This window comes from Sulfurospirillum arsenophilum NBRC 109478 (assembly GCF_000813345.1).
In the GTDB taxonomy this organism is placed as follows: domain Bacteria; phylum Campylobacterota; class Campylobacteria; order Campylobacterales; family Sulfurospirillaceae; genus Sulfurospirillum; species Sulfurospirillum arsenophilum.
In genome coordinates this window covers 229,045-285,775 of the sequence record NZ_BBQF01000003.1, presented here as the reverse complement: position 1 = coordinate 285,775, position 56,731 = coordinate 229,045, and the positions used below count along the sequence as shown (strand labels likewise).

62 protein-coding genes (2 of these 62 running past the window's edge) are annotated in these 56,731 nt (G+C 40.3%); 19 read left to right on the top strand and 43 right to left on the bottom strand.

The genetic code is table 11. The annotated features are described in order from the left end of the window. The 4 genes from SAR02S_RS09090 to SAR02S_RS09075 form a co-directional block, all read right to left on the bottom strand. Positions 1-361: the start of an FKBP-type peptidyl-prolyl cis-trans isomerase gene (locus tag SAR02S_RS09090; RefSeq protein ID WP_041959431.1), read on the bottom strand. 425 nt of this gene lie to the left of the window's left edge; the window shows 361 of its 786 coding nt (coding positions 1-361); the start codon lies at positions 359-361; the stop codon falls past the left edge of the window. An 81-nt stretch (positions 362-442) separates the two neighbouring features. After that, on the bottom strand, positions 443-2,512 hold the full coding sequence (locus tag SAR02S_RS09085) for a cytochrome c (RefSeq protein ID WP_041958982.1): 2,070 nt from the start codon (positions 2,510-2,512) through the stop codon (positions 443-445). Positions 2,513-2,679: 167 nt separating this feature from the next. Further along, positions 2,680-4,095 (bottom strand): ATP-binding protein, encoded by a 1,416-nt coding sequence (locus tag SAR02S_RS09080; RefSeq protein ID WP_041958980.1) that lies wholly within the window; start codon positions 4,093-4,095, stop codon positions 2,680-2,682. Further along, positions 4,085-4,777: a response regulator transcription factor gene (locus SAR02S_RS09075; protein ID WP_041958978.1), complete on the bottom strand. Its 693-nt coding sequence runs from the start codon at positions 4,775-4,777 to the stop codon at positions 4,085-4,087. The genes SAR02S_RS09080 and SAR02S_RS09075 overlap by 11 nt, the downstream gene beginning before the upstream one ends. Before the next feature lie 228 nt (positions 4,778-5,005). Between SAR02S_RS09075 and SAR02S_RS09070 the strand changes: the two genes are divergently transcribed. Continuing rightward, positions 5,006-5,236 (top strand): hypothetical protein, encoded by a 231-nt coding sequence (locus tag SAR02S_RS09070; protein WP_041958976.1) that lies wholly within the window; start codon positions 5,006-5,008, stop codon positions 5,234-5,236. 44 nt (positions 5,237-5,280) lie between these two features. On the opposite strand, the gene SAR02S_RS09065 is transcribed toward SAR02S_RS09070, so the two are convergent. Further along, positions 5,281-6,582, bottom strand: a complete 1,302-nt coding sequence (locus SAR02S_RS09065; protein ID WP_041958974.1) for a DNA polymerase Y family protein — start codon at positions 6,580-6,582, stop codon at positions 5,281-5,283. A 344-nt stretch (positions 6,583-6,926) separates the two neighbouring features. On the opposite strand from SAR02S_RS09065, the gene SAR02S_RS09060 reads away from it, so the two are divergent. Genes SAR02S_RS09060 through SAR02S_RS09045 form a run of 4 tightly spaced genes read left to right on the top strand, consistent with a single transcriptional unit; the run spans position 6,927 to position 9,595 of the window. Further along, the gene (locus SAR02S_RS09060; RefSeq protein ID WP_041958972.1) at positions 6,927-7,388 is read left to right on the top strand and encodes a YccF domain-containing protein; all 462 of its coding nucleotides are present in this window, start codon (positions 6,927-6,929) and stop codon (positions 7,386-7,388) included. Between the two features lie 9 nt (positions 7,389-7,397). Beyond that, positions 7,398-7,985: a DedA family protein gene (locus SAR02S_RS09055; RefSeq protein WP_041958969.1), complete on the top strand. Its 588-nt coding sequence runs from the start codon at positions 7,398-7,400 to the stop codon at positions 7,983-7,985. Between the two features lie 55 nt (positions 7,986-8,040). Beyond that, a complete protein-coding gene (locus SAR02S_RS09050) occupies positions 8,041-8,619 on the top strand; it encodes a DUF4337 domain-containing protein (RefSeq protein ID WP_041958967.1) in 579 nt (192 codons plus the stop codon). Next, the gene (locus SAR02S_RS09045) at positions 8,609-9,595 is read left to right on the top strand and encodes a Ppx/GppA phosphatase family protein (protein WP_041958965.1); all 987 of its coding nucleotides are present in this window, start codon (positions 8,609-8,611) and stop codon (positions 9,593-9,595) included. The genes SAR02S_RS09050 and SAR02S_RS09045 overlap by 11 nt, the downstream gene beginning before the upstream one ends. A gap of 2 nt (positions 9,596-9,597) precedes the next feature. On the opposite strand, the gene SAR02S_RS09040 is transcribed toward SAR02S_RS09045, so the two are convergent. Continuing rightward, positions 9,598-9,936 carry a hypothetical protein gene (locus SAR02S_RS09040; RefSeq protein ID WP_041958963.1) on the bottom strand — a complete coding sequence of 113 codons (339 nt, stop codon included), beginning with the start codon at positions 9,934-9,936 and terminating at the stop codon, positions 9,598-9,600. A 141-nt stretch (positions 9,937-10,077) separates the two neighbouring features. Here SAR02S_RS09040 and SAR02S_RS09035 point away from each other — a divergent pair, with 141 nt between their 5' ends. Continuing rightward, a complete protein-coding gene (locus SAR02S_RS09035; protein WP_041958961.1) occupies positions 10,078-10,266 on the top strand; it encodes a hypothetical protein in 189 nt (62 codons plus the stop codon). A gap of 186 nt (positions 10,267-10,452) precedes the next feature. On the opposite strand, the gene SAR02S_RS09030 is transcribed toward SAR02S_RS09035, so the two are convergent. The 7 genes from SAR02S_RS09030 to SAR02S_RS09000 form a co-directional block, all read right to left on the bottom strand. Next, complete coding sequence (locus tag SAR02S_RS09030) at positions 10,453-12,435, bottom strand: TonB-dependent receptor (protein WP_041958959.1); 1,983 nt, start codon at positions 12,433-12,435, stop codon at positions 10,453-10,455. 62 nt (positions 12,436-12,497) lie between these two features. Next, positions 12,498-13,148, bottom strand: a complete 651-nt coding sequence (locus tag SAR02S_RS09025) for a TonB family protein (RefSeq protein WP_041958957.1) — start codon at positions 13,146-13,148, stop codon at positions 12,498-12,500. After that, a complete protein-coding gene (locus tag SAR02S_RS09020) occupies positions 13,145-13,513 on the bottom strand; it encodes an ExbD/TolR family protein (RefSeq protein ID WP_041958955.1) in 369 nt (122 codons plus the stop codon). The genes SAR02S_RS09025 and SAR02S_RS09020 overlap by 4 nt, the downstream gene beginning before the upstream one ends. Further along, on the bottom strand, positions 13,500-13,916 hold the full coding sequence (locus SAR02S_RS09015; RefSeq protein WP_041958953.1) for a MotA/TolQ/ExbB proton channel family protein: 417 nt from the start codon (positions 13,914-13,916) through the stop codon (positions 13,500-13,502). The genes SAR02S_RS09020 and SAR02S_RS09015 overlap by 14 nt, the downstream gene beginning before the upstream one ends. Positions 13,917-14,101: 185 nt before the next feature. Further along, positions 14,102-15,133: a selenide, water dikinase SelD gene (selD, locus tag SAR02S_RS09010; protein ID WP_041958951.1), complete on the bottom strand. Its 1,032-nt coding sequence runs from the start codon at positions 15,131-15,133 to the stop codon at positions 14,102-14,104. A gap of 7 nt (positions 15,134-15,140) precedes the next feature. Next, positions 15,141-15,731, bottom strand: a complete 591-nt coding sequence (gene yedF / locus SAR02S_RS09005) for a sulfurtransferase-like selenium metabolism protein YedF (protein WP_041958950.1) — start codon at positions 15,729-15,731, stop codon at positions 15,141-15,143. A 79-nt stretch (positions 15,732-15,810) separates the two neighbouring features. Next, the gene (locus tag SAR02S_RS09000; RefSeq protein WP_041958947.1) at positions 15,811-15,999 is read right to left on the bottom strand and encodes a hypothetical protein; all 189 of its coding nucleotides are present in this window, start codon (positions 15,997-15,999) and stop codon (positions 15,811-15,813) included. A 109-nt stretch (positions 16,000-16,108) separates the two neighbouring features. Here SAR02S_RS09000 and SAR02S_RS08995 point away from each other — a divergent pair, with 109 nt between their 5' ends. The 3 genes from SAR02S_RS08995 to SAR02S_RS08985 are packed head-to-tail and all read left to right on the top strand — an operon-like array spanning position 16,109 to position 19,799. After that, complete coding sequence (locus SAR02S_RS08995; protein ID WP_041958946.1) at positions 16,109-16,891, top strand: substrate-binding periplasmic protein; 783 nt, start codon at positions 16,109-16,111, stop codon at positions 16,889-16,891. Between the two features lie 5 nt (positions 16,892-16,896). After that, entirely contained in the window at positions 16,897-19,176 is a 2,280-nt protein-coding gene (locus tag SAR02S_RS13245) for a diguanylate cyclase domain-containing protein (RefSeq protein WP_052433587.1), read from the top strand. Next, positions 19,173-19,799 carry a hypothetical protein gene (locus SAR02S_RS08985; protein WP_041958944.1) on the top strand — a complete coding sequence of 209 codons (627 nt, stop codon included), beginning with the start codon at positions 19,173-19,175 and terminating at the stop codon, positions 19,797-19,799. The genes SAR02S_RS13245 and SAR02S_RS08985 overlap by 4 nt, the downstream gene beginning before the upstream one ends. Here the strand turns inward: SAR02S_RS08985 and SAR02S_RS08980 are convergent, their stop codons facing one another. The 3 genes from SAR02S_RS08980 to tupB are packed head-to-tail and all read right to left on the bottom strand — an operon-like array spanning position 19,800 to position 22,918. After that, a complete protein-coding gene (locus tag SAR02S_RS08980) occupies positions 19,800-21,170 on the bottom strand; it encodes a KAP family P-loop NTPase fold protein (RefSeq protein ID WP_041958942.1) in 1,371 nt (456 codons plus the stop codon). A 12-nt stretch (positions 21,171-21,182) separates the two neighbouring features. Continuing rightward, complete coding sequence (locus tag SAR02S_RS13385) at positions 21,183-22,220, bottom strand: energy-coupling factor ABC transporter ATP-binding protein (RefSeq protein WP_084218481.1); 1,038 nt, start codon at positions 22,218-22,220, stop codon at positions 21,183-21,185. Continuing rightward, complete coding sequence (gene tupB / locus SAR02S_RS08970) at positions 22,217-22,918, bottom strand: tungstate ABC transporter permease TupB (protein WP_041958940.1); 702 nt, start codon at positions 22,916-22,918, stop codon at positions 22,217-22,219. Before tupB ends, SAR02S_RS13385 begins: the two co-directional genes overlap by 4 nt. 85 nt (positions 22,919-23,003) lie before the next feature. On the opposite strand from tupB, the gene tupA reads away from it, so the two are divergent. After that, positions 23,004-23,843: a tungstate ABC transporter substrate-binding protein TupA gene (gene tupA / locus SAR02S_RS08965; RefSeq protein ID WP_041958938.1), complete on the top strand. Its 840-nt coding sequence runs from the start codon at positions 23,004-23,006 to the stop codon at positions 23,841-23,843. 124 nt (positions 23,844-23,967) lie between these two features. On the opposite strand, the gene SAR02S_RS08960 is transcribed toward tupA, so the two are convergent. The 16 genes from SAR02S_RS08960 to SAR02S_RS08885 form a co-directional block, all read right to left on the bottom strand. After that, positions 23,968-24,705 (bottom strand): winged helix-turn-helix domain-containing protein, encoded by a 738-nt coding sequence (locus tag SAR02S_RS08960; RefSeq protein WP_041958937.1) that lies wholly within the window; start codon positions 24,703-24,705, stop codon positions 23,968-23,970. Next, positions 24,698-25,480, bottom strand: a complete 783-nt coding sequence (gene fdhD, locus SAR02S_RS08955) for a formate dehydrogenase accessory sulfurtransferase FdhD (RefSeq protein WP_041958935.1) — start codon at positions 25,478-25,480, stop codon at positions 24,698-24,700. The genes SAR02S_RS08960 and fdhD overlap by 8 nt, the downstream gene beginning before the upstream one ends. A 105-nt stretch (positions 25,481-25,585) precedes the next feature. Further along, positions 25,586-26,485 (bottom strand): formate dehydrogenase subunit gamma, encoded by a 900-nt coding sequence (locus tag SAR02S_RS08950; protein WP_041958933.1) that lies wholly within the window; start codon positions 26,483-26,485, stop codon positions 25,586-25,588. Positions 26,486-26,496: 11 nt separating this feature from the next. Continuing rightward, complete coding sequence (gene fdh3B, locus SAR02S_RS08945; protein WP_041958931.1) at positions 26,497-27,099, bottom strand: formate dehydrogenase FDH3 subunit beta; 603 nt, start codon at positions 27,097-27,099, stop codon at positions 26,497-26,499. Positions 27,100-27,108: 9 nt separating this feature from the next. Beyond that, positions 27,109-29,967, bottom strand: a complete 2,859-nt coding sequence (locus SAR02S_RS08940; protein ID WP_232294028.1) for a formate dehydrogenase subunit alpha — start codon at positions 29,965-29,967, stop codon at positions 27,109-27,111. A 19-nt stretch (positions 29,968-29,986) separates the two neighbouring features. Next, on the bottom strand, positions 29,987-30,184 hold the full coding sequence (locus tag SAR02S_RS08930; protein ID WP_041958925.1) for a twin-arginine translocation signal domain-containing protein: 198 nt from the start codon (positions 30,182-30,184) through the stop codon (positions 29,987-29,989). An 84-nt stretch (positions 30,185-30,268) separates the two neighbouring features. Then, the gene (locus tag SAR02S_RS08925) at positions 30,269-31,012 is read right to left on the bottom strand and encodes a TorD/DmsD family molecular chaperone (protein ID WP_052433586.1); all 744 of its coding nucleotides are present in this window, start codon (positions 31,010-31,012) and stop codon (positions 30,269-30,271) included. 345 nt (positions 31,013-31,357) lie between these two features. Next, entirely contained in the window at positions 31,358-33,442 is a 2,085-nt protein-coding gene (locus SAR02S_RS08920; protein ID WP_041958923.1) for a TonB-dependent receptor plug domain-containing protein, read from the bottom strand. Positions 33,443-33,534: 92 nt separating this feature from the next. Continuing rightward, positions 33,535-34,320 carry an ABC transporter ATP-binding protein gene (locus tag SAR02S_RS08915; protein ID WP_041958921.1) on the bottom strand — a complete coding sequence of 262 codons (786 nt, stop codon included), beginning with the start codon at positions 34,318-34,320 and terminating at the stop codon, positions 33,535-33,537. Next, a complete protein-coding gene (locus SAR02S_RS13665) occupies positions 34,317-34,685 on the bottom strand; it encodes a FecCD family ABC transporter permease (RefSeq protein WP_269746296.1) in 369 nt (122 codons plus the stop codon). Before SAR02S_RS13665 ends, SAR02S_RS08915 begins: the two co-directional genes overlap by 4 nt. After that, the gene (locus SAR02S_RS08910) at positions 34,661-35,335 is read right to left on the bottom strand and encodes a FecCD family ABC transporter permease (RefSeq protein WP_269746295.1); all 675 of its coding nucleotides are present in this window, start codon (positions 35,333-35,335) and stop codon (positions 34,661-34,663) included. Before SAR02S_RS08910 ends, SAR02S_RS13665 begins: the two co-directional genes overlap by 25 nt. Further along, positions 35,332-36,354, bottom strand: coding sequence for an ABC transporter substrate-binding protein (locus tag SAR02S_RS08905; RefSeq protein ID WP_041958919.1), 1,023 nt, complete (start codon positions 36,352-36,354; stop codon positions 35,332-35,334). Before SAR02S_RS08905 ends, SAR02S_RS08910 begins: the two co-directional genes overlap by 4 nt. Before the next feature lie 22 nt (positions 36,355-36,376). Beyond that, entirely contained in the window at positions 36,377-36,922 is a 546-nt protein-coding gene (locus tag SAR02S_RS08900; RefSeq protein ID WP_052433585.1) for a globin domain-containing protein, read from the bottom strand. Between the two features lie 9 nt (positions 36,923-36,931). Next, positions 36,932-37,612, bottom strand: a complete 681-nt coding sequence (locus SAR02S_RS08895) for an energy transducer TonB (RefSeq protein ID WP_041958917.1) — start codon at positions 37,610-37,612, stop codon at positions 36,932-36,934. Then, positions 37,609-38,016, bottom strand: coding sequence for an ExbD/TolR family protein (locus SAR02S_RS08890; RefSeq protein WP_052433584.1), 408 nt, complete (start codon positions 38,014-38,016; stop codon positions 37,609-37,611). Before SAR02S_RS08890 ends, SAR02S_RS08895 begins: the two co-directional genes overlap by 4 nt. Further along, the gene (locus SAR02S_RS08885) at positions 38,006-38,452 is read right to left on the bottom strand and encodes a MotA/TolQ/ExbB proton channel family protein (protein WP_041958915.1); all 447 of its coding nucleotides are present in this window, start codon (positions 38,450-38,452) and stop codon (positions 38,006-38,008) included. The genes SAR02S_RS08890 and SAR02S_RS08885 overlap by 11 nt, the downstream gene beginning before the upstream one ends. Before the next feature lie 263 nt (positions 38,453-38,715). On the opposite strand from SAR02S_RS08885, the gene SAR02S_RS08880 reads away from it, so the two are divergent. Both SAR02S_RS08880 and SAR02S_RS08875 read left to right on the top strand, forming a co-directional pair. Then, entirely contained in the window at positions 38,716-39,489 is a 774-nt protein-coding gene (locus SAR02S_RS08880; RefSeq protein ID WP_041958913.1) for a TOBE domain-containing protein, read from the top strand. A 97-nt stretch (positions 39,490-39,586) separates the two neighbouring features. Next, positions 39,587-40,351 carry a class I SAM-dependent methyltransferase gene (locus tag SAR02S_RS08875; RefSeq protein WP_041958912.1) on the top strand — a complete coding sequence of 255 codons (765 nt, stop codon included), beginning with the start codon at positions 39,587-39,589 and terminating at the stop codon, positions 40,349-40,351. A gap of 39 nt (positions 40,352-40,390) precedes the next feature. On the opposite strand, the gene SAR02S_RS08870 is transcribed toward SAR02S_RS08875, so the two are convergent. The 5 genes from SAR02S_RS08870 to SAR02S_RS08850 all read right to left on the bottom strand — a co-directional run bounded on the left by SAR02S_RS08870 (position 40,391) and on the right by SAR02S_RS08850 (position 44,466). After that, on the bottom strand, positions 40,391-40,600 hold the full coding sequence (locus SAR02S_RS08870) for a TOBE domain-containing protein (protein WP_041958910.1): 210 nt from the start codon (positions 40,598-40,600) through the stop codon (positions 40,391-40,393). A gap of 86 nt (positions 40,601-40,686) precedes the next feature. Next, the gene (locus SAR02S_RS08865) at positions 40,687-41,766 is read right to left on the bottom strand and encodes a sulfate/molybdate ABC transporter ATP-binding protein (protein ID WP_041958908.1); all 1,080 of its coding nucleotides are present in this window, start codon (positions 41,764-41,766) and stop codon (positions 40,687-40,689) included. Positions 41,767-41,775: 9 nt separating this feature from the next. Beyond that, on the bottom strand, positions 41,776-42,612 hold the full coding sequence (cysW, locus tag SAR02S_RS08860) for a sulfate ABC transporter permease subunit CysW (RefSeq protein WP_041958906.1): 837 nt from the start codon (positions 42,610-42,612) through the stop codon (positions 41,776-41,778). Between the two features lie 7 nt (positions 42,613-42,619). Then, complete coding sequence (gene cysT / locus SAR02S_RS08855; RefSeq protein WP_232294027.1) at positions 42,620-43,420, bottom strand: sulfate ABC transporter permease subunit CysT; 801 nt, start codon at positions 43,418-43,420, stop codon at positions 42,620-42,622. 26 nt (positions 43,421-43,446) lie between these two features. Continuing rightward, entirely contained in the window at positions 43,447-44,466 is a 1,020-nt protein-coding gene (locus SAR02S_RS08850; protein WP_041958903.1) for a sulfate ABC transporter substrate-binding protein, read from the bottom strand. Positions 44,467-44,746: 280 nt separating this feature from the next. On the opposite strand from SAR02S_RS08850, the gene crcB reads away from it, so the two are divergent. The 7 genes from crcB (at position 44,747) to SAR02S_RS08815 (ending at position 50,389) form a co-directional block, all read left to right on the top strand. Then, positions 44,747-45,136, top strand: coding sequence for a fluoride efflux transporter CrcB (gene crcB, locus SAR02S_RS08845; protein ID WP_041958901.1), 390 nt, complete (start codon positions 44,747-44,749; stop codon positions 45,134-45,136). After that, complete coding sequence (locus tag SAR02S_RS08840) at positions 45,133-45,444, top strand: DUF190 domain-containing protein (RefSeq protein WP_041958899.1); 312 nt, start codon at positions 45,133-45,135, stop codon at positions 45,442-45,444. Before crcB ends, SAR02S_RS08840 begins: the two co-directional genes overlap by 4 nt. A 555-nt stretch (positions 45,445-45,999) precedes the next feature. Next, a complete protein-coding gene (locus tag SAR02S_RS13240) occupies positions 46,000-46,812 on the top strand; it encodes a helix-turn-helix domain-containing protein (RefSeq protein ID WP_052433583.1) in 813 nt (270 codons plus the stop codon). A gap of 73 nt (positions 46,813-46,885) precedes the next feature. Further along, positions 46,886-48,283, top strand: coding sequence for a hypothetical protein (locus SAR02S_RS08830; RefSeq protein ID WP_041958896.1), 1,398 nt, complete (start codon positions 46,886-46,888; stop codon positions 48,281-48,283). 17 nt (positions 48,284-48,300) lie between these two features. Beyond that, positions 48,301-48,783: a YceI family protein gene (locus SAR02S_RS08825; protein ID WP_041958894.1), complete on the top strand. Its 483-nt coding sequence runs from the start codon at positions 48,301-48,303 to the stop codon at positions 48,781-48,783. Between the two features lie 260 nt (positions 48,784-49,043). Then, on the top strand, positions 49,044-49,481 hold the full coding sequence (locus tag SAR02S_RS08820) for a DoxX family protein (protein WP_041958892.1): 438 nt from the start codon (positions 49,044-49,046) through the stop codon (positions 49,479-49,481). Between the two features lie 65 nt (positions 49,482-49,546). Then, the gene (locus SAR02S_RS08815) at positions 49,547-50,389 is read left to right on the top strand and encodes a helix-turn-helix domain-containing protein (RefSeq protein WP_041958890.1); all 843 of its coding nucleotides are present in this window, start codon (positions 49,547-49,549) and stop codon (positions 50,387-50,389) included. 127 nt (positions 50,390-50,516) lie between these two features. Here the strand turns inward: SAR02S_RS08815 and SAR02S_RS08810 are convergent, their stop codons facing one another. The 6 genes from SAR02S_RS08810 to SAR02S_RS08780 form a co-directional block, all read right to left on the bottom strand. Further along, positions 50,517-51,416 (bottom strand): formate dehydrogenase subunit gamma, encoded by a 900-nt coding sequence (locus SAR02S_RS08810; protein ID WP_041958888.1) that lies wholly within the window; start codon positions 51,414-51,416, stop codon positions 50,517-50,519. A gap of 10 nt (positions 51,417-51,426) precedes the next feature. Then, positions 51,427-51,981 (bottom strand): formate dehydrogenase FDH3 subunit beta, encoded by a 555-nt coding sequence (gene fdh3B / locus SAR02S_RS08805; protein WP_041959417.1) that lies wholly within the window; start codon positions 51,979-51,981, stop codon positions 51,427-51,429. 22 nt (positions 51,982-52,003) lie between these two features. Continuing rightward, positions 52,004-54,829 carry a formate dehydrogenase subunit alpha gene (locus SAR02S_RS08800; RefSeq protein ID WP_439645584.1) on the bottom strand — a complete coding sequence of 942 codons (2,826 nt, stop codon included), beginning with the start codon at positions 54,827-54,829 and terminating at the stop codon, positions 52,004-52,006. A gap of 21 nt (positions 54,830-54,850) precedes the next feature. Beyond that, positions 54,851-55,054 (bottom strand): hypothetical protein, encoded by a 204-nt coding sequence (locus SAR02S_RS08790; RefSeq protein ID WP_041959415.1) that lies wholly within the window; start codon positions 55,052-55,054, stop codon positions 54,851-54,853. A 289-nt stretch (positions 55,055-55,343) separates the two neighbouring features. After that, entirely contained in the window at positions 55,344-56,063 is a 720-nt protein-coding gene (locus SAR02S_RS08785) for a TorD/DmsD family molecular chaperone (protein ID WP_052433582.1), read from the bottom strand. Beyond that, positions 56,060-56,731 carry the 3' portion of a 4Fe-4S dicluster domain-containing protein gene (locus SAR02S_RS08780; RefSeq protein WP_041958882.1) on the bottom strand. The gene runs 1,011 nt beyond the window's last position, so 672 of the gene's 1,683 nt are visible here — the last part of the coding sequence; its start codon lies beyond the right edge, outside the window; its stop codon occupies positions 56,060-56,062. Before SAR02S_RS08780 ends, SAR02S_RS08785 begins: the two co-directional genes overlap by 4 nt.

The following is a 56,731-nucleotide window of genomic DNA, read 5'->3' as shown; positions in this document are numbered from 1 at the left end:
TTTTTGCATTGGTTGCAAGGTATTTTTTACCCTCTGCAATGTTTTGATCAAGGGCTTGTTTGAATTTTTCTTGACTCACTTTATTGAGCGTCTCTGCTCGATCATTCAGATATGTAATGATCTCTTCATCTTTAATCTTTTGCTGTTTTTTCAAAGCGTCGATAAAACCATCAATCACCGCATTGATATCCGATTTTGCACCCATTTCAGACTGCTCAAAAAGTTGATTGGAGATATAGCTTCCAGTGGACACACCAATACTGTATGACTCTTTTTGTACTTGTGTTTTTAGCTCACCAGCAGACGCCCCCGAAACCAAACAAATAAATACAAATAATCCTGTTGTGAGTTGTTTACGCATCATCTTCATACCTTTACATGTAAAATGAAGTGAGCTATGAAATGCATAGCTCACTTTAAAATCGCACTACTCGTGCAACACCTATTTCAGATTTTTGTTCACAATTCTTTGTGCTTCATTGATATACTCAATCGAAGCATCAAGTCTTTGTTTGGTGTACTTAAATCCGTGCATTCCCCATGAACCATCTTTTTCAACAAGATCAACCGCTTGTTGCGCTTTTTCGATCAACTCGTACACTCTGGTTTTATCCGATGGTGAGAGTTTTTTAACTTCAAGTAGCGAGTAAAGTCCTTGGATGCCAACTTTAACCTGTGTGAATTTATCTTTCACAGGTGTTTGCCAACCCATAACCTCATCGTATGCTTGTTTTTGATCTTTGAAGTGAAGTGTCTCTTTGAGTTCTGAAACAACAGGACTGTGACACCCTTTTGCCTCTACTTGCTCTTTATCTGCCCATGTTGTACGTGCACATGACCACATAAGATCCACAAAGTTACGTCCCTCATCATTACGCTCAAAATGCCAATCTTTCGCATCTCTTGGGCCGGTTGCAGCTGAACTTGGAACCAAAGATTTACGTTTTGGATCAACATCAATTTTCCAGATGTGTGAACGTCTTTGGGTATCCATACCCGCTTGATCTTGGAACTGAACCGCATACCAGTTTTCACAACTCATCATAAATGGCATATGACATGTTTGGCATGAATTTTTACTGTGCGTATCGGATTTTGACTGGATATACGCTTGCTCTTTATGACAATCCGCACACTCTTTTTTGAGTTTTGGTTTGGTATAGAGTGAGCTTAGGTAACCTTGATTTGCGTTGTAATTGGTACCTTTGAGGTCTTTTTCGCCCGTTACAGGACCTGTTACATCATGAGGATCATGACAGGTTGCACAACGCATCCCTTTTTCATAGTGTGCTGTAAAGTAGGTTTGAGAACCTTCACTACCACAGCCTGGTCCCATGGATTTGAATTTTGAACTGAGTGCGAGATCTGGTTTACCCATATTTGCTGGATTTTTCGCAAGATCTGGACTGTAGTTAAAGCGTTGGTGACAACGTTCACAATTCGAAGTAAGAAGACCAGAGCCTCCTTCTAAGTGACCGCCTGCGCCATGACACTCTTCACATGAAACACCTTTAGAGATGGTGTGTTTTTGAAGCTCTTTCGCATTACCGAGTGCTGAGTAGAACTCATTTTGGTTTTTAAAATCAAACTTCCAAGGGTGACACACTTCACAGTAAGAAGAACCTGCTTGGAAATCCATTGATTTTTTATATTTAGCTGCATACGAAGCCAAACCTCTTACATAACCACCGTTATCACCGTAATCTGCTAACGTTACAGGAAAATCAGGAATCCATTTTTTGATTTTTTTTGCAACTTCAGGGGTGAGGTTAAGCGCCCATGTTCTTTGCCATTGGTTTGCACCTGCTGTAATTTGACCCGTACCATTTTTAAGAAGTCCGCCTTCTACATGGTAGGTTCCACGAAGTAACCATGCATCCAAAAAGCCTAATTTTGTTCTAACATGTCCTATAGTACAATAGATAACATCAGGGGTAATTCCTTTAGGAAGAATTGACGCTGTATCTTTGTCAAAAACAGGATCAGTCAAGTTGTTGTTAAACTCTGGATGTTCTCCTGGAAACCTGATTGTTGTTGAGTGTCGCGATCTGCCCCAAGTCTCATATTGTGCAGGGTGACACTCACCGCATTTTTCTGGCCCAATGAATTTGTTTGGAAACGTAAGTGTTGAAGTTCTTGCAACCCTATACATCATTGAACTTACACCTTCGCCGCCACTTCGTTTACTCGCTTTAGAAAAGTCTTTACCATGACCTTCAGCTATAAACTCTTTCCCGCGATCTGCAACATGCATTTCACCAACCGTTTTACCACCGTACTTGGTAAAAATAGGATGATTTTTAAAGAGCCAGTCATACATTACTTGCTCTTCGACAATATAGTCTTGCAATGAAGTAACGCCCCTGCTCTCCTTAGTACCCTTCGGATTAGCAATGATCCCTCTTGCATCCTTACTCATTTGCATCCCCTCCATGCCCTCAGCGTTTAAGCCGATGGAAAAGAGATTGATACACATGAATAAACCAAGTAACACTTTGTCCCAATTTTTCATGTTTCCTCCTTTGAAAAATTGAATCTCACAGCATCAAACACCTTTTCATAACCATGAAAAAACGTCAATGATGTAAAGATCAACCAGCACGAATGCCTCATTGGAAATACTATCAGGAAAAAAGGGGAGAAATGGGGGAAGTATTAAATTAGTGTTAAATATAAAAACTAAAATATAATTGTAAAAATAACGCCTTCATCTGAATTTTCAACACGCAACGTCGCACCGTTTTTTTCGATAATCATCTGACTCATATAAAGCCCGAGTCCACTACTGGATTCTTTCGTTGTAAAGTAGGGGTTGAATATCTTTTCAATGATTGTCTCATCAATACGACCCGCGTTGTTTTCAAGGGTAATGACAGGGATACCATTTTGTAAAAATGCTGTAATTTGAATGTAGCGCTCATTAACATGATGCGCTAAAAATGCCTCTTTGGCATTATTGATGATGTTAATAAGGACTTGTACAATCTCATTGGAGTGCCCTGAACGCGTAAAATTATTTTGAATGTCAATGCGAACATCAATCGCATATTTTTCGAGTGATGCACTGAGCAATTTTTTAGCCTGATGCACCACTTCATACGCCGTAAACTCTTTTTTATCGGTGTTCGGCATAAAGAAATTTTTGAAATCATCAATGGTATGGGACATAAAAGCTAGCTGTTCATTTGCCTCTTTAATTTTCGTGGTTACCTTCTCTTTGGTGAGTTTATCTTTGTCGCTGTGAAGTTCCAAATTGATCAAAATAGCCCCAACTTGCGCCAGAGGTTGCCGCCATTGATGCGAAATATTGCCTATCATCTCGCCCATCGATGCCAAACGGTTTTGACTCATCATCAGCATCGTGGTTTTTTCTTTGAGACGTTGTTCGTTTCTGTAAATTTTATAGATAAACAAAATAAAAACAACAAACACAATAAACATTACCGTTCCACCCACCACAAACTCTTTAATGTGATAGGTTAAGATGCTGTAGACTGGAATTTTAAACGATATCATCGCTATGACATCGCCCACTTTACTCTGAAAATCAGGAATCGTATGGTACTGTTCCACCATGCGTTTTGGGGCACTGTTCGTGGTATGGCACTGTAAACACGATGGATGTGAATTGTGAATAGGCAGTCCTACAAAAAAGTAGGGTTTGTTGTTTTCTTGAATAATTTGGGAATATTCTTGGTATTTCCCCTCTTTAAAATCATCCAAAATCTCATTTTCAAAGCTATTACCCTCATGCTCAGGATTCAATGGGTTTGTTGCAATAAGCTTATAATCGTAATTGATGTTCTTTTTAGCCCGTTGAATATTGTAAATTTCACGTGTAATGTACGAAGATGAGAGCAACTTAGGATCAAAAAAATCCTCTGCCAGCATTTTTTTGGCTTTGAGCTCTTCAATCAAGGGTCGTTGCACGTTAGAGACGTAATCGCGAATCGCATTCATGGTATCTAAGATAAAAATAGCCTCTTGTTTGGCATCTTTCATCGCAAGTTCACGGTAAAAATTAAAAAAGAGCAGTGTAATCACCGCGTAGAGAATGACAAAAAGCGCTACGATAACTTTGAAGCTATATTTCACACACGTACCCTACGCCGTATAAATTTTTAATGAAATTGTTATCGATTTTTTTGCGAAGCTCTTTCACAATCGATTTTAAAGCCTCTTTACTCGGCTGTTCAAACTCCCACATGTAATCAAAAAGTTGCTCATACGTAATGGTTTGATTGGGACGTTTTAAGAAGTATTCTAAAAGCCTGCTTTCACTTTTGGAGAGATGAACAAGTTCTCTCTCTTCGTGGCAAATGGTTTTTTTACAAAAGTCATATTTACATGTAAGGGTTATTTGAAGCATTGGGGTATGCCCAATCAACTCTAATGCCACATCTTCTAACGCTTTAATGAGGGTATTTTTGTCATAAGGTTTGACCAAATAACGCGTGATCTTAAGCTCAACAGCACGCCACAAGTACTCTTGTTCTGTGTGAGCAGAGAGAATAATAATAGGAATTTTTTTATCAAACTCACGAATTTTTTTCACCACTTCAAGTCCATCCATATGAGGAATGGAAATGTCTAGCATGATCACATCGTACAGATTACTCATTGCTTCATCCAGCGCTTCAATGCCGTCCCTGACACCCACAACTTTGCCAAAAAAAAGTTCCAAAGACTCCATAATATTGTTTAAAATACACGCTTCATCTTCAACACAAAGTACTTTTTTATTGGATAGGACATCTAAAAGATTGCATTCGTTCATATTGTTGTAACCCTATTTTCGTATTTATCGACTAGAAGAATAGAATAACGCATCGAAGCTTATAAAATAATTTTCTAAGTAATTCATAAGGTTTGTGGACTACTAAATATAGCAATAATTCACACGCCTTATATGTAAAACGTAAATTATTCAACCTAAATCCAAATGCAACACAAATATAACAATCGGATTTTATAATGGTTCTAAATGAAGACAAAGGAGTCTAAGATGCCATCCCTTACCTTAGCCTGTTCCCAAGCAACCTGTAAACATAAACGTCAAAATCTTGATCGCCTCTCTTATGAGGCATTATCTGTACAGCTAGAACAATGTGAAAAGTGTGAAAATGGACTCTTTAAACTCAACCTTGTTGCAGCAAAAACGCATCAAATCATTGCACTCTATTGGGCGCAAATGCACAATGGAATGACAGGCAAAGCGATCGGAAGCCGATCTTAATACTTGAGTATCTTTTTTCTTTTACATGTAAAAATATGATGCTCTTAATCCGAGCCATTTTCTTGCTTTTCTGCGCCACTTCTGATGATGTCGGCACCATACTTATCGCGTAGTTTGGTGAGCTTTTCAGACAAACGTTTTGACTTTTCATCCTCTTTGGCATACAAAAGCGAAAAGGTTTTGGTTTGAGTGGGTGTGATAAAATTTGAAAGCGCAAGCCCAAGATGAAGAATCCCATAATGAGGATGGGTATCAAGCGATGAAACCGTCTCTATCACCCACTCGCGGTATACTCCCTCACTGAACGAACGATCAAGCGTTTGAGAGATTTTAGAAGAGATGCCATTTTCATAGCGTATATACACATAATAGGTACTCGGATGCAAATCCAACTTGGCAATCGTATAGGAGAGATGCCGTGAAAGAATGATAGCACGGCGCAACACTTCCTCTCGGTTATGAATGACATGAAAATTGCGTGAAATACCGATAGAGCGACGATCTCGCTTGGTGACTACAGCTTCGTTATCAACCCCACTGATGCGAGCGATGAGATCTTTTCCGATGGTTCCCCAAGCCGAAACCAATTTACGATGCTCCAACACTTCGCCCAAGGTTGCAATGCCATAGCTTTTAAATTTTTGTTGCAACACTCTGCCGATACCGGGGAAACTTTCAATCGGCATAAGAGAGACAAAAGAGGCGATCTTCTCTTTGGGAACAAGCGTGAGCCCGTAAGGCTTGTTAAAATCCGTCGCAAGCTTTGCGATCCACTTCGAACTTGAAGCGCCAATGGAGATGGGCAGATCAAACGTTTCTAAAATCTCTTGTTGCAAAGATGCCACAAAGTCATAAGTCGCTTCTTCTTTGACCCAGCCTTTGAGATCACCCCAAAACTCATCAATGCTGTACTGCTCTAAGATGGGAATTTTCGTCTGTAAAAAGGCCTTGAGTTTGGTGGAAAGCAGTTGGTAAAAGAGATGATCGCTGGGTACAATAAGCAGTTTGGGGCACATCGCCAGTGCATCACGAAGCGAAGTGCCTGTTTTGATGCCATATTTTTTGGCCTCGTAACTTTTAGCAATGACGATGCCATGTACCCTGCCTTTTTCATCTAGAAACTCATTCTTCCATGCGTTTTTATCAAACCCATTGAACTCTTTTTTATGCTGCAGCAACCCGTTAAAACCACCCACCGATTCTGTCATCATGCTCTCGCTGTCTTGCGTACTGAAGATTTTGTTATCGCCACTTTTGCACACAACCACGGGATGACCTCGAAGCTCTGGTATTCTCGTACGCTCAGCCGAGACAAAAAAACAGTCCAAATCCAGATGAATAATCACTCAAAACCTTTTTACATGTAAAGATAAAAGCAGTATAGCTCTATTAAAAAAAAGGCTTTAAAAGTATTTCGTGCTGAAATATGCCTCTTTTTTTTCTGTTCATGTTTCATTTACTATAGGTTAACAACACGTTTAATCTATTCTTCTATACTTTCATTACCAAGACAATTACCTCCTTTTTGTGTAGAACTCAATCACTTTAAAAGATGCACTCAGATTGCCCGGTCTGAGTGCTTATCTTTGCCCTCTCACTTATTTTCTTTCCCAACTTCATCTCTACCGTAACCAAAAAAATGCTTATTTCAAGTACAATACCACACTTAAAATTATCGAGGATCTAAATCATGCGCGCAATAGGCAATTTTTTATGGTTCATTCTAGGCGGAGTCTTTATGGGACTATGCTGGTGGATCGTGGGAGTATTTGCATTCCTAACCATCATTGGTATCCCTTGGGCAAAAGCCTGTTTTGTTATAGGGCAATTTACCTTTTTCCCTTTTGGCAAAGAGGCCATCAGTCGAAAAGAGCTTTCACGTAAAGAAGATATTGGAACAAGCATTTTAGGTCTGATTGGCAATGTCCTTTGGTTCTTTTTTGCAGGCATTTGGTTGGCTTTTGGACACATCATCTCCGCTATTGTTTGTTTTGCTTCGATTATCGGGATTCCATTTGGCATTCAGCACCTTAAGCTTGCCGCCATTTCACTTTTTCCCATTGGTCAAACCATTGTCGACAAAGAAGTGGCAGCTGCAGCGCGCAAATACAATGCGGAGCAAGCTGTAGCCACGATGCATCAAAACAGCTAAGAAGGGTACATGGAAGAGTTATTGATATCATGGATGAGAGAATATGGTTATGTCATACTCTTTTTCTGGAGTATTTTAGAGGGAGAAAGCGGTCTGGTTATGGCTGGACTTTTTACGCACACGGGTGACATGAATCTAGCAACCGCAATTATCGTCGCAGGACTGGGTGGTTTTGCAGGCGATCAGCTCTATTTTTACATTGGTAGGTTCAATAAAAGTTATGTGCATCGCAAACTCAGACACCAACGAAGAAAATTAGCACTGGCACATCTCCTTCTTAAAAAACACGGTTGGCCGATTATTTTTATGCAACGTTATCTTTATGGGCTTAGAACCGTTATTCCTATCTCCATTGGACTGACAGGCTATAGCGCTAAAAAATTTGCACTCATCAATCTATGCTCTGCATTATGCTGGAGCAGTGTTATTATTATTCCTGTGTGGTACTTTGGAAATGAAATTTTGGGCGTTATCAAGTGGGCAAAAGAGCACTGGTATTTTGCTTTACCTTTTATAGCCACGCTCATTGCTGTGGCGTATTATTACATCAATGCCTTGAGCGACAAAACGCTCAAAGCAAAAGTACGTCCTCTTTAGCATTTTTTTTGCTAAAATACGCGCGATTTCTTAAGATCATTAAAAAGGAAAGCCGATGGAAAGCAATGCTATTGAAGAACATTTAAAACAAGTCGAAGAAGCACTCGAAGAGGTTAAACACAAAGAAGAAGAAACGGAAGGATGGCTTTCGTATATTTCGCTCAGTACTGCTATTATAGCGATTGTAACGGCACTTGTTGGCTTGTATGAATCGCAAATAACATCGAAAACGATTCTGAGCAAAAACGAAGCGGTACTGTACCAAAGTCAAGCATCAGATCAGTGGAACTATTTCCAAGCCAAAAGTGTAAAAGCGCATATTTACACGGTCAATGCTGAGATTTATCCTGATAAAGCGGAAGATTTCAAGAAGAAAGTGGCCGTTTATAAAAAAGAACAAGAAGAGATTAAAGCCGAAGCGGAGCGCATTGAAGCACTGAAAGAAAAACGCAATCACGAGAGTGACCACTACTATCACATCCATCATATTCTCAGTTTTGCGATTACATTCTTACAGATTTCCATTGCACTGGCATCGATTTCAGCCTTAACACGCAATAAAAAGTTTTGGTTAGGCTCGTTAGTACTCAGCAGCATTGGTGCCATTATTGCAGGATACTGCCTTGTCCTTTAAAAACGTTTTTCGCTCAGCTCTTTTTCTCTTTATTTTCGTATGCCATACTGCCCTCATCGGGGCAGAGCAGTATGGGGCTATCGAGATAGGGGGAAAAGGTGTCAAAGCATATGTGATCGAAAGAGACCAAAATCTTACCAAAATCAGCTACCGAAACGCTCTTAACACCTCTCCACAAAGTGGAATAACAGAGCATCAGATAATGTCGTCAGAGATGATCAAGCAGGTTACCTCTGACATTGCTGTGCTTAAAAAAACACTTATGAGCGAACAAAAGATACCTGAACAAAACATCTTCATTATCGCAAGCAGTGCCATCAACAAAATCAAAAACAGACCTGAACTTGAAACCAAAGTCAAAAATACGACCCATCTCAAACTTCATTTTATCAATGAAAAAGAGGAGAGTACTTTTGCTTTTTATGGCTCAGTTCCTAAAGAGCAATGGCTTAACGCGTCGATGATAGACATCGGTGGAGGGAACACGAAAATTGCTTGGATCGATGCCCACAATGCAATAGATTTTTTTGAAATTCCACTAGGGACGGTTTCAACAACGCAACATGCTGATTTACTTGACGCGAACAGCTCTTTTGAGGAAAAATGCTCGACTGTCATCAAACAAGAGTTGCACTCCATTAAGAATTTTGAGACTAAAGAGATGCTTTATGCTAGTGGTGGCATTTTTTGGGCAACCGCTTATTTGAAAACCAATGGTCATTTAGAGTCATTTGTTGCATTGGAGAAAGCAGATTTTGAGAACCTCATCGCCCTTTTCTCACACGAAGAGAGCAAAGAGTGTACAGACGCTACGGCGCAGTGTTTTTTACTGGGTTATTATGGCGCTAAAAATTTAGTTGCTGGCGCATTATTAGCAAAAGAGACAATCGATACGATGCAATTTTTTGATCGAAAAATCTATTTTGCAAAAGATGGAGCATGGGTTATTGGTTGGCTTTTGATACACGCCAACTAGTCTCACACCACTTTTTTTAAAAAAGCACTCCCGCATTTAGGGCAATTCCCATCCCACTCCAACAAATGGCTTCCATGGCACTTATAACAAGAAGGTTTTTGCAGAAGTTTGGCAGGATTGTGTTTGCGCCCTTTGGCTATAAAATGTTTTGCATTTAACCACAAAACTTTCAATGCTTGAATCAAAAAACGCTTTGGATGAGGCTTTTCTTGGAGTTGATGACATTCAAGGCACACCATCCATTTTCGTTGCAAACTAATATGACGATAGGTACGAGCGAGTGTGATATGCTCTGTTTCATAACTACATAGGGGACATAACAGATAATACTTTGCTTCCATAAAGTGTCCTTTATAAGCGATCCCTGCTTCTGTGATATATTCTATCACATATTCAATCAAAGCATTTTAAGTTCCAAGTTCTGACTACACAGAGAAGGAAAATTTGCCGATATAGTTACAGCTCTAAATAAGGAGTAAATTATGGACGCACTAAACAGTAGCATCCCTTCAAGCACAGAAATCTATGCGATGAAGCAGGCGATGAAGGTTCAAGAACAGATGGTTTCAAAGATCTTGGAATCTCTGCCTCAACCGACAGACACGGCATCAACGCAAGTCTCTGGGCTGGCATCAGAGGGCATTGGGTCAAACCTTGATCTCAAGGCGTAATCCAACTCAGAGATAACCCAAATGGGTTATCTCACTCACATCATGCGAGTTCTTTAACACGTTTTCAAAGCAAAACTTCAAAAACTACGTTAACACTGAGTTGTCTTCGGCAGAAAGCCCACGCACTTTTGGTGCTTTGACTTCTTGCAAATGTAGTTTTGCAAGAAGTCTATTACATGTAAAGATTTAGAAGGTGTAACGAAGGTTGGCGTAGAGGTAACGACCTGGTTCGTTAATCAAGATCACATCACCCCCACCGGAGAGAAGAGAAATATCTCTGTACGTATTTGATACCGCGTAGTTTTTATCAAATATATTGTCCATACCCAGCGTTACATCAATATTTTTGGTAACTTTATAATTGTATTTGATGTTAAAAACAGCATAGCCTGAAATTTCCTGCTCACCATTGTCACTATCGTAATTATTCCATCGTTTAGCAGCAATCATCTCTGTTTTAATGCTATGTTCCGCCCTATGATACCTCAATCCCACATTAGCTTTAAGAGGTACAATGTCAGCTAGGTCTTTATCGCTTTGTCCAGAAATGGGGTCATCTTTTCTACCCTTCAGATACGTCATCCCATAATCTAATGTCAAGGCATCACTTAGATCATAGTAAGCATCCAGCTCTGCTCCATAAATCACCGCATCAATATTGACATACTTTGAAGAGTTATAATAGATGTAATCTTTGAGGACGCTGTAAAACACTTTTCCATTTACACCATAACCATCAAAATGCGTTTTAAATCCAAGATCCGTTTCGTAGTTTGTTGTTTGATCCAGATTGGCTGTAGGATTGGTTCCTCTGTAAAGCTCTTTAGCATCTGGAACACGTGAAGCTTTTCCAAAACCTAGAAAATAATCGACATTGTCGCTTGCCCTCAGCGTTGCAATAGCGTAGGCAGAAAGTGCATCATAATCATTTCGATCTTTAAGACCACTTGTAAGAGGGCCGTGTGCTTTTACCGTGGTGTCATCATAACGTGTTCCCAATTGTATATTCACATTGTCAAGGTTGGTGATATATTTCGCAAATAAAGCACGATTTGTGGTATCAACATCGGGTAAATTGGATGTATGCGCACTCTCTACTCCTGTTGCAACATTGGTAGTATAGCTCTCGCCATCCCAATTACGTCTGCTAACGTCTATTCCATACGTCAACTCACCATTGCCAATATTGGTAACATTTTTAAGCTTTGCGCCATCCATATCGGTGTACATCTTTGCCGTCGAATAGTTCGTTGCACCAGAGACTCTATTTTTATTGGACATAGGATGGACAACTTCGGAAGTGTACACTTCTAAATTCAACTCTTTAGAGTAGGCAGAAAGATTGTAGATGCTGTATCCAAACGTAAAAATATCGCTGTCATCATAATCTGCATCCATACCGCGAGAAGGATACAAAACATTATCGCTACGATTGAGTGTATACCCTAAGCGAATTTCTTGATTATCCACAGGATTGATGAAGACCTTACCCATAAACGTTTTTTTCTCATAAGCTTTAAGATCACTGCTAAGATAACGATTGCCTGCTACTCCCATACCTTGGGCGATAGCATTGTTCAGTTGGTCAGATAATGTGTTGCCATTGCCATCTTGGTACTGGTTGCTCTTCTCTTTTGAAGCGCTCATCAAAACACGCAAAGTATCATTTCCACCACTCACACTTGCGGATTCTTTTTGGTAGCCATAACTTCCCATATTGAGATTAACATCACCACTGAGCTCTTTGGTTGGATTTTTGGTTTCAGCGATCACCATACCACTGAGTGTTCCAAAATGCTCCACGTCGTAAGGGCCTTCAACAATTTTGACATTTTCAATATTGTCGCTATGAATATGCGAAAGTGCAGGGTCCATTCGATTAGGGCAACCACCATAAACTTTCGCCTCATCCATCAAAATATTAATGTTATCTCTTTTTTGCCCACGTAAGAGAATATCATTGGCAACGCCACTACCACGAATCATCGTAATAGAAGAATTTTGACGCGAAAGCGCATCGGAAAGATCAGCAGATCGGAGATCTTCACCGCTAATATCTTTAACTTCTTTAGAAAATGTTTCACCCACAACCGTTACAGGTTCTAAAACAGCTGTTTCTGCAAATAAAATCGTCGAAACTACCAAGGAAAGACCAATGACTCTTTTCATATTACCTCCAAAATTTACAAAGGAATGAGTATAAAAAGAGTCTGTTAAATATGTGTTAAACACTATTTTATGAGATAAATAATAGGTATTTTAATCGTCACATTTTCAGAAGGAAGAGGGAAAAACACTTTGGCTTTATGGAGTGTCTCGACGGCACTGTTGGAGAGAATTTTATACTTGGAAGGTGCTTGCAATGCTTCTATCTCACCGCTTGGTGTTAGGATAAAACTGACCTCAACCGTATCGCCAAGGGAACGTTTACGAGCAAGTTCAGGGTACTCTTTGTACTTTTCAATTAACGCTCTTATCTCATTTCCATAAAGTTCTACATAGGTTTGTTTCGTAGATTCAGGCTCAAACGAGACTGTTGTATTGGGTTTAGGAGAGACATTTTCTGTTAAAGAGGTTGCATTACTTTCAGAAATGATGTTTGTTTCATCAACAGAAGGAACTGTTTTAGAGCTTATTTTTTCTCTCTTTTTGGAAGGTATTTTTTGCGGCTTGATTTCATTCTGTGGAGTTACACTAGACTCTTGGTTTGCCATTTCATTTATCGGATTTTGCTCTTTTTTATAAATGCTCACGCTGTTCATCCGAAACGAAATAGACTCACTTTTGGATGCTGGCTTCTCATCCATCCAACCGTAAACTGCAACCATCAAAAAAGCATGCAGTCCCAAAGAAGTCAGTAACGCTAAAGAGGTTCGCTTCATTTTTCCGTAACAATATCAATATTGCGAAAATGACGCACATTAAGTGCTTCAAGGACACCTACAAAAAATTCAAAAGGTGCTTTTTTATCACAGTTGATGGAAAAATACGTCTCTGGGCTTAGCGTTTCTAAATGCTCACCAAAACGCTCTAAAGTTATAGGCTCTTTTTCAAAAAAGAGTTTTCCATCGTCATAAATGGTAATGACTACATTTTGAGATTCCATCTTTTGCCCAGAAGCAGATTTGGGCAAATCAATAGGAATAATTCCCTTCGCAATAAAAGTCGATGTCATGAGCACAATGGCAAGTAACACGAGCAAAATATCGACAAAAGGGATAACATTGATGCTATCAAACTTCTTCATCAAACACTGCCAAAAATCGTTCAGAGTAACGTACTAAAATATTGTTAAACACCATGGAAAGAATGGCTACAATCAGTCCCATCGCTGTCGTTTTAAGCGCAAGCGCTAAAGAGCTCATAATCTTAGAAGCTTCAATGCCCTGCTCTGACATACCCATAAAGGTCAACATAATGGCAAGAACGGTGCCTAAAAGCCCGATGTAGGGAGCATTTGATGTTATGGTTGCAATGGTTGTGAGGTGATCGCTGAGTGCAATTTCAAGTGATTTTTTGGTTTTATAGCGTGAGAGAGTAAGCGCTTTGTAGAAAAAAATACGCTCTATAAAAAGTCCTAAAGAGAGGATGCTCATCAGAAAAAGTAACCCCATAATGCCATAATCAATCGCAAATTTTAAATATTCCATAAAGCGTCCTCACCCCTATTTTCTAAGGGATGAGTTTATAAAGCATCTGTTAAATTTGTGTTAAATACTGTACTATCTTAAACAATGAGTAAAACCCATTGTTTAAGCTCAGGGATAAATCTCCAACATCCCCTAAAGCTTCATAAAACACGTTTTATGAGAATAAAAAGTGTGACTCACATTCTTTACATGTAAAGCAGTGTTTTTTCGCCAAGAGGAAGAATTTCTGCGATAATCGAACTGTACGTTAACCCTTCATCAAGAAGATGTTTTAAGAGTTTTGGGGCATCATCTTGTGACACCGCGATCAAAAGTCCACCCGAAGTTTGCGCATCGTACAAGATAATCTCATCTTTGTGAGGCACTTTGGCGTGTACTTTAGAGCTCAAATAGCTTTTATTGTTATATGCCCCTGCGGGAATAATGCCCATGTCTGCCAATGCTCTAGCTTCGTCTAAAATAGGGATATTTTTCATCTCAAATGCAATGGTCACTTGATTAAAACTCATCTCAGAGGCATGCCCAAAGAGTCCAAAACCTGTCACATCCGTACACGCACTCACATCGTACTTTCGCATAATTTGAGATGCTTTATGATTGAGTGTCGCGAGAATGGAAGCTACTTTTTCAATCACAGAATTTTCCAGCATATCTGCTTTAATGGCAGTCGTTAAAATACCCATACCAAGAGGCTTGGTAAGAATCAGCACGTCGCCAATGCGAGGGGTGTTGTTACGGTAAATTTTCTTTGGATGCACAAACCCTGTCACACTCATACCATAGGTCATTTCAGGTGCTTCAATGGTGTGCCCACCGATGATGATACCACCGCACTCTTGAACCTTGCTTTGTCCACCTGCGAGTATCTCTTTAAGCACAGAACGAGGATGATGACACCCATCAAAGCCTACGATGTTCATCGCCGTAGCAACCTCGCCACCCATGGCAAAAACATCACTGAGCGAATTTGCCGCTGCAATCTGACCATACACATACGGGTCATCGACCACAGGAGTGATGATGTCGACCGTTTGGACGAGGGCGCGTTCTTCATCAAGATAATAAACACTGGCATCGTCACTGGTATCCATGCCGACTAAAACGTTCTCATGCGTGCAGGAAAGCCCTCCCAATGCTTCTGTGAGGTCTCCCGGACCCAGCTTGGCAGCGCAACCAGCAGCTTTGACGTATTTGGTCAATTTTGCTTCGTTGTTCATTGTGTTCCTATAAACTAATTGTGCCTTCTCCACCAAAAAGCATCTCAATCGTTCCAAAAGCATTACCGATTTTGCCCACTTTGAGCTTATCTGTTACGCCAAAAAACTCTAAACAGACGCCGCATGAGTAGATTTCAACGCCTTTGGCTTCAAACGCTTTGAGCACTTCGGTAATCGGCGCACTCTCATCTGCAGTGGTCAGTAAAACCGCTTGGTTTACACACACAATGCGACGAGGCAATTTTGGAAGCTCTAAAGTTGATTTCAAGAAGCCAACAATGAGTTTTGCACCCAGTTCGCCCTCGCCCACTTTATCGCTTTTTAGAAACAAGGTTTTATCTAAAAACGACTCATCTTTAGCATCAACAACGGTTTTACATGTAAAGCCTTTGACAATAGTGATGAGGCTTTTGCCTTCTTCTAAATCTTGTGCACGTACGTCAAATCCGCCGTTTTGAGCAAAACGAATCACATTCTCTTTGGATGCCAAAGAACTCACAATAACCTCTAATACAGAGTCATTTGGAAGTGTTTCCAACGCTTTTTTGGTTTGTAAAACAGGCTCTGGACATGCCAAGCCACTGCAATCTAATTTCATGATTTTTTCTCCAAATGTAAAATAAAGTTTGTCTAAGACTTAGACCTAAAAAAGAGGGAAGAGAGGATAAAACCTCTGCTTATTTTTGGTTCATGGTTTTTTCAACCCATGCGCTTGCTTTTTCAACATTTTCAAATTTATGGCTTTTTGCCACTTGATTTTGACCTTCATAAAAACGTACACGAATGCCATCTTGAACTTCATCAATTTTAATGCGTGTAATGCGATCAGCATTGAGGTAAACTCTATCATTTAGTTTAACAAACATTGTAAACTCCTTTATCTTTAATTGACCCTATTTTAGCACGATTTAAGTAAATTTTGCATTTAGGAAATGGTTTTGTGTTATACTTAAAAAAATGATAAAAGGCGATGCGATGGCACGTACATTTTTGCTCTTTTGGATAGTTTCAACATTGACATCCACACTCTTTGCAGATGCCCTCTTCTCGATTCTTGAAACAAAAAAAATACGTGTTTGCATCTGGCCAGAATACTATGGTATCTCCTACATCAACCCTAGGACACAAGAACTTGTCGGCATTGATGTTGATTTAGCGAAAGAATTTGCTAAAGATCTAGGTGTCAGTGTTGAATTTAAAGAGAGCTCCTTTGCTACACTCATCCGTGATATCACCACACAAAACTGCGATATCGCTATGTTTGCCATCGGGCAGACAAATGAGCGCAAAGAGCGTCTGAGCCTTACAACACCTCATCTCGCAAGTGATGTCTATGCAATCTCTTCGAAAAGCAATAAACGCATTCAAGTTTGGGAAGACATTGACAAAGAAGGTGTTGTCGTTGCCGTCGCAAAAGGAACGTACCATGTTGCGCTGATGCAAAAGAGTCTAAAGAAAGCAACGTTGTTAGTTGTTGACTCTCTTCATGCACGCGAGCAAGAGGTTGAAGCGGGGCGCGCCGATGTTTTTATGACCGATTATCCTTTTGGAATACGTATGATCGAAGAGCGTGACTGGGCAAAACTGATTAAACCTAGCACACCGTTTAACATTACCCCTTATGGTTGGGCCATCGCCCAAAATGAGCCTGCGCTACAAGAAAAAGTCGAAGTGTTTATTGAGGCTATTAAACGCGATGGTAGGCTTTTAAATGCTGCTAAGCGTCATCACTTAGAGCCGATTGTTCTCTCAAAGTAAATCCGATGAAACAATTCCTTGAAGCAAAGCGAAGAATAACACGGTATTTTTTAGCAGGCTTTATGATGGTTGGGCTGATTATCGGGCTTATTTTTTGGACGCTAACCAGTTTGCGCCAAGAAGCCATCCAAACGCATCGGCATATCGCCAATCTTCATGCGAGCACACTTGAAGAGCATTTTTCCCAAATCCTCCAGCATATTAGCCTGACGATAGATCGTATTCCTCTCTTAAGTAATGAGACGCCTTCCGAAGAGGTTCTCTCGCCTGTTTTTTTAGATCTTTTGCATAATGCGCCTTATCTGCGCTCCTTGTCACTCTTAAATGATGAAGGGGTGATTGTAGCGAGCTCCTATGCAGCGAACATTGGAAAGAAGGTCGATCTGGAAAACTTTTTACCTATTCCTTTTGGAGAAACTCCTTTGTTGCGCATTGGCGTACCTTGGGCGGGAAGAGACTTTGAGAATGCGCGTTCGAGTACGCCACAGATGCCCATCACTTCACAACAGGTTAGCTTTATACCTTTACTTAAAAAGGTTTTCTTTGAAAAAAGACTCTACTATGTGATTGCCAACATCAATCCTGACTATCTCAATAACCGCTATACGACGATTCTTCCTACCCAACAAGGCATCGCCTCTTTGTGGAGAATAGATGGTATTTTGCTTTTCTCCACCGATCCTCAAAAAGACCTTGGAAATTCGCACTATAGCGCTGCACATCCAGCGCGAAATGAAGACTTTTTTGCTCACATCAACCAGCAGCATGCGCATAGCCTCTTAGATGTCTTTCGATTGGCAAAATTTCTGCCTTTCATTGTTGAAATTCAAACCAATGAAGCCAATGTAATCGGTTATTGGGACAAAGAGCGTAGTAAAGTACTTGGCATTACAACGTTGTTGATTGTTCTCTCTGGGGGCTTAGCACTTGTGTTGATTGTGCGTTATTACAAAGAAAATGAACGTCAAAGAACCCAACTCACGTATGAGAAGCAGTTCCGTGTTGCCATGGAAGCAACCCAAACGGGACTTTGGACGTGGAATATTACCATCGATCGTATTACATGGGATCCTCAATGCTATTATATTCTAGGCTACTCGCCTAATGCCTTCGAGCCTTCGTGGGAGAAAATCGTTGAACTTACGCATCCTGATGACTCCAAAAATATGCTTTTATCGATTCGAGAGCAAATTATGGCGCATGCTAGTTTTTTGATCGAACGTCGAATGAAAAACGCTCAAAACGAGTGGATATGGATACAAGTGCGCGGTAAAGCGATCGAGTTTTCAAATGAACATGAGCCACTCCTGCTTACAGGTGTTTACATCAACATTGATACTCAAAAAAAAGCCGAAGCCTTGCATCTCTCCGCGGTTGCATTTGAAACACAAGAAGCTATTTTAATTACCGATGCCAAAGAGCGTGTTGTCAAAGTTAACGAAGCCTTTACACGCATAACGGGTTACAGTGACCATGAAATCATTGGGAAAACACCCCGTATTTTAAAATCAGGCTATCACGATAAAGCCTTTTATGAGCTCATGTGGAAAGCGCTTTTGGAACAAGGATTTTGGCAAGGTGAGCTTTGGAACAGACGTAAAAATGGCGAAATCTACGCAGAATCCCTCACCATTACAACCATTCGCGATGATAAAGGAAAAACCACCCATTTTATTGCTAATTTTAACGATATCACAACGCACAAAGTAGCGCAACAGCAGATTCAAGAGCTTGCCTACTACGATCCACTCACCCATCTTGCCAATCGTCGATTGCTTGAAGAGACCCTTGTGGAAACCTTACAACAAAGCATTGAGAAGAAGCATTTTGGAGCGCTCCTTTTTATCGACCTTGACCACTTTAAAGAACTCAATGACACCTTTGGGCACGATGCAGGCGATATGCTACTGCTTCAAACCGCTTCAAGACTCAAAGAGAGCATCAGGGAAAGTGATCTTGCCGCGCGCCTTGGAGGCGATGAGTTTATTGTTTTACTCAAAAATTTGGGCACGCAAGAGGGCATCGCACACCATCTTGCACAAAGCATTGCTCAAAAAATTCTCTCACTTTTGTGCAAACCTTACGCACTCGCGCATGGAAACTATATTTTAGGGGCAAGCATAGGCTTTACACTCTTTAGTGATGATGCACATAAAGATGGTGCTACCCTCATCAAAGAAGCCGATCTTGCCATGTATAACGCTAAAGAAAATGGACGCAATCAAATCTGTTTTTACGACGTATTACTTGAGAAAAAATCTTTACATGTAAAGGGAAATACATGATAAAAATTTATGGAGTTTTGGCAATTCTTACATCCCTTTTAATGGCTGATCTTTCCTATTTTGAGCGCGATGTCAATGTTGCGCAATTAGCGCAATGTAAAGCATTTTTCAAAGCAGAAAATGATGTCAAAACCATTTACCTTCTCAATGGTCAAAAACTAGAATTTAAAGATGAATTTCTGAACAATGACAAAGAGTACAAAATCTTACTTTACACCCTAAAAGGCTGTTTTTTCAAAGAAAAATACCTCATTTACAGTGATTTTATGCCCGATAGCGAAGCGTATCACGCGGTTGATTTGCACAATGGAAATGAAATAGAACTCGATGGCATGCCCCACCTCAGCCCCAATCAACACTATTTTGTCACCGAAGCGGATGAATCCCGTCGCCTCAGTGTTTATACACTCAGTGATGAGCGCATACTCAAAGTTTTTTTCCATCGATTTCCCGAGCATTGTGTCGTTCAACACCCGTTATGGCTTGATGATCAATCGTTAAGTTTTGAAGTAGAGTGCGATGGTGTGTTTGATAGCGATACCAATACCACCAAAGCAGGAACCAAAGAGACGCTCAAACTGATTCAAAAAAATCTTCAGTGGGAAATCACGAGTCATCAGTAACTATGAAGACAAATGAAATTGGTCTATAAATTCTAATTTTTTGATGGCTCCGTCAATAATTCTATTCAATTCATTATTTTCATGCTTAAAAATATTGATAAGTAACCCCTTGCCACGGTATTCTATACTTCGTGTATCTTTAAATGAGTCTAAACTTAATTCCTCTACTTTAACTAATTGCCAATACTCTTCTTCACTTAATTTAGTCGCTTTTAAAATAGCTTCTATCATAACTTCAATTGGATTGACTTCTGTCTTTTGACTATCTTTGACTAAGACAATTTTTTCCACTTCATCAGTCGATAATTTTTTAGAAATAAAATCAAAATACAGCTGAGAATTTTTTATCTTTAAAGTTGCGAAGAAAACAAAAACCCTAAAATAGACTTCAGGGAAACCATCTTCCATTGTTTTGAAAAAAATATCAATTTGTATAAAAATATGTTCAATTTCACGAAGCGATAAATGAAGGCTTTTTACTAAGTATTTTAGCATTGCTAGTTCATTAATATCTGTGCCAGATTGTTTAGTAACATGTTTATCTTTTAGTTTAGCAATAAACTCATACTTTCTATACAATGCCTCACAAAACTTATCAACACTTGGATTTTGCAGTGTGTATTCAAGATCAATAAATCGCCTTAAGTAATTGTTAGTATCGATATTACCATATTGGGATTTGATAGACTCTGCCAGTTGCGTTTTATCAATAGAAAGAACAAAGATTAAACCCCCAATGCCAAAAACATGTTTGACCCGCTCCAATAATTCAATAGCATATAAAGGGCGACAACGATCAAGTTCATCAATGAAAATAACAAAAGGTTTGTCTTTGTCTATCTTTTCTAAAAGCGTTTTAATCGCTTCTCTGAACTTTTGTGTTATCTCTTTTTCTTGTGAATAGCGCTCTATAAGCTCTTTTGCTGTTTGCTCTGCCATCGCACCAATAGCATCTTCAATACTTTTTTCAAAGTCAAGTACACCACCTGTCAAACCTTTAAGTGCCGCAGGTAAGCCACGTCTTAGGATCTTGCCACCCATATTCTTAACAGCGTCTAATTTATCTGTCGTATCTTTATCTTTTTTTCCAAAATGCTGGTTGATATAACTATTGATTTCTCCCAAAATAGAGATCAATGGCTCTTTTGAAAAATCATCTTCCCATGCGCTAAAATAGATACTATGAACACCTTGAGTTATTAAATGCTTTTGCCATAGTTTCACAAAGGTTGTTTTACCTGCACCCCAATCTGCGTTAATACTCATCACTAAAGACTCTTTGGTTGACATCACTAAACTAGAAAGATTTTTAATAGACTCTGTTCTATCAAGCAAATCTTCTTCTGGTTCACGTTTATATTTTTCTATCATGGAAAAACCTCTTTACATCTCTTTGGACGGCACTTTTATCGCTGATTTGGCGAAGTTTACATAGACATTTTGGGAAGGGTAAAAGTGGTAACGCTCGAAGTATTCAAAGCTTTCGACGCACTCTAGCACATGATTGCCTATGACAATTTTGAGTGAAATTTCATTGGTTTTGGTTACATGTAAAACGTCGCGAATGACGCCCGTTAAACAGACTGCATCTTCTTTACATGTAAACGGTTCAACCCCGATTGAAATGTCGCGTGGGTTGATCGCCACACCTCGTTTTTCACCGATGCGATAGCTCTTTGGAAGTGACATACTTTGGGTTTCATCGAAGTCAAAAAAGCGTTCATCGCCACTTTCACGCCACTTACCGACAATCAAATTGGTTGTTGAAAAATCCATCAAACGTCCAAAGTGAAGCCCGACTTTGCGTGTGGCAATTTCAGAGAGCCATAAAAGGTCGTGACTGGCGATGACGATGGTGGTTCCCCACTCACGGTTCGCATGTAAAATGGCATCGGTAAATTGCGGAACACCACTGTAATCGAGGCTATTGGTTGGTTCATCCAACAAAAGCATTTTAGGACGAAGGACGAGTCTGGAAGCCAGTGCCACGCGTTGAGTCTCCCCGCTGGAGAGTTCATGCCACGCGCGATGCAGAAATTTTTTAGGCAAAAGTCCGACCAATTCCAACGCTTCATGGACGCGTTTATCGGCATTTTCAAGCTCACCTCGAATGTTCAATCCAAACATGAGATTTTCCCGAACGCTTCGTTTTAACAAGTACGGTTCTGGTAGTAAGATGCCTATTTCACGTTTTACATGTAAAGGGATAGAAGCTGCATCAAACCCTCGGTAGTTAAGCGTTCCACTTTGTGCCGCTTCCAAAAAAGCGAGGTGGCGTAGAAGTGTGCTTTTCCCACTGCCGTTTGAGCCTACTAGTCCTAAAATTTCACCTTCATTGACGTGAAGGGATTGGATGTCTAAAACAGGTTTTTCACCATACAATGTTCGCAAATGTTTAAGTTCATACATTAAGGTGCTCATACGATGATTCTCGCGCGTTTTTTCAAGAAGAAGAGCACAAAATTGAGCAAAAAGGCAATGCTAATCAGCACCAATCCCAGTGAAATGCCCATGGCAAATTCGCCTTTGTTGGTCTCTAATGAAATCGCTGTGGTAATGGTGCGTGTAAACCACTTAATGTTTCCACCAATCATCATCGCAATGCCTACTTCTGCCACAACCCGACCATACGCAGCCACAGCAACAGCGATCAAAGCATGACGAAGTTCCCACACCACGCTTTGAATCATCTGTGTCATCGTCAATCCAAAAGAGGCAAGCGTAAGGTAAAGCTTCTTCTCCATCCCTTCAACAGCTGTAGCACTCAAAGAGATGATAATGGGTAACGCTAAAAGTGTTTGACCAATCACAATACCTGATAATGTATAGAGTAATTCATAACTTCCAAAGGGTCCTCTGTTGGAGATAAACGCGTAAACAATGAGTCCCACTACCACCGTGGGAATAGCAAGAAGCGTGTCGGAGAGTAGCTTTAAAAATTTTCGACCGGGAAATTGAAAAAAGCCTAAACAAAAGCCTAAAGGAAGTCCGATGACAATGCTAAAAATAATCGATAATGACGAACTTTTAAGTGTAATATTGACCGCTGACATCGTTTCAGGGTCAAGGTTGATCAACAACCAAAAAGCCTCTTTTAAACCCGATAAAATAAAATCCAAAAATCATCCTTCTTTTACATGTAATTTAAAAAAAGATACGCTACACTACAGACATGCTAAATAAACATATCTGGAGGATTATTCAATGTTTTCAGTAAAGAACCGCTTAAAAGGTAAAGTACTCTTTTCCCTTCTTGCTCTCAGCTCACTCATGTGTGCGGCTGACCTTAAAATGGCAACCACAACCAGTACAGGTGATACAGGTCTTTTAGATGTCCTTGTCCCCAAATACAAAGCCGATACAGGCGTTGATCTTAAATGGGTCGCCGTTGGAACAGGCAATGCCTTAAAACTCGGCGAAAACTGCGATGTCAGTGTACTTTTCGTTCACTCTCCATCGTCAGAGAAAACCTATATGGAAAAAGGTTTTGGTGTTGAGCGCACCCCTGTTATGTACAACGACTTTGTGCTTCTCGGTACGCCTGACATGAAAGCCAAATTTGCAGGGAAAAGCCTTCCTGAAGCATTTAAAATCATCGAAACAGAACAGATTAAATTCGTCAGCCGTGGCGATAAATCGGGTACTCACGATAAAGAAAAAGGTGTCTGGAATGCTGCGTTAGGTCATACACCTGAGAAACAAGCATGGTACCTCGAAGCGGGTCAAGGCATGATTGCTACGATCAACATTGCTGCGGAGCAAAAAGGTGTTACGCTAGCGGATCGCGGAACCTACATCAAATACGAAGCGAACCACAAAGGTAACCCACCACTCGTTATCGTGTATGAAGGTGCAGACGCGCTTAAAAACTTCTACTCTGTCATCGCGGTCAACCCACAAAGATGTGCAAACACCAACTATAAAGGTGCTTTACAATTCATCGAATGGATTACAACAGACAAAATCCAAACCGAAATTGCTAACTTTAAACTTTTGGATAAACAACTCTTCTATCCAGACTTTAAAACACGCGCTAAAAACTAATAGCAAGGTTGCCCTTTTCAGGGCAACCTCTATGAACTTAAAAGAACGCTAAGACTTAACCTTAAATCCTAAGACAAAAGACATCTTACATTATTTTCGTAGCATCAAAATAGCTTACTGCAATTTATTCGTTAAACTCTTTTTTATTTCGAGGTTTCAAAAACAACTCTTTAAAACGCTCATTGGCGTAATTCTCGATGTCGGCTTGAAGTTTGCGGTAATTGTCCATAAACTCACGCGCTACTGGAGTGAGTGTTGTACCTGCATCTTCCCCACCGCCTTGTTTGGTTTGCACCATGGTGTCGTTGATGTTGCGTTGTAAAATCTTGATGTGCGTCCATGCTTTTTTATAGTTCATTCCAATTTTTTCAGACGCTTTAGAGATGGAACCTTCTTGCTCAATCAACTCTAAAATCTCGGTTTTACCTTTTCCAAAAAGAAGTTCACCCTCAGCATTTTCAATCCACGTTTTCGTCTTGACATACAAACGTGGGCGTAGCTTCTCTTTAAAACAACCCAGTTCACAAAACGTCACATCGTAGTTTTTTTCTTTTAACGTGCCACGGATCTTTTTAAGTCCAATTCCAGCAGCTGCTGCGCGAGCCGCTTTACATGTAACACGGTTTTTTTCATCTAAGAGTGGTTTGAGACGGTTTTCTGCCTCTACATCGTAGATGCCACCCTCAAGTTTTCCAAACTGTCCCAGTTCACAAGAGTCGATGCGTATGTCCATCGCTTTGGCACATGCGCCCACTTCGAGCGTAGAGCATTTGAGTTTTGTAGCAATTTTAAAGCCATCAGAGCAGTCAAGCTTGCCTTTTTCATTCAAATATTTTTTAATTAGCTCTTCCATCTCAGACATTGATTCTCCTTGGATGACGGTAAACGTTCATCGTGTCACCTCGTACAAAACCGATGAGTGTCAGTCCAAATTTCTCGGCGATCATTAACCCCAAACAGGTTGATGCCGTACGTGATGCCAAAATAGGAATCTGATGCATGACCGCTTTTGCGACCATTTCCGAAGAGAGTCTGCCACTCACCATCAAAAAGGCATTACTGACATCAATGCCTGCCATTTGGGCTTTGCCAACGACCTTATCAATCGTATTGTGTTGGGCAATGTCTTCGCCAATGAAGTATGTATGTTCATCCGTAAAAAGTTTTGCGGTATGCACACAGCCTGTCTGTTCATACAAAGGACACTCAGTGTAAAACTGACTCATCGCTGTACTGAGGCGTTCCGCACTTATGCTAAAATCACTCTTGATCACTTTCGCTTCAATGGCTTCAGGATCGATGTTTGCCGTCATACTTTTGCCACAACCGCTAATCACGACACCCTCAGCATTCAATTTTTTGATATTGTCTTCGTTCACTTTGGCTTCGATTTCAACACGCATGCCATCATTAAGGAGTTTGAGAGAAGTGACATCACTAAATTTTTCGATGATATTTTCACTCATTAAGTAACCAATAGCAAGTGCTTCTTGATCCACAGGTGTTGCCATAACAGCACCCACTTTAGCGCCATTGACGTAAAGTTCTAGCTTGATCTCACGAACAAGTGTATCTTCTCGCTCAAACTTCTCTTTGCCTTTAATCTTAGTAATCGTTGTTTTAAAAACTGGTTCCATACTCTTCCTTTGACGTGCTGATTACGCATATTGTAGCACTAAAAAAATTGTAGTGCGCTAAAATAAATAGCGCACTACCTTTTACATGTAAAGATCAGAAAAGTGTTAAAACTTACCCTGATCCTTAAGCTTTTTATACCATGTACTGTGAAGGATTTTGACTTCTTCTTCTTCGACATATCCTGTAATAATACTATGCACTGCTCCTTTAATAGCGAACATGGACATATACACATGGGTTATAAACAGTGCTAACACTGCAAAGCCCATGACATTATGGATAATGGCTGCTGCTCTTAGCAGGTCAATTTGACTCATTCCTGTAAGATCATGCAACATTTGCATTTTAAAGTCTAGGAAGAACATGAAAGCTCCACTGAGGATCATTGTAATTCCTCCGAGTATTGCTACCCAGTACCACATCTTTTGACCACAGTTAAACTTACCTGCCAAGATTGGTTTTTTCTCTTTGGATAAGTATCCTCCGACAATCATCAACCATTTAACATCATCCCAGTTAAAGATTGCTTCTTTAACCCACATGAGTGCCATTGGAATGACTACAATCGTAAAAGGTATGGTAAAGATACCATGGAGGTTCTTTGCCATTCTAACCAGTGTTCCACCACCAAAGAAGTCACCAAAGACGATAATGAATCCTGTTGGTATGATGACCAAGAAACTGACTGCTGCTACTTGGTGGATTATTCTATTATAGAGGTTAAAGGCGTAGTATTTCTTTTCACTGTGTGGAAACACTTTGGGGCCTATAATCTTATAATGGATAAAGAATGCTCCTGGTACTCCGATCAACACTCCTAGGAATATCCATGCGAAGTATTGGTGTTGGAGCATGGTGAACAAGGGTCCTAATTTCAAGGATTCTTCTTGTCCGTATCCTAAAATGTTTTGGATGCGCATCTCTCCCCAGATTTGGCTATCAGCGGCCATTGCCACTGATGCCAAACACAGGAACGCAATGAACATATACATATATCTTCTCATCGCTGCTCCTTTCATTGGTTTTTATATGCCTTATCCCATCCATAAGGAGAGTTTGAGCCTTTTCCACCACGAGCCATCACACGCGCTCTAAAGACATTCGATACAGACTCTGCATCACCGACAAGAAGAGCTTTTGTTGAACACATTGCTGCGCACACAGGCACTTTTCCCTCAGCGATTCTGTTTTGACCATAGAGATGTCTCTCTTTTTCTGAGTTTGTCTCTAAAGGTCCACCAGCACACATGGTACATTTATCCATCGCTCCCTTAGCGCCGAATGCGCCATCTCTTGGGAACTGTGGAGCACCAAATGGGCATGCGTACAAGCAGTAACCACAACCGATACATTTATTTTTATCATGAAGAACGATTCCGTCCTCTCTGATATAGAAACAATCCACTGGGCATACTTGCTCGCATGGTGCGTCTGTACAATGCATACATGCTATTGATGTACTCATCTCTTTGCCAGGGATTCCTTCATTGATCGTCACAACTTTTCGTCTACTGATGCCAACGGGGAGTTCATGTGCTTCTGCACATGCTATACTACACCCATCGCACTCTATACATCTGCTCTCATCGCAGTAAAATTTCATTCTTGCGTAATCCATCTGCTCCCCCTACGCTTTTTCGATGCGACACAAGCCGCCCTTAGTTTCAGGAATCTGAGTAATGATGTCGTAACCATAGTTAGTGACAGTATTGACACTCTCGCCGCTTGCATAAGGCTTCGTTCCTGCTGGGAAATTACCCGTTCTATCTGTTCCTTGGAAGTAACCTGCAAAGTGGAATGGCATAAAGACCATATCTGGAAGAACACTATGAGAGTACTTCGCTTTCACTTTAATTTTTGTACCTTCAGGTGAGTGTACCCACATCATTCCACCGTTTCTAATGCCGTGTTTTAGCGCTAAATCTGGGTGAATGTCACAGAACATCTCAGGCGTTAAAGCTGCAATGTACTTAGATGCACGGTTTTCAATACCCGCACCGTTCATGGTAACCAAACGACCTGTAACCATGTTGATTGGGAAATCTTTTGCATAGTCTTGCGCGCTCTGAACAGAAATATACTTCGTCATAACACGGAAGTGATTTGCTTTATCTGGATACGCTGGGTATTTGAGCGTCAAATCCGTTCTTGGAGAATGGAGTGGTTCACGGTGCATAGGAATATGGTCTGGGAAGTTCCAAACAATCGCTCTAGCCTTAGCATTACCATAAGGACAAACGCCCGCTTCAATACTTTTTTGAACCAAAATGTTGCTGTTATCGACTTTCCAGTTTGCACCACATGCCGCTTTCTCTTCATCGGTTAATTTGATGCCAAGTACTTGCTCAATGTTCTCTTTAGTGATCTCAGGATAACCTGTTTCTACTTTTGAGCCTTTTGGGAAAGAACCTTTTTCAGCCAAGAGGTTTACACCGTCTTTTTCCAAACCAAAGTTATTTCTAAAGCCCATACCACCTTGACTGACAGGAATACTGGTATCGTAAAGGTTTGGAGAACCGCCGTGTGTTTTGGTCCAACAAGGCCAAGGAAGTCCGTAGAATTCACCTTTCATTGGTCCCATACCAGCACCCGTTACTTCATCAAACATATGCCAGTTATCGGTATGTTTTTTAACACGTTCTGCCGTCCATCCTGTTAAACCGATGGTTTTGATGATACGTGCAATTTCATTGGTCGCATCTTCTGGCCATTGGAATGCTTTTTTCTCAGGAATCATCTCTAACTTGCCATCTTTTGTCTCTTGCATCAACATACCTTTGGTATATTGCTCATAGAAACCTAAACGCTTTGCAAGTTCAAACATGATGTCTTGATCGGCTTTACTTTCATATAATGGTTCAACAACTTTGTATCTCCATTGTGCACTTCTATTGGTTGCAACAACAAGACCGCTTGTCTCAAACTGTGTTGCAGCTGGAAGAATAAAGACGTTGTCTTTTTTATCGGTGAGAATCGCTGCTTCGTTTACGAATGGATCCGCAAGAACGATCATCTCTAAATTATCAAGACCTTCTTTGATTTTTGCTTGTTGCGCAACAGAGGTGATACCATTTCCCATAACAACGAGGGCTTTTAAGGTTGTGCCTGCATTTTCGATTTTATCATCACTTTTAACGCCTTCAACACCTGCCCACCAACGAGCCAATGTAAAGCCATTTTTCTCCATCCATGAAGGATCTTTGAACTGAGAAGCGATATAGTCATACTCTACGCCCCACTGTTTTGCAAAGTATTTCCAAGAACCCGCAGCAAGTCCATAGTAACCAGGGAGAGAATCAGCTAAACATCCCATATCAGTCGCACCTTGAACGTTGTCATGACCTCGAAGAATGTTCGTACCACCGCCCGCTTTACCCATGTTGCCAAGAGCAAGTTGAAGAATCGGAGCCATACGTGTGTTACTTGTACCAATACTGTGCTGAGTAAGACCCATAGCCCAAATCAATGTACCAGGACGATTTTTTGCGTATAACGTTGTAATTTGAATGAGTTTTTCAGCAGGAACGCCTGTTACATCAGCAACCACTTCAGGTGTCCATTTGGCAGCTTCCTCTCTGATTTTCTCCATGCCGAAAACTCGGTCATGAATATACTCTTTATCTTCCCAACCATTTTTGAAGATGATATTGAGCATACCGTACATAAATGGAATGTCAGTCCCTGGGCGAATTTGAGCAAAAATATCTGCTTTAGCCGCTGTTTTGGTAAAGCGTGGATCAATAACGATCAATTGAGAGTTATTTCTCTCTTTCGCTTTTAAGAAATGTTGGAAGCCAACAGGGTGATTGACCGCTGGGTTTGCTCCAAAAATAATGATTGCTTTAGACTTTTGAATATCTCCAAGGGAGTTTGTCATAGCACCGTATCCAAATGTATTCGCCACACCGGCGACTGTGGAAGAGTGTCAGATTCTAGCTTGGTGATCTGTGTTATTTGTTCCAAAGAATGCAGCGAACTTTCTAAAATAGTACGCTTGCTCATTACTCATTTTTGCTGATCCTAAGAACTGAACAGCATCAGGACCATCTTTTTTCTTAAGTTCTGCCAATTTGGTTGCAATACGGTTAAGCGCATCTTCCCAAGAAAGACGTTTCCACTGACCATTTTCTTTGACCATTGGGTATTTGAGGCGTACTTCAGATCTGACCATATCGATCATATCAGCGCCTTTACAGCAGTGTCCGCCAAGGCTGATTGGGTGGTCTTGAGCAACTTCTTGACGAACCCATACTCCATTTTGAACTTCTGCAATCACACCACAACCTACTGAACATGATGTACAGATGGTTTTAACTTTTTTGCTTCCCGGGAATGGGTTTTTAACCTCTTCCTCTGTTGCGGCTCTTGTAACATTCTCACCAGCAAAACCCGAAGTTGCGCCAAATACGCTAGCAACGGCTGCCATTTTGAGGAATGAACGACGACCTACGGTCGTTGTTAGAGCACGAGCTGTAGCATTATTCATAACTCTATGCCTCCTATTTTTATAGGGCAGATTTGTAATAATCTTCCCATGCTTGTGTTTTCTTATAAGTAATCTCTTTCTTTTTAGATTTACCTACAACAACGCCATTTGTACTTTTTGAACCAGAAGAACTCGCTTGTGCACCTACGACACCAACGGCTGCGACAGCACCCACCAGTGCAGCTTTTGCAACAAAGCCACGTCTGCTCTCATTCATACAATGCTCCTTGTATAAATTAATCTCTTTTGCAAGAGATTGCTCAAAAAAATCACCATTTTCTTGAGCAACCTCTTTAGGTTACTAGCGTACTGCACGCTCCACTTTTGCCTCAAGCCCTGCCATTTTTTTAGCTTTATTCTCAGCACGTCTTTTTGCTTCTGCTCCGGAGATCACTTCGACGGGTTTTTGAACTCTTACTTTCTCTTTAAAAGGTGGTTTTGCCACTTCAAAGTACATACGTTCAAAAGTGATGAACGCGTTTAAAACAATCGCAATAGATTTGTAGGCTTTAGCCATAGGGTGCTCATAAACGTTGATGACAAACTCATCCACAAAAGGATTAATCACTTCGGTAAAGAGGCAATGTTGGATGTTTTCATACTCTTTTTGGTCTTGCATAATGAGTTCAATGAGTTCGTGCATAAAGGTGAAGATAAACCCAACACTGTCTTCATTCTCTTTGAAATTGTTTTCATCGCGTCTGATTTTGGTTTTGGCTAAGAAGTTTTTAACAGCCAGTCGTTGATGACCGCTCTCAACGCCTTCATCGTAGTACGAAGCAGTATTGCGAACAACTTTGTAGGCAGGGTTGTGGAAGATGTCATCGTATTCTTGAATCAATGCACTTTGCGTGTAGGTGTTTAAAAAAGCTTGAATTTCTTTGAGCGCTTCGCCTGAATTTTCATCAATAGGATTTTGTATCATCACTTCAAGCGCTTCGTTAATTCCTAAATAACGATCTGCACTCGTTGTAAAAATAAACATTTTGCTCAAAAAGCCATAGTAGAGTGAGCGGGCTTTATTAACCGATTCTTTATTTATCACGTCTTTGTTCCTCATTTCTTAAAGTCAACAAAAGCAGACCGATTTAGTCTGAATGCGTTGAAGCAGTTTAAAAAGCTCGAAAACAAGGGAAGGCACGGTATCTTTGTAGAAACAAAACCCTTTTTTTACGATACATTATGCAACTTCAGTAAACAACTGTTTACCGATTTTTAGAAAATGTACCACAGATTTGCTTAGGTGAGAATGGCATAAAAAGAGTAGTTTAAAAACTTAAAACTAACTTAAATATGCAAATTAAGCATATTGTTTGGAGAGTTATAGCGGATGTCAAAGTATAGTTCAGGGAGCTTTAAATCTCCCTGAACTCTCTTTACATGTAAAAGCCTAAAACTTATATTTGATGTTGCCATAAAAGACACGCCCAGCTTCTGGATAGCCATAACTGACGTAGTAATTTTCATCAAAAAGGTTTTTAACACCTGCCTCAAGTGCCAACTCTTTTGTCGGTTTGTAGACCACTTTTGTTCCCCAAATAGAAGCTGAACCTGATGAATAGTAAATAGTGCTATTGGAAAGTACATAATTGCTTAAACGCTCAGAATCATACTCAAAAGAGGTAATCCACGAGAGTGACTTGTTAAACGCATAATTGGTCGAAGCGAAGAATTTATGTTTTGGCACATCCGTGATTTTCACACTGCTATCGGTCTCATTTTGCATATCAAGACGTGTATAACTACCATCAAAACTAAGGCTTTCTGAGAGCATAAACGAAGCTTCCAGCTCAAATCCTTTTTCACTCACTTCGCCAATATTTTTTAATTGTTGTTGTTGAGTATGTGTCGTTCCTTTGTTATACCAGATAGGCACATAGGCATTTTGAATGTAGTCATCAATTTTTGCATAAAAGAGTGCTGTTTTAAAGGTGACAAACTCAAACGACTTGACACCACCTACCTCATAATTAACAATACTCTCTTCTTCCAAATCAGGATTGGGGATATAATTTCCTAGCTTATAGGAGTACCTGTCTTTAATGGAAGGAATCCGACTTTTTTTCGAAACGCCTCCATAAACAGAAGTTGTTTCATCAATTTTAGTCTCAAGTTTGACCATAGGATTTAAAGCACTGGCTTCGCCTAACTCAAAATTTTTCTGCGTTGTATAACTGTTAATTGCCGTACCACCTGCATTGCTCGCAGCTCCTTGCGTAAATGAAACTCCCGTTGCACCATAGTTGGTATTGGGTGCTTTTTGAGCCTCTTCTTTGTCGTAACTTGCACCAAAGATCAACGCTGTACTGTTGGTTAGAGCTCTTTTATACTCTACGCCAAACGAAGAGATATCGTCTTGCATCTCATACGATGGCGTTGAGAGCTCTTTATGCGTATCTATTTGATGATGCAATGCAAATTTTAACGTGTCATTTTCAAAAAGTTTTACTCCTGTTTCAACCGAAGCTCCTTTGGTGTTATCATCATACGGTGTTGAAGCACTTGCGAGTGTTGTATAGGACGTATTGGTGTACATATCAAGTTTATTTTGGAACTGATCGTAATAGAGCCTTGTCTTAACATACCATGCATCAAAATCGGTTTTTGATAAGAAGTAAAAACTCTCTTTGTCCCAATAGTCCCATTTCCAAAAGTGTACCGTTCCTCCTGGCTTACCCGTTGTGTTATCCGCAATCACGGTTCCATCAATGATGCCTGAGAAAACAGGTACATCTTTGGTTGCGTGCTGTTTAATGTAGTTAAAAGAGTATTCATCCGTATTATTAGGTGTATAGCCTACTTTGAGGTTTACCTTGTTATCTTTGGACGAAGAGTTATTGCGACTGCCACCCTCTTCGTACTTCATACCACTGGGAAAATCATCTGAAAGTGGATAGCTATCTTTTTGCGTACCCGAGAGTGAAACGATGCCATAAAAGCTTCCTTGATTGGTTCCAGCGGTGATGTAACCATCTTTTCCATTACCGCTAAAAGCTCCTACGCCTACTTCGCCTTCAAACGCTTTGGTCGGTTTTTTAGTAACCATATTGATCGCACCTGCAAAAGTGTTTGGTCCAAGAAGTACGGATGTTAGTCCTTTACTCACCTCAATTTGGGAAAGATCATAGGTGGTAAAACGGCTAAAGTCCACATAACCATCGTACGGTACAGCAACAGGAATACCGTCAATAAAAAGAGGTGCATGCTTCACATCAAAACCTCTGAGCATTATCATCTGCTCGTTTCTGCCACCACCGTTTTGAATGTTAACACCTGAGAGTGTATTGAGTGCATCAACCACCGTTGTGCGCTCCAAATCTTGCATCGTTTGTGAATCAAGTACAGTCGTAGTTGAAGATTGCCCGATCTCTTTTGAATCGCTCACCTCAATTTTTCCTAACTCAAATGTCTCACCCATCAACACGGATGCAGTGATCAACGAGAGTACCAAGCCAAAGCCAATCTTCTGTTTCATTCCTTTTCTCCTTAAAAATGTTTGCCAAAAACATTATGTTTTATTTTATATAACGCTATATATGCCCTACCCAAAACAGACACCACAATCTCTTAATGCTTAGTATGAACAAACGATGGAATACACACAGGATAGCCACATGTCGTTTGCTTGAGTTTTATATTGGTATGGTAAAGCTCATTAATCAACTCTTGTGTAATGGTTTTACATGTAATCCCATGCGCTAAAATCTGACCCTCTTTAAGCGCATAGGTGTAGCCACCTAGCATAAGTGCGTGTTCAGGAAAATGAGTTGATTTTAAAAAGGTGTACCCTTCTTTCGAAAGACGTATAATCGTCTCCAAAAGGCGCAGTTGATTGCCATAATCCAACCCAGAGACTGGCTCGTCCATCACCAAAATTTTCGCCCCTTGCGCTAAGGATCTTGCAATTAAAACCAACTGTTTTTCGCCGCCACTCAGCGTTTGAAAGGTACGCTTTTCCAAATGCAAAATACCCAGACGCTCCATCGCTATACGCGCTAAGTCTATATCTATTTTACTTGGTTTTTGAAACCATGACTCAAAAGCGATGCGCCCCATGACCACAATATCACGTGCGCAAAAAGCAAACGCAACTTGCGTACTTTGTGGCACATAACTTACATGTAAAGCGCGTTCTTTTATAGAATAGCTCGACAATGGCTTTCCCTTTAAGATCACCTCACCACTTCGGGGGCTTAGAAGTCCTAAAAAAAGCTTCATTAGTGTACTTTTACCTGTTCCATTCGCTCCTAAAAGAGAGACGATACTTCCCTCTTCAATTGTAATGTCAACGCCGTGTAAAATAGGTGTGTTGTCGTAGGAAAAATGAAGATTTTGAGCGCTGTAAAAACTCATGCAAACCCTTTTTTCGCGTTGCGAAGGGCAAACACAAAGATGGGAATACCAATGAGCGATGTCGCAATACCAATAGGAATTTCAATGCTCATGGACGTACGGCATAGGGTATCGACGATGACTAAAAACGTGGCACCCAAAAGAGCACACATGGGAAGTAGAACACGGTTATCGGCTCCTACTAAAAAGCGCGCAATATGCGGTATGATAAGCCCAACCCAACCGATCATCCCCGCAACCACCACGGTGAGCGTACTGAGCAAGGTTGCCAGTAAAATAGCACTGTTACGCACCCATGTTACCCGCACACCCAACGCTTTGGCATCCTCATCGCCCAGACTTAAGACATTGAGGTATTTGCCCATGAGGGGGACAACACTACCGTGCTTACAAGCAGAGGCAATGCGACACTGGCGACCATCTTCATATCAACCGAACTAAAAGAGCCCATAAGCCAATAGACAATGGTTGGAAGTTTATTGTACGGATCGGCGACAAATTTGACAACGGAGAGCAATGCCGAAAAAAGCGAGCTAGAGATGACCCCACCTAAAACCAAAAGAATCGTTTGAGAACCATTTCGTCCGTAAATTTTGGCAACACCAAGAGCAACCAAGACTGCGACAAAGCCAAACAAAAAAGCAAAAAGTTGTACGCCTAACCAATTTTTAGAAATCATTATGCCAAGGGCTGCTCCAAAAGAAGCCCCTGCAAGCACACCCAAAATTCCTGGGGAAACCAAAGGGTTCACAAACATTGCTTGAAATGCTCCTCCTGAAACAGAAAGTGCCGCGCCCACAAGTACAACGGCTAAAATCCGTGGCAAGCGAATGTCAAAAATAATGTTTGAAAGAAGCATTACATCGTGTGGTGCAGTGCCGATGTTTAGGGCTTTCCATAAAAGTAACTGCATAAGCGTATTAGGGTTGATCTCATAGCGACCTAATGCCAAAGAGATCAGCGAACTTGCCACAAGAATGGTGATAATGAGCCCAAAGAGTAACGAATTTTTCATACATGACCTAAAATTTGGTTAATCTGTTGCTCAGAAAGATCAATATTTAAAAAGAGTTTATAAAACACTTTCATCTCTTGGGTAAACTGATTTACATCTGGCGTATTGTAAAGCACATGGGTCAGCCAACGCAGACCTAAGAGTCTCATAAACGAAGGGGGTCTGTCGATCCAGTTAAATGGCACTTTGGGCACTAAAAAAATCTTTCTCTCACGAACCGCCTTGATAGAGCTCCACCTAGAATCACTCTTTACTTTTTCAAAAAATTCCCGCTCTTGCGCGATGATGACATCAGGGTTGTACAAAATCACCTGCTCCAAAGAGACTTTTTCAAGCCCAAGACCGCTTTTTGTCGCACATAAATGGGGGTTGATGCCACCTGCAAATTTAATCGCTTCGTAGTGAAATGACTGATCACACTCGGTAGCTAGCCCATCTGCCCCTTCTGCGTAATAAACAACGGCGCGTTTGCTTGCAAATGTTTTGACAATCGCTTGGGTCTTTTCAAGCGCAGCGGTTGCATAGGCTGAGAGAATCCCAGCGCGTTCCTGTTTTCCTAAAATATCACCAAAAAAGAGATACGCTTTGGGTAAGCTCTCGACACTCTCAAGATCGACGCTGATGCTAGGAATTTTACTACTCTCAAACAGATACTGCGCAAGCTGGCTGGAAGCATCGTTGTTCCACAAAAAAACGACATCAGGATGCAAAGAGAGCAAGGTCTCACGGTTCATATTATTGCCTCCCCCTTGAAGACCACCTACTACAGGAAGCGCCATAAAGCGAGAATCGAGCATATTGGTAGATTCATTATTGCCACGGGCATGGTTAAAATTAAGCCCTACAATTAAGGACGAATCAATCGTATAAAGCATATACGTTGATGGTGGTGACGTGCCAAACACTTTGGTGATAGTCTCGGGAATTTCAACTTTTTTGCCACTCATATCAATAATTTCTCTAGTGTATGCACTGCTTAACAGAAGTAATACACTTCCAATAACTCTTAAAATTCGCATCTTTATCCTTACATGTAAAAAATTAAATAAGCCCAAACTCCGCTTTCATATCTTCATACAAAAAACGTTTCATAGGCACTGTTGAACTTCGACGGTTGACCATACGCATGGAAAAAGGCTCGATCCAATTCCAAAACTCCTTGATCAATTCTTTGGGAAAATGAAGATCGTGTAGGGTTTGTTTGTACAGCATAAGCCATACACCTCTTGCCTCATCATCAATGACAAAAGGAGCGTGTGTGCGACATAGAGCGGGTGGTCCATAACTAAACGTATAGACTTTTTCGCCACCTAAGGCTTCGATGAGAAAATGGCTCGCTTTAGAAACGCCTTCTAAAAAATGAGATTCATCCGTCGGATACATAGGGGCAATACTGCTCTTTTGCAATAAACGATGGTGATGCAAAACAATTTTAGCGATTACATCAACACCCACATTGGCTAAAAAATTAGGCGTTGGAAATATAATCGGAGGCAAAGACGCTTTTAAATTTATACGACTCCATTGAAGGCTTTCGCTCTTTTGGGTAACAGCAGGTTTATGAAGAAAATGATGACCATTGCACATGACTTTTCCTTAGGATGTAAGCTTAAAAACGACAGGTATAACAATCTCTAAATCCTCTTTAGGAGGCAATTCAAACGGAATCGCTTCGAGAACAGCATCTACAGCATTGCGATCCAAAACAGCCTTTCCACTCGACTTTGCTATCTTGATAGAAGAGGCATCGACCATACCATTGGCATGGATTAAAAACTGTACCACCGCCTCACCCTCTATTCCCATTTTTCTAGCCATAGAGGGGTAATGTAAGCTCTCTTGGATTTTGTGCCTCACTTTGGCAAGATAGCGTGAGAGTAGATCATCGCTTTGACGCGAAGATGCCACAGACACTTTTTCCTGTGCTTTAACAGATGAAGGCATTTCTATGGTTTGTTCTGCAAAAGACTCACTGGTTGTAGATGATGATGTACTCATGGACTCTTTAATGGGTACTGCTGCTTTGACCAGCTCTTTTTTCACATTTTTTTCAGATTTTTTTTCTACGATAGGCTCTGGTTTAACGGGAACTTCTTTCTTGATCTCTTCTTTCAATGTATTAGGTAATGGCTCTTCTAAAAGCATGACATTGCTCACCACAAACTCTCGCAAAGAAGGTTTTGGAATTGCCATATTTCCCATAAAAAGAGCATACGCAATCATTACATGTAAAGAGACGCTCCCCAGTATTGCGAATGCTAAATGCGATGTTTTCATGGACTTACTCGCGCTGTTTGAATAGCAAAGGTACTAATGTGATGTTTTTTACATGTATCAATGACTTTGACCACATATTCAAAAGGGGTTTTAGCATCACTTCGAATAACGATGTGTGAATCACGCTGGTTGATCTGCGCGATCTTGGCATCCAAATCTTCCATTGAGATGATGGCTTCGTCATAATAGAGTTCACCCGATTCCGTAAGGGAAAGAGTTATGGGTTTCAAATCCTCTTTACGATTCTCGGAAGAAGTTGCTTGAGGTAAATTGAGCGGAATTTTTCCTTGCGTTACAAACGTGGCTGTCACCATAAAAATGACCAATATGACGAGTATAATATCTACAAAAGGAGTCATGTTGATCTCAGCAATTTCGCTTTCATACATAGGTTCATGCCTCATGTAAAAGTGCCTCTTTTTGGGTTAAAACCACTTTAAGACGTCTGAGAAAATAGTTATAGGCAATGACACAAGGGATGGCTACAAACAGTCCCGTAGCCGTTGCAATCAACGCTTCGGAAATACCCTGCATAATGGGCTGAACATCAAAAGAGTTACTAGAGCCTATCGTGTGGAACGCTTGAATAATGCCTAAGACCGTTCCAAAAAGTCCTATAAAAGGTGCATTGTTTCCAAATGTTGCCAAGATGCCAAGACGTGCCTCTAAGCCCAACCGCAACGTATAATAATCCATCGTTTGATACGTTTTTTCAATCTGTGCAAAAACCAATGCTCGCTCGATCATCACACCCACTGCTATCACACTCATAGCAACCAATACCCATAAAACTGGGTCAATCCCTAAAAGGGCGAACGATAAAAGTTTTTCACTGAGCATTTTTTCTCCATTTATATCTCTCAAACCCCTTTTTGCCCAATCGCTATATACTGCACATAAATAACGACTGAGCGAAAAAGAGCAGACAACAAGAAACAGCAAAATTGTATCGTAATATATTTATAAATACAACGATAAAATACACATTATTGTGTTTAAAAAATAGGCATCTTATTTTATCTAGCCGTTCAAAAAATGCTTCGTTAAGCTTTTGTGCTATACTTATTTCTTAATTACTCCATATTAAGACGCACAGGAAAAGCATGTTAGAAGCACGACTTTGGATGAAAAAAAGCGATAAAAACTATCTTGGTAAAGGGCGCATTGAGCTTTTAGAGCATATTCGCCAGTACGGCTCTATCCACGCTGCAGCTAAAGCAATGAAGATGAGCTATAAAGCTGCTTGGGATTCCGTCGATGCTATGAACAACCTCTCTGAACTACCACTGGTCGAGAAAAAAAACGGTGGAAAAGGAGGTGGAGGAACTTTATTGACGGCTAAAGGCGAAGAGGTCATTGAAGCATTTCATAACTTGCAAGCGAAACACCAGCAATTTTTAGATCTTTTTGCGAACAGCGACGATCTTCTCACCATCGTTCAAACCCTCAGTCGCCTCTCTTTAAAACTTAGTGCGCGGAACCAGCTCATAGGTACCATCAGCGCTATTAGCGAAGATACCGTTAATGTTGCAATAGAATTGACGATAAAAGACGCTGATAAAATTTACTCAAGCATCACAAAAAGCAGCTACCAAGAACTAGGGCTTCATCTTGGTGAGAGTGCCATTGCTATTATCAAAGCCAGCTCTGTTTTACTCTCTAAAACAAAACCTACAGTTGCTTGTGAAAACTTACTCAAAGGTAAAATCATCCAAATTCTAAGCGACACTTCCAACACCGAAGTCACCTTAGAACTTGAGAGCAAAAGTACCATCACCGCAACCATCGCCAATGACTCCTTTGAGCCTTTAGCATTGAAAATTAATGAAGAAGCGTACGCCTTTTTTAAAGCATCCAATGTTATTTTAGGCGTTTAATTTTCCCTAAGTGCTTGAAATTTAATCAACACTGACTTGTGATTATGTCTATTTTTCGTTATAGTTTCAAGTATATAACGATACTAAAGGATACTTCATGGAACCAACCTTCAACTTTTGGGACAATATGGCAAAGCGCTACCCACGTTTTAACGATGCTTCGATGAGCAAAGATGTGAATCACATCATCAACTGGTGCCAAAATAAAAATGTTTCATTTGAGGGTGCTTCTATTTTAGATATCGGCGCGGGAACTGGAACGATTGCGATTCCTTTAGCGCAAAAAGGCGCACACGTCACGGCTATGGATATATCGGAAGGCATGTTAGCCGCTTTGAATGAAGATGCTAAAGAGCAAGGAGTGAGTGCAAAAGTGCATACGTACCAAAGCGATTGGGAGGCTTTCCCATTGAATCAAAAATACGACATTGTGATCGCTTCGATGACGCCTGCTATTAGTGATGAACAAAAAATTGAAAAGATGCTTGGGGCTACAAAAGGACTGGGCATTTATATTGGTTGGGGAAAATATCGCAACAATAAACTGGTTGAAGCTTTAGTCAAAGCACATACCACGGAAGAAGAGGATTGCGCTTCAGCTGGATGTATCAATGCCAATAAATTTATTGAGACTTTAAAAGAGAAAAAAATTCCTTTTGAGAGTGATTTTTTTGAAACATCATGGACCGATACCTACACCTTTGATGAAGCAAAAGAGTATGCCTATGATCAACTGAAACGCAAAGAGATAACACCCAATGAAGCGATTGTAGAATCTATTTTAGTATCCTTTATTAAGGATGACAAAGTACATGTAACAACCGAAGCCGAAAAAGGGATGGTTTTGTGGAACGTTGCTTAACATAAAGGTGCCCTACTTTAGGGCACCTTCTTAATAGTTTTATTCTTTGATAAGTAAAACGCTCACCGCTTTAACAACTACTTTTACTTTATCGCCCTCTTTGAGTCCCATCTCTTCAATGGATTCCATGGTCATAACAGAACTCATTTTATCCGCGATGATGTCACCCACATCGACTTGACACATAACTGTGCCTTTTTTGATCTTTTTAATGGTTGCGGTGATCTCATTTCTAGCGCCGTATTTCATGTCACACTCCTTGGAATTGAATATGGCAAAATGCTACTCCAAAGCCTTATAGTCTGTCAATTCCAAACGCTTTACATGTAAATAGTTTAGATGACATAATCATTCCACGAAGCCTCGCCTGTATAGATGCGGGCACTCTCAAAATGGACAAATAAAGAGCCATTTTCATGCGCTTTAATCGCTTGCCATTCGCCTTTAGAAATTTCTGCTTCAACCCTTTGATGCGCGTGCAGTGTTTCAAGTTCAACTCTCACGCGAGGCCCTACCAATCTCCATCCAATAAGCTTAGCTTCGATGCCACCACCAAGGGCATTGTCTATGCTGATGTGTATCTCATGCGGACGAACAAAGAGTGATGCTTCTTTTGAATTTCCTAAATCTGGCGTGTTCAGTTCTGTGTTTTCAAGATGAAGAGAGCCTTGCTCTACACGTGCATGAAAGAGATTGACATTGCCTAAAAAGCTATAGACAAACGGATTGGCAGGTCTGTCATACACCTCTTCTGGAGTACCGATTTGCTCGATTTTTCCTTGATTCATCACGACGATTTTATCGGAAACTTCGAGTGCCTCTTCTTGGTCATGCGTCACAAACACACTGGTGATGTGAATTTCATCGTGCAGACTTCTTAGCCACTGGCGCAATTCTTGACGCACTTTAGCATCAAGGGCACCAAAAGGCTCATCGAGTAACAACACTTTTGGCTCTACCGCGAGGGCGCGCGCCAATGCGACACGTTGACGTTGACCACCTGAGAGTTGTGATGGGTAGCGACCCGCTATCCAATCCAGCTGAATAAGCTTAAGCAGTTTATGCACCCGCTCTTTGATCTCTTCTTCACTCGGACGTGTCTCTTTAGGTCTGACACGAAGGCCAAATGCCACATTTTCAAACACACTCATGTGACGAAAAAGCGCGTAGTGCTGAAACACAAACCCCACACCACGATCACGTACATGCGTTGCCGTGGTATCTTCACCGTTAAAATAAATCGTTCCACTATCCGCCTCTTCCAGACCTGCGATAATGCGAAGCAAGGTCGTTTTACCTGAACCTGAAGGGCCCAAAAGTGCCACAAGTTCGCCATCGGGAATGGTTAAGTTAATGTTATCGAGAGCGACAAAGTTATCAAAACGTTTGTTAATATTTGAAATCTGAATACTCATGGTTTATCCTTAGTGCGCGAGTGAGCGTTTTTTACCGATGCGCCACTCAATGAAACTTTTTAACACCAATGTCACGAGTGCTAAAAGAGTTAAAAGTGAGGCAACCGCAAAGGCGGCTGTGAAAAGGTACTCACCGTATAAAATTTCTACATGTAAAGGCATTGTGGTGGTCATTCCTCTGATGTGACCTGAAACAACCGCAACCGCACCAAACTCGCCCATCGCTCTAGCGTTACTTAAAATCACACCATATAAAAGTCCCCATTTAATGTTGGGAAGGGTCACTTTCCAAAACGTTTGCCACCCTGAGGCACCGAGTGTTAAGGCAGACTCCTCTTCATCTTTGCCTTGTTCTTGCATGAGAGGAATGATCTCACGTGCCACAAAGGGCGAGGTGATAAATAGTGTTGCAAGTATAATTCCCGGTGTGGCAAAGACAATGCGAATATCATGCTCGCCAAGCCACGCTCCAAACCACCCCGAACTTCCAAATAACAGCACGAAAATCAGACCTGCAATGACAGGTGAAACCGCAAACGGAAGATCGATCAACGTGATGAGAAGCCCTTTGCCTCTAAATTCAAACTTAGCAATAAGCCAAGCAGTGGCCACCCCAAAAATAGTATTGAGCGGAACGGTAATTAAAACCACTAAAAGTGTGAGTTTAATCGCTGCAATGGCGTCTGGCTCACTGATAGATTCCCAGTAAACGCTCCAGCCTTTTGCTAGAGCTTCACTAAATACCACGCCCAAAGGAAGCGCTAAGAAAATTCCTAAGAAAAGAAGTGTTGTACCCAGCAAAAGCGGTTTAAGCCACTTAGGCTCTAAGCGATGTTCTGTTTGCATTATCTTCCTATAAACTTTTTTCGCGACTGTAAATCTGAATCGCATTGATAAAAAATAAAATCACAAAGGTCGCCAGTAACATCACCGTTCCCACCGCTGTTGCACCAACATAATCAAACTGTGAAAGCTTGGTCACGATGATAAGCGGTACGATTTCGCTTACAAAGGGCATATTGCTTGAGATAAAAATGATGGAGCCGTACTCACCCAGTGCTCTTGCAAACGAGAGTGCAAAGCCTGTCAAAAGAGCTGGCATTAAAGAGGGTAAAATCACCCTGCTAAACGTTTGCCACCAGCTTGCTCCAAGACTTGTCGACACCTCTTCAAACTCTTTTTCAAACTCTTCGATGACGGGCTGAACGGTACGCACCACAAAAGGAAGTCCTATGAACACAAGAGCAACCACAACGCCCGCCCTAGAATAGGCAATTTGAATACCTAAAGGCTCTAAAAATGAGCCTATCCAGCCATTTTGTGCAAAAATAGCCGCCAAGGCAATACCCGCAACTGCCGTAGGAAGCGCGAAGGGCAAATCAACCAGTGCATCAACAATTTTTTTACCAAAAAAGTTATACCTAGCTAAAGTCCACGCAACGATCAGTCCAAAAAAGAGGTTGACAACCGCCGCAATAAGGCTCGCTCCAAAGCTAAGTTTAAAGGAAGCTAGTACTCTAGGATCAAGGATGACGGCACCAAATTCGCTCCACGAAAGCTTGGTTGTATAAAGCAGTAACCCTCCTAGAGGTATAAGCACTAAGAGGGTCACATAGGTCAGGCTAAAGCCAAGCGTCAAGCCAAAACCTGGCAAGACACTTGGTTTTCTAAAGTGCCACTTCATCGCTTGATAGAAGCAAAGATCTTATCAAATTCGCCACCGTCGGCAAAGTGTTTTTTCTGAGCTTCACCCCATCCATTAAAGAGCGCATCAATGCTAAAGAGTTTAAGTTTTGGGAATGTGGATTCGCTCTCTTTTACGATTTCAGGATCCGTTGGACGATAGTAATTTTTGGCTGCAATTCTCTGTCCTTCTTTAGAATAGAGGTATTGCAAATAAGCTGTTGCTACCTCTTTCGTTCCTTTTTTTGCTACATTTTTATCGACGATGCTGACACTTGGTTCTGCAAGAATGCTAATGCTAGGAACGACAATGTCAAACTTATCACGTCCAAGTTCATTAATGGATAAAATCGCTTCATTCTCCCAAGCAATAAGCACATCTCCTAAGCCTCTTTGAACAAAGGTATTGGTTGCACCTCTTGCTCCTGAATCAAGTACTGGAACATTCGCATAGATTTTAGAGACGAATTCTCTGGCTTTATCTTCACTACCGTATTTTTCAAGTCCATAACCCCATGCTGCTAAATGATTCCATCTAGCACCACCTGAAGTTTTCGGGTTTGGCGTGATGACTTTAACGTCTGACTTTGCTAAATCATCCCAATCTTTAATTCCTTTTGGATTGCCTTTACGCACTAAAAAAACGATAGTAGAAGTATAAGGAGCACTATTATGCGTGAATCGTTTTTGCCAATTAGGGTCAATCGCATGTGCCTTTTCAGCAATGGCATCGACATCATAGGCAAGGGCTAAGGTGACGACATCGGCATCTAAACCATCAATGACACTTCTTGCTTGCGCACCTGAACCACCGTGTGATTGACGCACGGTTACCGTATCGCCTTTAAGCTCTTTCCAATGTTTTGCAAAGGCTTGGTTGTACTCTTTGTAAAACTCTCTTGTTGGATCATAGGAGACATTGAGCAAAGTAATGTCTGCAGCGTGAATGAAAGGCGCAACAAGCGCCAAAACTGCTATGGCTACTCCAAAGAGGCTTTTTGATTTTAAGAATTTCATGTTTTTTCCTTTTACTTTTGTGCTATTGATCGGGTTTCTTTTTACATGTAAACGTTTTTTTAGCAACACATCAGATGAAAAACATGAGCATTCTTTCCATGAACAATGGCTTGACTGGACTTCATGGTTTACCTCCTTGTTTTGAATTGACGAAATAATAGCAGATTCTTTTCTTATTGTCAACAATATCAAGCGATTTAGTAATGTATAAAGAGGGTTCATCTTCTCTTTTGAAGGAGTTATGTTATAATCTCAGCAAATTCCACGAAAGGTTTTGGGGATGTTTTACACCATTTTGGCTATTTTTTCAGGTGCTGGTTTTGGCGCACTTTTACGCTGGTCTTTGGGCACTAAATTAAACAGCATTTACCCGTCCATTCCTCTTGGAACGCTAAGCGCCAATCTTATTGGCGGTTATCTCATCGGACTATTCATCGCTTTTTTTGCTTCAAATACAGCCTTAGCACCAGAATGGCGACTTTTTATTATCACAGGTTTTTTAGGCGGACTCACCACGTTTAGTACCTTTAGCGCCGAGATCGTTACCCTCATTCAAGAAGGACGTCTTAGCATGAGCATTGTGGCAGTTCTTTTACATGTAATGGGTTCTATCATGATGACACTCTTTGGCATTGCCAGTTATACCCTACTTCAAAAAGGAAGCTTATGAAAGGTTTTCAACTCGTTTTTTCAACCCTACAAAGTCGTAAACACTCTAATGGTGAACATATTAGCCATTGGCTGGTTGATGTTACTGAAAAAATTGGTATTAAGGGCGTCACTATTTTGCATGCATCTCAAGGTATTGGAAGAGATGGGAAATTGCACTCTTCAAATTTCTTTGAGCTGGCGGATGAACCACTTGAGATTATCATGAATGTCAATGAAGCTGAATGTGAAAAACTTTTTGCTCTTTTAAACGAAGAAAAATTGGGACTTTTTTACACTAAAACTGCCATAGAGTATGGAACAGTTTAAACACGAACATCGTTTACATGTAAAAATAAACTTTCTTTAGTTTACAAGACTTCTGGTTTTTTTGAACAATGTTAAGTCTATTCTATGATCGCTTTTATTCATACATCAATTGTTGAAATAACAACTGCACTTATTATTGTGACGGAAAAAGTAAAGACTCATATTTTAAAGTTTTTCCCTTTAGCTTCTAAAGAACATTTTCTACATTTTTATTTAACAACTGCTCATACAATATTGAATTTTTATAACACAAGATATTTTATCACATATATCAAAAGTACAAGAATCACTCCAAAACACCATAAAATGGTGTCATAATGAATAATTATGTAACATAAATAACACTTTTAAAACGCTGGTAGGCTTAAAAGTGCAATTATTTCTCCTTTAAATCCATTTATATCCCCCTGAGCTATCTGATATACTTCTCCAACATATGAATTCTTTAAGGTTTATATGAGTGTGCATTTGGCTCTTTGTTTATCGATAAATGACGAAAAAATATCAAAGGTTTTCTTGATATTTAAAGTAAGAATTGTTGTAAAAGGAATTATCATGACAGCACCTATTTTTAATTTTGCGGAAGAGAGTTTTAGAATAGAAAGAATGGAATCTTACCCTCCCGTTCCAAGACACAAACACTCTTGTTACGAATTATTTTTTATTGTTGGAGGAGAAGGTACCCTTTTCATCGATTGCCAAAGTTACAACATACAAAAAAATACTCTTTTTTTAGTCTCCCCTGGACGTATCCACGGATGGGAATATACAAACAACCTCGATGCCTATATGCTGAAATTTGATATTTCAATTTTCACCGATAAATCTTTTAGCGATCACTTATCCATTTTTAATTTTGACGCGGTCAATGTCAATGAAAGTGAATTTAAAGCAATTGAAAATGTTTTATCAAGCCTTCTTGCAGAGTATAAAGCAACACGATCTTTCAAAGAGTGTACCATTAGTAATTTGCTCAATATTTTACTTATTTATGTCAAAAGAACATTGCCCGCTATACCATCTTCTCATGCAACCAATGCCTTGTTTTCAAAACTTAACGATATTATGGAACAAAACAACTACCAGCTCACACCCACAACATATTATGCTAAAAAACTTAAAACAAGTATCAAGCTCCTGAACCAATCTATTAAAGAAATTACGGGACTTAACAGTAGTGAATACATCCGTTCTAAAACCATGCTCGAAGCAAAAAGACTTTTAAAATATGACTCAATGACATGCAATGAAATTGCCGATCATTTGGGTTTTATTGATCCTGCATATTTTAGTCGTTTCTTCAAAAGAGAGGTTGGAGTTGCTCCTAAATACTTTCGCAGTACTACAGAAGAAAAGTACAATTTTTAATAACCAAAATCCATTTTAAAAAAAAATATTACAAGTTATAATTTATCTGAAATTAAATTTTGGAGGAATTAAAATGAAAAAATTCGCTGTCGTACTTTTAAGTACAGTCGTCTGTGGCACTTTGGCGAGTGCTAAGCTCAATCAACAATTTGAACCAGAAAAAGACACATCTGGTTTTAGTGGTAAACCTGAAGTTAGTTTTGCTACTGATTTATCCTTTTACTTTCAAGGTTTGAGTCAAAACTATACAGGTGTAGCTCTACCTACGCTAGCTACAACGCCTGCTGGTGGGCCATATCCTATCACTGCTGCTACAAAACCTAATGCAAGTGGGTTCACATCCAACACTGTTACCGATACACCTATCGAATCAGGCCTTATTTTACCTACTGCAAATCTAGATATTAATGCAAAAATCATGAGTGGTTTTAATGTAAAATTGCAAACCATGCTGGCAAGTCACCATCACAATGATACCTATGTTAAAGGTGGTTATGCAACCATTGATAACCTAGATTTTATTGCACCTGGCTTTCTCTCAAGTATTATGAAAGATACAACCATTAAAATCGGTGTAAATGATATTAACTATGGTGATGATCAATACCGTAGAACTGATAATGCTAATGTTATGAGAAATCCATTTATTACTAACATGGGTGTCGAGGGTTACTTACAAGGTACTCACGTAGAGATTCTATACCGCATGCCAGCTATTAGCTCTTTCGCTATGGTCGGTATTACCAATGGCCAAGCGAACCCACAAGATGTTGCGAAAACTGATTATGACGCTATTACAGGTAGTGCAAGTAGCAACCGTTATGGTATTTATGGAAAAATAGGTTTTGATCACGAATATACTGATGATTTGAGATTCAGAGCAACTCAATCTATCTATTCTATTAGCGGCTCAAATAGAAATGACTTATACTCTAGTGATAAAGCAGGTAATGTCATTACGAACGTCCTTGGTACAGGAGCATCTGATTCTATGTCATCTGGATGGAATGCAATGTCAGGTTATATTCATACACCAGCTACAACTAAAAATCCAGATGGTACTTATGTCTCAAAATCTGCAGCTGACATTCTTGCTTCTAAAACCAACCTCTTCTTGAAATACAAAGATACAGAATTGTATGGTATGTATGAAATTGCTGATGGTGCAGACGTTTATGATAAATCAATGAAAATGAACCATTATGCAGTTGATCTTGTTCAACGTTTTAACAATGACAAATTCTGGGCTGCTGCGCGTTACGAAAATGCTGTTGTGAAATATGCTGATGCATTCAACGATTTTGGTGATGCTGAGTTGACACAATGGCAGTTAGGACTTGGTTGGTTCCTCTCTAAAAATGCTGTTGCTAAATTTGAATATATTGATCAAAAACGTGAGAAATTCTCTATCTATCAAAATGGCGATGCTGAATTTAAAGGCTTTATGGTCAACGCATCTCTTAGCTTCTAATATTATAAGGATTTAATGTGAAAAAATTGATTTGTAGCCTTTTGCTTTTGTCAGGCTTGGTTTATGCGGAAAATATTGAGATTCATGGGACATCAACATTACATGATTGGAAAATGGTCTCTAATAAAACCGATGTTGCTTTCGAAAATGATGGTTCTAAAATTACAAAATTGAACGTCTCTGTTCAAATTAAAACACTCAAAAGTGGTGATGAAGGACTTGATGAGAAAGCCTATGAGACACTTAAAATTGATCGCAACAATGTGATTACATTTAAACTTCTCGAAGCTGATTTAGCGGCAGGCACAATCAAAGGTATTTTTAAAGTACTAGATAAAGAGCGAACACAAACTTTAAAACCAGAAGTTTTGACACTTGATCATGTATCTGGTAATTTTAAAGTGAAAATGACAGAATTTGGTCTTGAAATCCCATCTGTTATGTTCGGTGCAATTAAATCAGGTGATGAAGTAACCGTTAAATACGACATCAAAAAATAAGATCCGTTTACCTATTATCCAAGAAGAGAGGGTTTTTGCCGCCAAGCTTCCTCTCTTCTATCTCCTTGAATATCCCTATGAGGATTACAGATTTTAGGATAGATCCTAATATCTGTAGTCCTTTTTATAAAAGTTCCTATATAATTGTACTTTTAAATCATTTGTTGGCATAAAAGTACAATTATATACCGTGAAAATCTATTTTTACATGGAAACAAAGTTGCTATACTTCTTGCGCACAATAGAACAAGGAGTAAGTAATGATGTATATAGAAAATAAATTAGCGCAGTATTTAACAGCAGAAAGTGGGAAACTCCTTTTACGCCTTAGTATTGCTATCTTAATACTTTTTCATGGATTTAAGAAATTTTCGTATGGTATAAGTGGTGTTAAAGCATTGGTATTTAAAGCTGGGCTACCCGAATTTTTAGCCTATGGGGTTTATATGGGAGAGCTTATCATTCCATTTTTACTTATCGTTGGGCTTTTTACAAGGTTGAGTGCTATTATCTTAAGCACTACGATGATGGCTGCTATGTACCTTGCTTTTTCAGATAAATTTTTGATCTTAGATGCTAAAACAGGAGGTCCTTTAATTGAACTTCCTTTATTCTATTTTTTAGTATCGCTTTCAATCGCTTTTTTAGGCGCAGGAAAGTACAGTATAGATAGTAAATTTCAACATTACCAGAAATAAATCACGCAAAAGCGATATTTTTATATCGCTCCCATTCTTGGTATTTGCGTGAAAAGGAAACATGAATGACGACTGAAATTAAACTCTTTTATGACATAGATCCTAATAGCCCTAACGAAGATAAGAATTTTTTTATTGGGCAAGTTAAACATGCCGCACTTCCAGAGGGAACACCTCCCCCTCTTCCGCACAGACACCCTTTTTACGAAATTATTTTTGTTGAAAAAGGGAATGGCATTATGAGAATTGACTTTACCGATAGGCCTATGCAAAAAGGCTCGTTATACCTCATGTTACCATCACAAATACACTTACCTATTTATACTGGAGAATTTCAAGGGGTTTTACTTCGCTTTGATCTTTCTGTTTTTGCAGAAAAAACTTTCTTAGAAAATCTTTCCATTTTTAATTTTGATTATTTATTAGTCGAAGAGCCTGCGTACAGTTCATTGGAGGGTTTATTACTTAGTTTGCATGAAGAATTCAAGAGCGAAAAAACACTTAAGCAGTGTACCATTAACAACTTATTAAAACTATTTCTTATTCAAGTCCAAAGACTTCTACCCAATGTCGTCAATGAAAACACACAAACAACTATTTTTGGTTCACTCAATACTCTTTTAGAAACCAATAATTACAAAATCCAAACACCGGCATTCTATGCCAAAAAACTCAAAATTTCGCTCAAAGTACTCAATCATGCCGTTAAAGAGTATACCGGCATTCCATGTGGTGAATACATTCGCTCCAAAACAGTTATTGAAGCCAAAAGATTGCTTTGCTATACAGGAATGAACTCAAACGAAATTGCTTCCGCTTTAGGCTTTGAGGATGCAGCTTATTTTAGTCGTTTTTTTAAAAGAGAAACAGGACTTACACCTATCGTATTTCGTAAAGAATCACTTTAATACAAGCCCCATTTCTGGGGCTTGCTCACTTTACATGTAAACACTTTTTCTGCCTCGCAAGAGGCAAGCTTTAGTGACCTAGTGTCCAACGTAGCTTTTCAAGCTTGGCTTGGGAAGCGTGTAAAAATCAAAACTTACCCTGATCCTTAAGCTTTTTATACCATGTACTGTGAAGGATTTTGACTTCTTCTTCTTCGACATATCCTGTAATAATACTATGCACTGCTCCTTTAATAGCGAACATGGACATATACACATGGGTTATAAACAGTGCTAACACTGCAAAGCCCATGACATTATGGATAATGGCTGCTGCTCTTAGCAGGTCAATTTGACTCATTCCTGTAAGATCATGCAACATTTGCATTTTAAAGTCTAGGAAGAACATGAAAGCTCCACTGAGGATCATTGTAATTCCTCCGAGTATTGCTACCCAGTACCACATCTTTTGACCACAGTTAAACTTACCTGCCAAGATTGGTTTTTTCTCTTTGGATAAGTATCCTCCGACAATCATCAACCATTTAACATCATCCCAGTTAAAGATTGCTTCTTTAACCCACATGAGTGCCATTGGAATGACTACAATCGTAAAAGGTATGGTAAAGATACCATGGAGGTTCTTTGCCATTCTAACCAGTGTTCCACCACCAAAGAAGTCACCAAAGACGATAATGAATCCTGTTGGTATGATGACCAAGAAACTGACTGCTGCTACTTGGTGGATTATTCTATTATAGAGGTTAAAGGCGTAGTATTTCTTTTCACTGTGTGGAAACACTTTGGGGCCTATAATCTTATAATGGATAAAGAATGCTCCTGGTACTCCGATCAACACTCCTAGGAATATCCATGCGAAGTATTGGTGTTGGAGCATAGTGAACAAGGGTCCTAATTTCAAGGATTCCTCTTGTCCGTATCCTAGAATGTTTTGGATGCGCATCTCTCCCCAGATTTGGCTATCAGCGGCCATTGCCACTGATGCCAAACTCAGGAACGCAATGAACATATACATATATCTTCTCATCGCTGCTCCTTTATACACCTTTACCTCGACCTGCTACCCTTTTACGGTAAATGTTTGAGACACTCTCGGCATCGCCAACAAGGAGTGCATTGGTTGAACACACTGCCGCACACATAGGCACTTTTCCCTCAGCGATTCTATTTTGACCATAGAGATGTCTCTCTTTTTCTGAGTTTGTCTCTAAAGGTCCACCAGCACACATGGTACATTTATCCATTGCTCCCTTAGCGCCGAAGGCACCATCTCTTGGGAATTGTGGAGCACCAAATGGGCATGCGTACAAGCAGTAACCACAACCGATACATTTATTTTTATCATGAAGAACGATTCCGTCCTCTCTGATATAGAAACAATCCACTGGGCATACTTGCTCGCATGGTGCGTCTGTACAATGCATACACGCTATTGATGTTGAGACTTCTTTACCTTCAATACCATCAAAAAGTGTAATGACTTTACGACGACTAATACCCGTTGGAAGTTCATGCGCCTCAGCACATGCAACGGAACACGCAAAACACTCAATACATCTGTGATCATCACAGTAAAATTTCATTCTTGACATTTCATTACTCATTGGCCACCCCCTATGCTTTCTCTACGCGGCATAGACCAGCGTTGAACTCTGAAATTTGTGTGATAACGTCAAAACCATAGTTAGTAATGGTGTTTGAGCTCTCACCGATAGCATACGGTTTCGTACCTTCTGGGTAATTCGCACTCAAATCGATACCTTGGAAAACACCCGCAAAGTTATACGGCATACAAATACGATCCGGTGTTACACTGTGGTTATGGTACGCTTTGACCTTGATCTTGGTGCCGTGTGGCGCATGAATCCACATCATATCGCGATCTTTAATGCCATGACTAAGCGCTAAATCAGGGTGAATGTTACAGAACATCTCTGGCGTAATCGCTGAAAGGTATTTGCTCGTTCGCTCTAACATACCAGCGCCTGAGAGGTTAACAACCCTCATACTGACTAACATGGTTGGGAAATCTTTTGACCAGTCTTGTTTTTGTTGCTCAGACTTAAATTTCGTCTCAACACGGAAGTTTTTCGGCTGATCTTCGTAGGTCGGATATTTTGCGACCAAATCCCAACGCGGTGAGTGAAGTGGTTCACGGTGCAATGGCACTGGATCTGGGAATTCCCAAACAATAGTTCTAGCTCTTGCATTTCCATAAACACAAACACCCGCTTCGCGTGCTTTTTGCTGAATGAGTCCACTATAGTCCATCGCCCAACTTGGTCCCATCTGTGCTTTTTCAGCCTCAGTCAATGTAATACCAAGTACTTTCTCGATGTTTTCTTTGGTGAGTTGTGGATAGCCACCCTTCACTTTTGAACCTGCTACCGTAATACTTTCAGCTGCAAGTTGACTGACACCATTGTGCTCTAAACCAAAGCGATTTCTAAAGCCCATGCCACCCTCAGCCACAGGAACATCACGACGGTAAAGGATAGGAGAACCTGGATGTTTGTCATCCCAACAAGGCCATGGAAGACCATAGTACTGACCTTTCATCGGTCCTTTTCCCTCTAGGGTGACAGGATCAAACATATGCCAGTTTTCTTGATGAGCGCGAAGACGCTCCGGTGTCCATCCACTAAGACCAATGGATTTAATCGTTCTAGCGATCTCACGAACAGCGTCATCTGGCCATTTAAAGTCGTCTTTAACTTGAACAACTTTGCCGTCTTTCACGTCCATTTTCATACCCTGAACAAACTCATTGTAGAAACCAAATTTCTTTGCAAAAAGGAACATGACTTCTTCGTCAGACTTGCTCTCATATAAAGGCTCAACAACTTTACTTCTCCACTGACTTGAGCGATTTGTTGCGGTAACCGTTCCTTCACACTCAAATTGAGTTGCAACAGGTAAGATATAAATGCCATCTTTTCGGCTTGTAAGAACAGCGGCTTCGTTGACAAATGGCTCTGCAATAACAACTAAATCAAGCTTGTCCAATGCCTCTTTGATTTTCGCTTGTTGAGACATGGAAGTAATACCTGTTCCTTGAATCCAAACGGCACGAACCGGTGCTGAAGAGTATGTTTTTACCTCTTGAAGAACACCTTGCCACCATTGAGAAAGCGAGTAACCTTTTTCATTCATCCATTTTTTCTCAAAGAACCTGCCTTTGAGCCATTCATAATCCACACCCCAAGATTGTGCGAAGTATTTCCAAGCACCATCTTCAAGACCATAATAGCCGGAAAGTGAGTCTGCAAGGTTACCCATATCGGTTGCACCTTGAACGTTGTCATGTCCACGAATGATGTAAAGTCCACCACCTTTTTTACCCATGTTTCCAAGAGCAATTTGAAGGATAGGAAGGATTCTAGTATTTGATGAGCCAACACTGTGTTGTGTAATACCCAATGACCATGCAATAGCGCTTGGTGTATTTTTAGCAAAAAGTGTTGTTGCTTGAATGATTTGATCGACCGGAATACCTGTAACATCAGAAGTGAGTTCTGGTGTCCATTTGGCAGCTTCTGCGCGGATTTGATCCATTGCGTAAGAGCGTGTGTCGATAAATTCTTTATCTTCCCAACCATTTTTGAAGATGATGTGAAGCATGCCGTACACAAATGCAATGTCTGTACCTGAACGAATACGTAGGTAGAGGTCTGCTTTTGCCGCACTTCTGGTATAAATTGGATCAACAACGATCAATTTTGTACCATTACGGTCTTTTGCTTGTAAGAAGTGTTTAAAACCAATAGGGTTTGCAACGGCTGAGTTTGCACCAATCATCATAATGACTTTTGCATTAACAGCATCGCCGAATTGTTGTGTCATAGCACCGTATCCAAATGTATTCGCAGCACCTGCGACGGAAGCACTATGTCAAATTCTAGCTACGTGGTCAATATTGTTTGTTCCCCACATTGCAGCAAATTTTCTAAAATAGAAAGCCTGTTGCAAGCTGAATTTTGCAGAACCTAAAAATTCTACGATATCTGGGCCATTCTCGGCACGCATTTTAAGCATTTTCTCTGAAATCTCATTAACAGCTTGATCCCAACTGATTCTTTGCCATTTTCCATCGACTTTTTTCAGAGGATACTTAATACGTTGTGTACTTTTAACCAAATCAATCTGATCGATACCTTTACAACAATGGCTACCTTCACTGATTGGGTGATCTTGTGCCACATCTTGACGTACCCACACACCGTTTTGAACTTCAGCAATAATTCCGCAACCTGCAGAACAAATGCTACAAATCGTTTTAACTCTCTTGCTACCAGGGAAAGGATTTTTCACTTCTTCTTCTGTGGCTGGTCTGATTGAGTCACTGGATGCAAACGCGCTGCCTGCTCCAAAACTCGCTCCGATCGCTGCCATTTTAAGAAATGATCGTCTTCCCATGTGCAAAGAGGCGTCTTTTAACATCTCTTTACTCATCTAATCTCCTTAGACTGCCGCGTGATAATACGCGTCCCAATTGGCTGTTTTTTTATAGAGAATCTCTTTTTTCTTCGATTTTCCCTTAACAACACCATTACTTCCTGCTGTTTTTGCACCTGTGTCACTAGCGATTGCGCTAACGCCAACAGTGGCTACGACTGCACTTGCGCCCAGAGTTTTTTTAAGAAAACTCCTTCTTTGATCTTGCATGGTCATTTTCTCCTTGCAGAATTTCTCTTTGACTTCAAAGAGAGAGCTAAAGAAACCACTGTTTTTTTAGCTCTCTCTTTTTTTCATTTTTATCTTTAACACGCCTTTAGAGCAAAGCTCCAAAAGCTACGCTAACGCTGAATTCTCTTCGGCAGAGTGCCCACGCACCCTTGGTGCTTTTACTCATATTATCTTTACATGTAAAATGTTTAGACTATGCAAAATTAGCATAGTTATATGCCTTAAAATGCCGCTTTTATGCGCTTTAGAATCTTTACATGTAAAGATTCTAAAGGACGAACTCTTCCATATTTTTCTTTGGTCTTGGCGTAATCGGTTTGCGTGTTTTTTTAAGCTCTTTAGTAAAGATGCGTGGTGCTTCATCTTCTTTTTCTTTGGTTGGTTTTTTCACATCCAAATAGAGTCGCTCAAGGGCAATAAACGACTGCATTACCACCGCTAATTCTTGGTAAAAACGGCTATTTTCATGCGCATAAAGTGCTGTAATAAACTCATCCACAAACGGATTGAGAATGTTCACAAACACTTCACGTGACAGCTGAGCGCTCTTCTCATTGCCATTTAACTCTTCTTCAATCATCTTTTGCAAAAACAGAACAATAAAACCGATGTGATCCTCAAGCTCTTTAAACTTTTCGTTGTCGCGTCTGTAATTGGAACTTAAGACATAATTGACCATCTCCAAACGTTTTTTTCCATCATCACGGTTCTCTAAAAAAAATGAAGCCGTAACAGGAATATACGCGGAATAAGGACTAAAAAAGACCGTATCGCTCTCTTCTTTAAGGCGTGCATAGCCTCCATCAATAAGCAATTTTTGCATATTACTAAACGCTAATTTACTCTCATCATCCAGTGGATTCTGTGCTAAAAGCTCAATCGTTTTTTGAATAAGATCAAGATCATTGTGGTTATCAAAAAACGTTAAGAGTGAGGCAAAGAGCCCGTAGTAAACGGCTCTTGCTTTATTAATCGCCTCTTTATTCATAGGCTAAGTCCTTTATTTTCATTTTCCATGTGGGCTTTAAACATCACTTTGGGTTTACACGCCGCACAGCAATAAAGTGTACGAAGTTTGACTTCATCATTGCCAAAAAGTGGTGTCATAATGGCTGCGATTTTTTCTACCGCTTTAACGGTCGCAAAAGGCATTCCACACTCAAGGCAGGTGAAAAGCTCATCTTTTGCCATAACACGTTGAGAGAACCAACTCGGTTTTAAACTGATCTCATCTTTAATGACGGTGAGACAATCCTTCTCAGGACAGGTCACTTCACAATAGCCACAATTCGTACAAATCGAAGCATTAAAACGGAGGGAATTGTCTTCAGGATGCGCCGTCAAAGCACGTACATTACACGCTCCCACACAACTAAGGCAGAGCGTACAGTTACTTTCATTGATTTTAATATCGCCGTAATGCACATGCTCACCCGTCTTCACCACACCCAAATCTTCGCCATCTACCAAATGCGAAAGACGCGCAGAGAAAATCTCACGTTTGCGAAGACCGTCTTCATTGATGCCGTACATACACTCAGGAAAACTCTCTAAACCTTCAAAAATACGTGCCAAATCAGCACTGTCTTCACAGACATAAATCGCTTTTTTGTGGTACTTTTTCTCAAAAATTTCGTTAAGGATGCGAATGACGTC

What these genes read in the sequence shown, in the direction of transcription:
- SAR02S_RS08985 (WP_041958944.1), top strand. Translation starts at nt 19,173, where the DNA reads ATGATAAAAATTTATGGAGTTTTGGCAATTCTTACATCCCTTTTAATG.
- tupA (WP_041958938.1), top strand. Translation starts at nt 23,004, where the DNA reads ATGTTTTCAGTAAAGAACCGCTTAAAAGGTAAAGTACTCTTTTCCCTT.
- SAR02S_RS13240 (WP_052433583.1), top strand. Translation starts at nt 46,000, where the DNA reads ATGACAGCACCTATTTTTAATTTTGCGGAAGAGAGTTTTAGAATAGAA.
- SAR02S_RS08960 (WP_041958937.1), bottom strand. Translation starts at nt 24,705, where the DNA reads ATGTCTGAGATGGAAGAGCTAATTAAAAAATATTTGAATGAAAAAGGC.
- SAR02S_RS09055 (WP_041958969.1), top strand. Translation starts at nt 7,398, where the DNA reads ATGGAAGAGTTATTGATATCATGGATGAGAGAATATGGTTATGTCATA.
- SAR02S_RS08880 (WP_041958913.1), top strand. Translation starts at nt 38,716, where the DNA reads ATGTTAGAAGCACGACTTTGGATGAAAAAAAGCGATAAAAACTATCTT.
- SAR02S_RS08785 (WP_052433582.1), bottom strand. Translation starts at nt 56,063, where the DNA reads ATGAATAAAGAGGCGATTAATAAAGCAAGAGCCGTTTACTACGGGCTC.
- SAR02S_RS09050 (WP_041958967.1), top strand. Translation starts at nt 8,041, where the DNA reads ATGGAAAGCAATGCTATTGAAGAACATTTAAAACAAGTCGAAGAAGCA.
- SAR02S_RS13665 (WP_269746296.1), bottom strand. Translation starts at nt 34,685, where the DNA reads ATGGGCAAATACCTCAATGTCTTAAGTCTGGGCGATGAGGATGCCAAA.
- SAR02S_RS08885 (WP_041958915.1), bottom strand. Translation starts at nt 38,452, where the DNA reads ATGCTCAGTGAAAAACTTTTATCGTTCGCCCTTTTAGGGATTGACCCA.
- SAR02S_RS08840 (WP_041958899.1), top strand. Translation starts at nt 45,133, where the DNA reads ATGAAAGGTTTTCAACTCGTTTTTTCAACCCTACAAAGTCGTAAACAC.
- SAR02S_RS08995 (WP_041958946.1), top strand. Translation starts at nt 16,109, where the DNA reads ATGGCACGTACATTTTTGCTCTTTTGGATAGTTTCAACATTGACATCC.
- SAR02S_RS09075 (WP_041958978.1), bottom strand. Translation starts at nt 4,777, where the DNA reads ATGAACGAATGCAATCTTTTAGATGTCCTATCCAATAAAAAAGTACTT.
- SAR02S_RS09060 (WP_041958972.1), top strand. Translation starts at nt 6,927, where the DNA reads ATGCGCGCAATAGGCAATTTTTTATGGTTCATTCTAGGCGGAGTCTTT.
- SAR02S_RS08790 (WP_041959415.1), bottom strand. Translation starts at nt 55,054, where the DNA reads ATGCAAGATCAAAGAAGGAGTTTTCTTAAAAAAACTCTGGGCGCAAGT.
- SAR02S_RS09025 (WP_041958957.1), bottom strand. Translation starts at nt 13,148, where the DNA reads ATGAAGCGAACCTCTTTAGCGTTACTGACTTCTTTGGGACTGCATGCT.
- SAR02S_RS08910 (WP_269746295.1), bottom strand. Translation starts at nt 35,335, where the DNA reads ATGAAAAATTCGTTACTCTTTGGGCTCATTATCACCATTCTTGTGGCA.
- SAR02S_RS08820 (WP_041958892.1), top strand. Translation starts at nt 49,044, where the DNA reads ATGATGTATATAGAAAATAAATTAGCGCAGTATTTAACAGCAGAAAGT.
- SAR02S_RS09000 (WP_041958947.1), bottom strand. Translation starts at nt 15,999, where the DNA reads ATGTTTGTTAAACTAAATGATAGAGTTTACCTCAATGCTGATCGCATT.
- SAR02S_RS08850 (WP_041958903.1), bottom strand. Translation starts at nt 44,466, where the DNA reads ATGAAATTCTTAAAATCAAAAAGCCTCTTTGGAGTAGCCATAGCAGTT.
- SAR02S_RS09040 (WP_041958963.1), bottom strand. Translation starts at nt 9,936, where the DNA reads ATGGAAGCAAAGTATTATCTGTTATGTCCCCTATGTAGTTATGAAACA.
- SAR02S_RS08905 (WP_041958919.1), bottom strand. Translation starts at nt 36,354, where the DNA reads ATGCGAATTTTAAGAGTTATTGGAAGTGTATTACTTCTGTTAAGCAGT.
- fdh3B (WP_041959417.1), bottom strand. Translation starts at nt 51,981, where the DNA reads ATGTCAAGAATGAAATTTTACTGTGATGATCACAGATGTATTGAGTGT.
- fdhD (WP_041958935.1), bottom strand. Translation starts at nt 25,480, where the DNA reads ATGGAACCAGTTTTTAAAACAACGATTACTAAGATTAAAGGCAAAGAG.
- SAR02S_RS13245 (WP_052433587.1), top strand. Translation starts at nt 16,897, where the DNA reads ATGAAACAATTCCTTGAAGCAAAGCGAAGAATAACACGGTATTTTTTA.
- SAR02S_RS08920 (WP_041958923.1), bottom strand. Translation starts at nt 33,442, where the DNA reads ATGAAACAGAAGATTGGCTTTGGCTTGGTACTCTCGTTGATCACTGCA.
- SAR02S_RS09085 (WP_041958982.1), bottom strand. Translation starts at nt 2,512, where the DNA reads ATGAAAAATTGGGACAAAGTGTTACTTGGTTTATTCATGTGTATCAAT.
- SAR02S_RS09020 (WP_041958955.1), bottom strand. Translation starts at nt 13,513, where the DNA reads ATGAAGAAGTTTGATAGCATCAATGTTATCCCTTTTGTCGATATTTTG.
- SAR02S_RS08890 (WP_052433584.1), bottom strand. Translation starts at nt 38,016, where the DNA reads ATGAGGCATGAACCTATGTATGAAAGCGAAATTGCTGAGATCAACATG.
- SAR02S_RS08810 (WP_041958888.1), bottom strand. Translation starts at nt 51,416, where the DNA reads ATGAGAAGATATATGTATATGTTCATTGCGTTCCTGAGTTTGGCATCA.
- SAR02S_RS08900 (WP_052433585.1), bottom strand. Translation starts at nt 36,922, where the DNA reads ATGTGCAATGGTCATCATTTTCTTCATAAACCTGCTGTTACCCAAAAG.
- SAR02S_RS09030 (WP_041958959.1), bottom strand. Translation starts at nt 12,435, where the DNA reads ATGAAAAGAGTCATTGGTCTTTCCTTGGTAGTTTCGACGATTTTATTT.
- crcB (WP_041958901.1), top strand. Translation starts at nt 44,747, where the DNA reads ATGTTTTACACCATTTTGGCTATTTTTTCAGGTGCTGGTTTTGGCGCA.
- SAR02S_RS09070 (WP_041958976.1), top strand. Translation starts at nt 5,006, where the DNA reads ATGCCATCCCTTACCTTAGCCTGTTCCCAAGCAACCTGTAAACATAAA.
- SAR02S_RS08870 (WP_041958910.1), bottom strand. Translation starts at nt 40,600, where the DNA reads ATGAAATACGGCGCTAGAAATGAGATCACCGCAACCATTAAAAAGATC.
- yedF (WP_041958950.1), bottom strand. Translation starts at nt 15,731, where the DNA reads ATGAAATTAGATTGCAGTGGCTTGGCATGTCCAGAGCCTGTTTTACAA.
- SAR02S_RS08815 (WP_041958890.1), top strand. Translation starts at nt 49,547, where the DNA reads ATGACGACTGAAATTAAACTCTTTTATGACATAGATCCTAATAGCCCT.
- cysW (WP_041958906.1), bottom strand. Translation starts at nt 42,612, where the DNA reads ATGCAAACAGAACATCGCTTAGAGCCTAAGTGGCTTAAACCGCTTTTG.
- SAR02S_RS13385 (WP_084218481.1), bottom strand. Translation starts at nt 22,220, where the DNA reads ATGAGCACCTTAATGTATGAACTTAAACATTTGCGAACATTGTATGGT.
- SAR02S_RS08895 (WP_041958917.1), bottom strand. Translation starts at nt 37,612, where the DNA reads ATGAAAACATCGCATTTAGCATTCGCAATACTGGGGAGCGTCTCTTTA.
- SAR02S_RS08980 (WP_041958942.1), bottom strand. Translation starts at nt 21,170, where the DNA reads ATGATAGAAAAATATAAACGTGAACCAGAAGAAGATTTGCTTGATAGA.
- SAR02S_RS08930 (WP_041958925.1), bottom strand. Translation starts at nt 30,184, where the DNA reads ATGAATGAGAGCAGACGTGGCTTTGTTGCAAAAGCTGCACTGGTGGGT.
- SAR02S_RS08830 (WP_041958896.1), top strand. Translation starts at nt 46,886, where the DNA reads ATGAAAAAATTCGCTGTCGTACTTTTAAGTACAGTCGTCTGTGGCACT.
- SAR02S_RS08865 (WP_041958908.1), bottom strand. Translation starts at nt 41,766, where the DNA reads ATGAGTATTCAGATTTCAAATATTAACAAACGTTTTGATAACTTTGTC.
- SAR02S_RS08950 (WP_041958933.1), bottom strand. Translation starts at nt 26,485, where the DNA reads ATGAGAAGATATATGTATATGTTCATTGCGTTCCTGTGTTTGGCATCA.
- fdh3B (WP_041958931.1), bottom strand. Translation starts at nt 27,099, where the DNA reads ATGGATTACGCAAGAATGAAATTTTACTGCGATGAGAGCAGATGTATA.
- SAR02S_RS08875 (WP_041958912.1), top strand. Translation starts at nt 39,587, where the DNA reads ATGGAACCAACCTTCAACTTTTGGGACAATATGGCAAAGCGCTACCCA.
- SAR02S_RS09015 (WP_041958953.1), bottom strand. Translation starts at nt 13,916, where the DNA reads ATGGAATATTTAAAATTTGCGATTGATTATGGCATTATGGGGTTACTT.
- selD (WP_041958951.1), bottom strand. Translation starts at nt 15,133, where the DNA reads ATGAACAACGAAGCAAAATTGACCAAATACGTCAAAGCTGCTGGTTGC.
- SAR02S_RS09035 (WP_041958961.1), top strand. Translation starts at nt 10,078, where the DNA reads ATGGACGCACTAAACAGTAGCATCCCTTCAAGCACAGAAATCTATGCG.
- SAR02S_RS08915 (WP_041958921.1), bottom strand. Translation starts at nt 34,320, where the DNA reads ATGAGTTTTTACAGCGCTCAAAATCTTCATTTTTCCTACGACAACACA.